At 38.2% G+C, this 57671-nt stretch carries 52 protein-coding genes and 1 other RNA gene (2 of these 53 running past the window's edge); 32 read left to right on the top strand and 21 right to left on the bottom strand.

The window, feature by feature from the left end; genetic code table 11:
* The 3 genes in view from AC1D0K_RS01700 to AC1D0K_RS01710 are tightly spaced (at most 55 nt apart) and all read left to right on the top strand, a layout consistent with a single transcriptional unit that may run on beyond the window.
* On the top strand, positions 1-309 hold the 3' portion of the coding sequence (locus tag AC1D0K_RS01700; protein WP_477391844.1) for a class I SAM-dependent methyltransferase. 294 nt of this gene lie to the left of the window's left edge; only the last 309 of its 603 coding nucleotides appear in the window; the start codon falls outside the window, past its left edge; the stop codon is at positions 307-309.
* Between the two features lie 55 nt (positions 310-364).
* Complete coding sequence (locus AC1D0K_RS01705; protein ID WP_477391845.1) at positions 365-1657, top strand: DUF2851 family protein; 1293 nt, start codon at positions 365-367, stop codon at positions 1655-1657.
* Between the two features lies 1 nt (position 1658).
* On the top strand, positions 1659-1880 hold the full coding sequence (locus AC1D0K_RS01710; RefSeq protein WP_295719044.1) for a PspC domain-containing protein: 222 nt from the start codon (positions 1659-1661) through the stop codon (positions 1878-1880).
* A 125-nt stretch (positions 1881-2005) separates the two neighbouring features.
* Here the strand turns inward: AC1D0K_RS01710 and AC1D0K_RS01715 are convergent, their stop codons facing one another.
* A complete protein-coding gene (locus tag AC1D0K_RS01715) occupies positions 2006-2386 on the bottom strand; it encodes a DUF1493 family protein (RefSeq protein WP_295719046.1) in 381 nt (126 codons plus the stop codon).
* A 169-nt stretch (positions 2387-2555) separates the two neighbouring features.
* Here AC1D0K_RS01715 and AC1D0K_RS01720 point away from each other — a divergent pair, with 169 nt between their 5' ends.
* Both AC1D0K_RS01720 and AC1D0K_RS01725 read left to right on the top strand, forming a co-directional pair.
* On the top strand, positions 2556-3245 hold the full coding sequence (locus tag AC1D0K_RS01720; RefSeq protein ID WP_295719048.1) for an HAD family hydrolase: 690 nt from the start codon (positions 2556-2558) through the stop codon (positions 3243-3245).
* Positions 3242-3868, top strand: a complete 627-nt coding sequence (locus tag AC1D0K_RS01725; RefSeq protein WP_295719050.1) for a chloramphenicol acetyltransferase — start codon at positions 3242-3244, stop codon at positions 3866-3868. Before AC1D0K_RS01720 ends, AC1D0K_RS01725 begins: the two co-directional genes overlap by 4 nt.
* Here AC1D0K_RS01725 and AC1D0K_RS01730 read toward each other — a convergent pair.
* Both AC1D0K_RS01730 and AC1D0K_RS01735 read right to left on the bottom strand, forming a co-directional pair.
* Positions 3865-4374 carry a GNAT family N-acetyltransferase gene (locus AC1D0K_RS01730; RefSeq protein WP_295719052.1) on the bottom strand — a complete coding sequence of 170 codons (510 nt, stop codon included), beginning with the start codon at positions 4372-4374 and terminating at the stop codon, positions 3865-3867. The genes AC1D0K_RS01725 and AC1D0K_RS01730 overlap by 4 nt on opposite strands.
* A gap of 67 nt (positions 4375-4441) precedes the next feature.
* The gene (locus tag AC1D0K_RS01735) at positions 4442-4777 is read right to left on the bottom strand and encodes a cupin domain-containing protein (RefSeq protein WP_295719054.1); all 336 of its coding nucleotides are present in this window, start codon (positions 4775-4777) and stop codon (positions 4442-4444) included.
* A 190-nt stretch (positions 4778-4967) separates the two neighbouring features.
* On the opposite strand from AC1D0K_RS01735, the gene AC1D0K_RS01740 reads away from it, so the two are divergent.
* On the top strand, positions 4968-5867 hold the full coding sequence (locus AC1D0K_RS01740) for a DnaJ C-terminal domain-containing protein (RefSeq protein WP_477391846.1): 900 nt from the start codon (positions 4968-4970) through the stop codon (positions 5865-5867).
* A gap of 7 nt (positions 5868-5874) precedes the next feature.
* Positions 5875-6168, top strand: a complete 294-nt coding sequence (locus tag AC1D0K_RS01745; protein ID WP_477391847.1) for a chaperone modulator CbpM — start codon at positions 5875-5877, stop codon at positions 6166-6168.
* Positions 6169-6171: 3 nt separating this feature from the next.
* Here AC1D0K_RS01745 and AC1D0K_RS01750 read toward each other — a convergent pair whose 3' ends face one another.
* The 3 genes from AC1D0K_RS01750 to AC1D0K_RS01760 form a co-directional block, all read right to left on the bottom strand.
* Positions 6172-7854 carry a MutS-related protein gene (locus AC1D0K_RS01750; RefSeq protein ID WP_477391848.1) on the bottom strand — a complete coding sequence of 561 codons (1683 nt, stop codon included), beginning with the start codon at positions 7852-7854 and terminating at the stop codon, positions 6172-6174.
* Positions 7855-7954: 100 nt separating this feature from the next.
* Positions 7955-10624, bottom strand: coding sequence for a PAS domain-containing protein (locus AC1D0K_RS01755; protein WP_477391849.1), 2670 nt, complete (start codon positions 10622-10624; stop codon positions 7955-7957).
* A gap of 184 nt (positions 10625-10808) precedes the next feature.
* On the bottom strand, positions 10809-11579 hold the full coding sequence (locus tag AC1D0K_RS01760) for an enoyl-CoA hydratase/isomerase family protein (protein WP_477391850.1): 771 nt from the start codon (positions 11577-11579) through the stop codon (positions 10809-10811).
* A 414-nt stretch (positions 11580-11993) separates the two neighbouring features.
* Here AC1D0K_RS01760 and AC1D0K_RS01765 point away from each other — a divergent pair, with 414 nt between their 5' ends.
* The 3 genes from AC1D0K_RS01765 to AC1D0K_RS01775 all read left to right on the top strand — a co-directional run bounded on the left by AC1D0K_RS01765 (position 11994) and on the right by AC1D0K_RS01775 (position 15965).
* Positions 11994-14990, top strand: coding sequence for a PAS domain S-box protein (locus AC1D0K_RS01765; RefSeq protein WP_477391851.1), 2997 nt, complete (start codon positions 11994-11996; stop codon positions 14988-14990).
* Positions 14991-15150: 160 nt separating this feature from the next.
* The gene (locus tag AC1D0K_RS01770) at positions 15151-15621 is read left to right on the top strand and encodes a ferritin-like domain-containing protein (protein ID WP_477391852.1); all 471 of its coding nucleotides are present in this window, start codon (positions 15151-15153) and stop codon (positions 15619-15621) included.
* A gap of 20 nt (positions 15622-15641) precedes the next feature.
* Positions 15642-15965, top strand: a complete 324-nt coding sequence (locus tag AC1D0K_RS01775; protein WP_477391853.1) for a hypothetical protein — start codon at positions 15642-15644, stop codon at positions 15963-15965.
* Here AC1D0K_RS01775 and AC1D0K_RS01780 read toward each other — a convergent pair.
* Positions 15962-16351 carry a hypothetical protein gene (locus AC1D0K_RS01780; protein ID WP_477391854.1) on the bottom strand — a complete coding sequence of 130 codons (390 nt, stop codon included), beginning with the start codon at positions 16349-16351 and terminating at the stop codon, positions 15962-15964. The genes AC1D0K_RS01775 and AC1D0K_RS01780 overlap by 4 nt on opposite strands.
* Before the next feature lie 186 nt (positions 16352-16537).
* On the opposite strand from AC1D0K_RS01780, the gene AC1D0K_RS01785 reads away from it, so the two are divergent.
* A complete protein-coding gene (locus tag AC1D0K_RS01785; protein WP_477391855.1) occupies positions 16538-18019 on the top strand; it encodes an ATP-binding protein in 1482 nt (493 codons plus the stop codon).
* Here AC1D0K_RS01785 and AC1D0K_RS01790 read toward each other — a convergent pair whose 3' ends face one another.
* From AC1D0K_RS01790 to AC1D0K_RS01810, 5 genes are all read right to left on the bottom strand, one after another.
* Positions 18020-18793, bottom strand: coding sequence for a DUF6438 domain-containing protein (locus AC1D0K_RS01790; protein ID WP_477391856.1), 774 nt, complete (start codon positions 18791-18793; stop codon positions 18020-18022).
* Between the two features lie 21 nt (positions 18794-18814).
* The gene (locus tag AC1D0K_RS01795) at positions 18815-19447 is read right to left on the bottom strand and encodes an HAD family hydrolase (protein ID WP_477391857.1); all 633 of its coding nucleotides are present in this window, start codon (positions 19445-19447) and stop codon (positions 18815-18817) included.
* A gap of 317 nt (positions 19448-19764) precedes the next feature.
* Positions 19765-20424, bottom strand: coding sequence for an MBL fold metallo-hydrolase (locus tag AC1D0K_RS01800; protein ID WP_477391858.1), 660 nt, complete (start codon positions 20422-20424; stop codon positions 19765-19767).
* Between the two features lie 117 nt (positions 20425-20541).
* Positions 20542-21885 (bottom strand): PhoH family protein, encoded by a 1344-nt coding sequence (locus AC1D0K_RS01805; protein ID WP_477441698.1) that lies wholly within the window; start codon positions 21883-21885, stop codon positions 20542-20544.
* A 947-nt stretch (positions 21886-22832) separates the two neighbouring features.
* Positions 22833-23273 (bottom strand): Hsp20/alpha crystallin family protein, encoded by a 441-nt coding sequence (locus AC1D0K_RS01810; RefSeq protein WP_477391860.1) that lies wholly within the window; start codon positions 23271-23273, stop codon positions 22833-22835.
* A gap of 133 nt (positions 23274-23406) precedes the next feature.
* Between AC1D0K_RS01810 and AC1D0K_RS01815 the strand changes: the two genes are divergently transcribed.
* Positions 23407-23853, top strand: a complete 447-nt coding sequence (locus AC1D0K_RS01815; RefSeq protein WP_477391861.1) for an acyl-CoA thioesterase — start codon at positions 23407-23409, stop codon at positions 23851-23853.
* A gap of 89 nt (positions 23854-23942) precedes the next feature.
* On the opposite strand, the gene AC1D0K_RS01820 is transcribed toward AC1D0K_RS01815, so the two are convergent.
* Positions 23943-25340: an FAD-binding oxidoreductase gene (locus tag AC1D0K_RS01820; RefSeq protein WP_477462982.1), complete on the bottom strand. Its 1398-nt coding sequence runs from the start codon at positions 25338-25340 to the stop codon at positions 23943-23945.
* A gap of 1 nt (position 25341) precedes the next feature.
* Complete coding sequence (folB, locus tag AC1D0K_RS01825) at positions 25342-25701, bottom strand: dihydroneopterin aldolase (protein ID WP_477391863.1); 360 nt, start codon at positions 25699-25701, stop codon at positions 25342-25344.
* 251 nt (positions 25702-25952) lie between these two features.
* Between folB and AC1D0K_RS01830 the strand changes: the two genes are divergently transcribed.
* The 3 genes from AC1D0K_RS01830 (at position 25953) to AC1D0K_RS01840 (ending at position 31514) form a co-directional block, all read left to right on the top strand.
* Positions 25953-27134: an acyl-CoA dehydrogenase family protein gene (locus AC1D0K_RS01830; RefSeq protein WP_477391870.1), complete on the top strand. Its 1182-nt coding sequence runs from the start codon at positions 25953-25955 to the stop codon at positions 27132-27134.
* Between the two features lie 440 nt (positions 27135-27574).
* Positions 27575-29353: an ATP-binding protein gene (locus tag AC1D0K_RS01835; RefSeq protein ID WP_477462983.1), complete on the top strand. Its 1779-nt coding sequence runs from the start codon at positions 27575-27577 to the stop codon at positions 29351-29353.
* Between the two features lie 193 nt (positions 29354-29546).
* The gene (locus AC1D0K_RS01840; RefSeq protein ID WP_477442699.1) at positions 29547-31514 is read left to right on the top strand and encodes an ATP-binding protein; all 1968 of its coding nucleotides are present in this window, start codon (positions 29547-29549) and stop codon (positions 31512-31514) included.
* On the opposite strand, the gene AC1D0K_RS01845 is transcribed toward AC1D0K_RS01840, so the two are convergent.
* Positions 31486-32889 carry a GH1 family beta-glucosidase gene (locus tag AC1D0K_RS01845; RefSeq protein ID WP_477391865.1) on the bottom strand — a complete coding sequence of 468 codons (1404 nt, stop codon included), beginning with the start codon at positions 32887-32889 and terminating at the stop codon, positions 31486-31488. The genes AC1D0K_RS01840 and AC1D0K_RS01845 overlap by 29 nt on opposite strands.
* A gap of 324 nt (positions 32890-33213) precedes the next feature.
* Here AC1D0K_RS01845 and AC1D0K_RS01850 point away from each other — a divergent pair, with 324 nt between their 5' ends.
* The 8 genes from AC1D0K_RS01850 to AC1D0K_RS01885 all read left to right on the top strand — a co-directional run bounded on the left by AC1D0K_RS01850 (position 33214) and on the right by AC1D0K_RS01885 (position 39781).
* Positions 33214-33681 carry a DinB family protein gene (locus tag AC1D0K_RS01850; protein WP_477391866.1) on the top strand — a complete coding sequence of 156 codons (468 nt, stop codon included), beginning with the start codon at positions 33214-33216 and terminating at the stop codon, positions 33679-33681.
* Positions 33682-33733: 52 nt separating this feature from the next.
* Entirely contained in the window at positions 33734-34141 is a 408-nt protein-coding gene (locus tag AC1D0K_RS01855; RefSeq protein ID WP_477391867.1) for a hypothetical protein, read from the top strand.
* Positions 34141-34785: an SCO family protein gene (locus AC1D0K_RS01860; protein ID WP_477391868.1), complete on the top strand. Its 645-nt coding sequence runs from the start codon at positions 34141-34143 to the stop codon at positions 34783-34785. Before AC1D0K_RS01855 ends, AC1D0K_RS01860 begins: the two co-directional genes overlap by 1 nt.
* Complete coding sequence (locus AC1D0K_RS01865) at positions 34782-35198, top strand: c-type cytochrome (protein WP_477391869.1); 417 nt, start codon at positions 34782-34784, stop codon at positions 35196-35198. The genes AC1D0K_RS01860 and AC1D0K_RS01865 overlap by 4 nt, the downstream gene beginning before the upstream one ends.
* 138 nt (positions 35199-35336) lie before the next feature.
* An RNA gene (rnpB, locus tag AC1D0K_RS01870) (RNase P RNA component class A) lies at positions 35337-35730 on the top strand.
* Between the two features lie 123 nt (positions 35731-35853).
* Complete coding sequence (locus tag AC1D0K_RS01875; protein WP_477442701.1) at positions 35854-37233, top strand: sigma-54-dependent transcriptional regulator; 1380 nt, start codon at positions 35854-35856, stop codon at positions 37231-37233.
* A 97-nt stretch (positions 37234-37330) separates the two neighbouring features.
* Positions 37331-37792: a lipocalin family protein gene (locus tag AC1D0K_RS01880; RefSeq protein WP_477399236.1), complete on the top strand. Its 462-nt coding sequence runs from the start codon at positions 37331-37333 to the stop codon at positions 37790-37792.
* Positions 37793-38116: 324 nt separating this feature from the next.
* Positions 38117-39781: a hypothetical protein gene (locus AC1D0K_RS01885; RefSeq protein WP_477399238.1), complete on the top strand. Its 1665-nt coding sequence runs from the start codon at positions 38117-38119 to the stop codon at positions 39779-39781.
* Positions 39782-39786: 5 nt separating this feature from the next.
* On the opposite strand, the gene AC1D0K_RS01890 is transcribed toward AC1D0K_RS01885, so the two are convergent.
* The gene (locus AC1D0K_RS01890) at positions 39787-40656 is read right to left on the bottom strand and encodes a fructosamine kinase family protein (RefSeq protein ID WP_477399240.1); all 870 of its coding nucleotides are present in this window, start codon (positions 40654-40656) and stop codon (positions 39787-39789) included.
* An 87-nt stretch (positions 40657-40743) separates the two neighbouring features.
* Here AC1D0K_RS01890 and lepA point away from each other — a divergent pair, with 87 nt between their 5' ends.
* The 4 genes from lepA to AC1D0K_RS01910 are packed head-to-tail and all read left to right on the top strand — an operon-like array spanning position 40744 to position 45340.
* Positions 40744-42531: a translation elongation factor 4 gene (lepA, locus tag AC1D0K_RS01895; protein ID WP_477399242.1), complete on the top strand. Its 1788-nt coding sequence runs from the start codon at positions 40744-40746 to the stop codon at positions 42529-42531.
* A 5-nt stretch (positions 42532-42536) separates the two neighbouring features.
* On the top strand, positions 42537-43895 hold the full coding sequence (locus tag AC1D0K_RS01900) for an AAA family ATPase (protein WP_477442705.1): 1359 nt from the start codon (positions 42537-42539) through the stop codon (positions 43893-43895).
* Between the two features lie 5 nt (positions 43896-43900).
* Positions 43901-44437: a hypothetical protein gene (locus tag AC1D0K_RS01905; protein ID WP_477442707.1), complete on the top strand. Its 537-nt coding sequence runs from the start codon at positions 43901-43903 to the stop codon at positions 44435-44437.
* 21 nt (positions 44438-44458) lie between these two features.
* A complete protein-coding gene (locus AC1D0K_RS01910) occupies positions 44459-45340 on the top strand; it encodes a bifunctional 5,10-methylenetetrahydrofolate dehydrogenase/5,10-methenyltetrahydrofolate cyclohydrolase (protein ID WP_477399436.1) in 882 nt (293 codons plus the stop codon).
* Positions 45341-45533: 193 nt separating this feature from the next.
* Here the strand turns inward: AC1D0K_RS01910 and AC1D0K_RS01915 are convergent, their stop codons facing one another.
* Positions 45534-45872 (bottom strand): Rieske (2Fe-2S) protein, encoded by a 339-nt coding sequence (locus tag AC1D0K_RS01915; RefSeq protein ID WP_477399438.1) that lies wholly within the window; start codon positions 45870-45872, stop codon positions 45534-45536.
* Between the two features lie 3 nt (positions 45873-45875).
* Complete coding sequence (locus tag AC1D0K_RS01920) at positions 45876-46640, bottom strand: hypothetical protein (protein ID WP_477442709.1); 765 nt, start codon at positions 46638-46640, stop codon at positions 45876-45878.
* Between the two features lie 201 nt (positions 46641-46841).
* Here AC1D0K_RS01920 and AC1D0K_RS01925 point away from each other — a divergent pair, with 201 nt between their 5' ends.
* From AC1D0K_RS01925 to AC1D0K_RS01935, 3 genes are all read left to right on the top strand, one after another.
* The gene (locus AC1D0K_RS01925; protein WP_477399442.1) at positions 46842-47465 is read left to right on the top strand and encodes a 7-carboxy-7-deazaguanine synthase QueE; all 624 of its coding nucleotides are present in this window, start codon (positions 46842-46844) and stop codon (positions 47463-47465) included.
* 41 nt (positions 47466-47506) lie between these two features.
* On the top strand, positions 47507-49408 hold the full coding sequence (locus AC1D0K_RS01930) for an OmpA family protein (RefSeq protein ID WP_477399445.1): 1902 nt from the start codon (positions 47507-47509) through the stop codon (positions 49406-49408).
* A 109-nt stretch (positions 49409-49517) separates the two neighbouring features.
* Positions 49518-50180, top strand: a complete 663-nt coding sequence (locus AC1D0K_RS01935; protein ID WP_477399447.1) for a carbohydrate-binding protein — start codon at positions 49518-49520, stop codon at positions 50178-50180.
* A gap of 105 nt (positions 50181-50285) precedes the next feature.
* On the opposite strand, the gene recQ is transcribed toward AC1D0K_RS01935, so the two are convergent.
* Positions 50286-52478, bottom strand: coding sequence for a DNA helicase RecQ (recQ, locus tag AC1D0K_RS01940; RefSeq protein WP_477439451.1), 2193 nt, complete (start codon positions 52476-52478; stop codon positions 50286-50288).
* 237 nt (positions 52479-52715) lie between these two features.
* Here recQ and AC1D0K_RS01945 point away from each other — a divergent pair, with 237 nt between their 5' ends.
* Positions 52716-53801 (top strand): mannose-1-phosphate guanylyltransferase, encoded by a 1086-nt coding sequence (locus AC1D0K_RS01945; protein WP_477398592.1) that lies wholly within the window; start codon positions 52716-52718, stop codon positions 53799-53801.
* Positions 53802-53867: 66 nt separating this feature from the next.
* Here AC1D0K_RS01945 and rlmB read toward each other — a convergent pair whose 3' ends face one another.
* Entirely contained in the window at positions 53868-54638 is a 771-nt protein-coding gene (gene rlmB / locus AC1D0K_RS01950) for a 23S rRNA (guanosine(2251)-2'-O)-methyltransferase RlmB (RefSeq protein WP_295713141.1), read from the bottom strand.
* 293 nt (positions 54639-54931) lie between these two features.
* Between rlmB and dnaB the strand changes: the two genes are divergently transcribed.
* Positions 54932-56497 (top strand): replicative DNA helicase, encoded by a 1566-nt coding sequence (dnaB, locus tag AC1D0K_RS01955; protein ID WP_477398595.1) that lies wholly within the window; start codon positions 54932-54934, stop codon positions 56495-56497.
* Between the two features lie 230 nt (positions 56498-56727).
* Here dnaB and chrA read toward each other — a convergent pair whose 3' ends face one another.
* Positions 56728-57671, bottom strand: partial view of a chromate efflux transporter gene (gene chrA, locus AC1D0K_RS01960; RefSeq protein ID WP_477398597.1) — the 3' portion only. It continues 256 nt past the right edge of the window; only the last 944 of its 1200 coding nucleotides appear in the window; the start codon falls outside the window, past its right edge; it ends in the stop codon at positions 56728-56730.

Below are 57671 nucleotides of genomic sequence, written 5' to 3' on the forward strand. Positions count from 1 at the left end.
CCCAATTGTTCCTTTATACAAGGTAATTTTATGAGCGACGAGATACCGGCGAGTGATTATGTAATTGCCAGCGGATCGCTTAATTATTTCAATAGTGACCCGGACTTTATTTATAAAGCAATTGCCAAATTATTAGCTCACAGCAAACTTGGTATGGGTTTCAACTTGTTGAGCAACATTATTCCTAACGGCCTTTTAGTTGCTTATGATCAGCAGAAAATACTGGCATTCTGTCAAACCATCAGCAGAAAGGCGCTGCTCATTAACGACTATAGCGAAGAAGATTTCACTATTTTTCTGTACCGCTAATCTTTCAGTTTAAAATTTCAAGTTAATCAGCAGTCACATTTACTATATTTAAAACATGCTTTTCACCGAAGACTTTTTGCATTACGTATGGAAATTCAGGCTTTTTGATCGTATTGATCTGCAAACTGAAGATGGTAAAACCCTTGAAATATTTTCGACAGGAGTACATAACACGGATGCAGGACCGGATTTTCATAATGCCCGTATCAAAATAGATGAAACCATCTGGGCAGGTAACATTGAAGTTCACCTTTCGGCTTCCGACTGGCAAAAACATGGGCATACTACTGATGACGCCTATAATAATGTAATTTTGCACGTGGTTTATAATGATGATTTGCCTTTGGTTTTGACAAACGGCCGCAAAGTACCAACCCTTCAGTTAAAAGACAGAATACCCGCGGAATTATATGGCCGTTATCACCAGATGGTTTTTGGGAACCAAACTATAATACCTTGTGAGGCCAGTATTGGCGCCATTGATCAACTCATCATGAATAACTGGTTAACGAGGGTGTTGGTTGAACGCCTTGAAAAGAAATCAACGGCTGTAATAACTGCCCTTTCCCTAAACCGTGGCGACTGGGAAGAAACGTTCTATCAGTTTTTGGCGGCAAACTTTGGCTTTAAAACTAATGCACTCCCCTTTGAACTGCTGGCTAAGTCTTTACCGCAGCTTACCCTTGGCAAGCACAAAAACAATCCGATGCAGGTAGAGGCGCTGATATTTGGGCAGGCGGGTTTTTTAGATGCTGAATTGAAAGATGATTATCCAAACAAATTGAAGAAGGAATATGATTTCCTGCGGAAGAAATACAGTTTAAAACCTGTGGAAAACCATTTATGGAAATTTATGCGGTTAAGGCCTCAAAACTTTCCTACCATTAGGTTGGCCCAATTTGCAGCGCTTATCGTGAATTCTGCTCATTTGTTCTCTAAAATATTGGAGATAAAAGATATCGATGCGCTCAGAAATCTTTTCGCTTCCATAAAAACAAATGAATATTGGGATGATCATTTTCGCTTTGATATACCGTCAAATTCAAAGTCCTCGCCAAAAATAATGGGAGCATCATCTGTAGATATATTGCTCATCAATACCCTGGCCCTATTCCTGTTTAGTTATGGTAAGCATCATCAACAACAGTACTATATAAGTCGCAGCCTTAAGCTTTTGGAAAATTTACCTGCCGAAAAGAACAATATTACCGCAGATTTTGTTAACTTAGGAGTGAAAATTACAAACGCGTTTGAATCGCAGGCACTGCTTGAACTAAAAAATAACTACTGTAATTATAAGAAATGCCTGCAGTGCGGCGTTGGTAATAAAATATTAAAGCTGACCTGATATGCTACAAAGAATACTTACTTTTTTTGAACGGTACTCCTTCGGTGTATGCACCTATCTCGGCGAAAGATTTAATGTTTCAATAGCTAAAATCCGTCTGTTTTTTATATACTCCTCATTTTTAGCCGTGGGTTTCCCGCTGATATTTTATTTCTTTGCCGGTATAGTACTGGATATTCGCAGATATGTAAAAAGAAATCATACAAGGGTTACAGATCTGTAGATGATTGGTCAACTAGTTCCTTAAGCCGATATTTTTACTTGTAATTTATTTCGTCTGAATCCGGATTAAACCGACTGAATGACTACTATGGTTTTGAATAAGTTGTATTGCAACTTCACTAACCTTTACACCAATATTCCTGTCATAACAGCATCCTGCAGGTTACGTACTTTAAACTTTGGTTTGTAGCAATAATGTGCAAGCTGTTTTACCCAGGTGTTGTGGTAGCCAAATAACATTTTTATCATTCTCACCCGGGTTGATCCCTTGGGATAGCCGTATTTATACCAGGTAAATTTAGATTGATCAATATTAAACTGGTCGGCAAAGTCTGCCAGGAAAAGATCTATCTCGATATCAAAAATATCCAGATCAAGATCAAGGCTGGTTTCGAGGCATAGGCTACCAGGATCCACACTTTGAATCTTATAGCGGCTGCAATAATCAACTATAAATTCTTTTAAAGGCGGCAATATCTCTTCCATTAATTGAATAGTTTTGATCATTTTGGTTATAGGACGTTGTTTTAAAAACAAAGGTTGCATCATGGAGACTACTTTTTTTTAAAAAGGTTACTTAAAAATAAATTTGGTTTATAAAATGTCGGAGATAAGCTTTTTGATAGATAATTAAAGGCGTATTGCTATTATTGCAGTACGTTTTTTTTTATTTATTATGAGATTAAAAGTTATTGCTTTTGATGCCGATGATACGCTGTGGGTGAATGAGCCATATTTTCAAAACACCGAAAAAAAGTTCTGCAGCTTACTTGAAGATTTTTTACCGGAACATAGTATATCAAGTGAGCTTTTTAAAGTCGAGATTGAGAACCTATCGCTTTATGGCTATGGCATAAAGGGGTATATTTTAAGCATGATTGAGGCTGCTCTCAACATATCCGAAAAGAAGATTAGTATTGAAATCATCGATATTATATTGGAATATGGTAAACAAATGCTTAACGAACCAATTGAGTTATTGGATGGTGTGGAAGAAGTACTATCAGCTTTAAAACCTCATTATCGGTTGGTGGTGGCTACTAAAGGCGATTTGCTTGACCAGGAACGTAAATTAAAAAAATCGGGGCTGGCACATTACTTTCACCATATCGAAATTATGAGTGATAAACAAGAGGATGATTATATCAAGCTAATTAAGCACCTTGATATTGATCCAAGCGAGTTTATGATGGTGGGCAATTCCCTGAAATCGGATGTGATGCCTGTGCTTAATATTGGCGGGAGTGCTATCCATGTTCCGTTCCATACCACCTGGGCACATGAACATGTTGAAACCATCCTCACACATGAAAAATTTAAACATGCCGATACGCTTAAAGATATATTGACATCGATACAGATATGAAGCAAAAGTTACACCTTGATACGTGGGTACGTAAGGAGCATTTTCATCTCTTTAAACAATTTGATGAGCCTTTTTACGGCGTTACAGTAAGAATTGATTGTACGAAAGCGTACCTTTTTGCGAAAGAAAAAGAAGCATCATTTTTTCTGTATACAATGCATAGGGCATTGGCCGCGGCAAATGCTCTTGAGCCGTTTAAATTAAGAATAGAAGATGACGAGGTTTATATTTATGATCAAATAGATGCCGGGTCAACCATCGGGCGCAGTAATGGTACTTTTGGATTTGGATATATTCCGTATGCTTCCCAATTTGACCAATTTATCATAACCGCGAATAAAGAAGTTGAAAGCGTTCAAAACTCAAATGATTTGATTCGATCCAAGGTCAATAACATTATTCGATTTTCATCACTGCCATGGATCGATTTTACCAGTATATCACATGCCAGTACTTTTGGTTCACAAAATAGCTGTCCAAGGATTTCTTTTGGGAAAATGACACAGCAGGATGGCAAAAGATCAATGCCGGTATCAATTCATGTTCACCATGCATTAATTGACGGCTTGCATGTTGGCCAGTATATTGACCTCTTTCAGGAATTGATGGACAGCGTTGTTTAAACCGATTTCTCCATCACTATAAGCTCAATCAACTCTTTAGGCGAACCGAACCGACCATGATCATGAAAAGGTTGGATTTCGCCGGTAAAAGCATAGCCCCTGCGTTGGTACCAACTGATGAGCTCTTTACGGGTTCGGATAACGGTCATACTAATAGTATGTAAACCCAATTGTTTTGCAATAACTTCTGCCTCCTCAATTAAAGCACGGCCTACTCCCCCGTTTTGTAAAGTTGGCGATACGCTAAACATGCCCAGGTACAACTTATCCCCTTTTACTTCAAGGTAAACAGATCCTATTATCTTGTCATCGTCATCAATATATTTTAACAGCGTAATGGCATCATTACTAAGGTACTCAACCAGCATCGGCTCATCTATTCTTATACCGTCTATCAGATCAGTTTCGGTTGTCCAGCCTTTTTTTGATTCCTCGCCACGGTAAGCGCTGTTAATTAAAACATTCAATTCGGGTACATCGGCAAGGGTAGCTTTAATTATCGGCATATTGTTTTGTTTTTGGGAGGGCAAAATTAATATTTAGCGGTATTAATTTTAACAAAAATGCCTTAAATTATAATAATTTATAATCTTCACGTGCCGGGCTAAATATATCTATTAGTTTGCAATCAGTAACCGCCGTGCCACCATGAACTATATTTGAGGGAATTGTGGCAAACATTCCAGAATCTAAAACCTGTGGAACGCCATCAACAGTAAGCTCAAATTTACCTTCAATAACAAAAGAATATTGTTCATGTATATGCTTATGCATTGGTAACGAAATCCCGGCTTTAACCTCGATGAAGTTGATTGTGTTCCCGCTCGTATGGATCAGTTTGGAGAAATAACCCGGAGCTATCTCTTTGGTTTCAATATCACTAAAATGGTGGAATATCTGGTTTTGCATGCGGTAAATTTACGGTACTATTTTAAATTCTGTGCTTTTCTTTCGCTGCTTTTAATAGTCCTCCTTAATTGAGTCTTCATTAAAGACTGATTCATTCAAAACTTTGATGATAGCTGCTAAATAATGCTTAATTTTCTGCTGATAAAAACTTAGCCTTAATTTTAAGGTTATAATTATACAATAGTTTACCATGGCTTTTATTGATTATTATAAAACATTAGGCATAGAAAAAACGGCTACGGAAAAAGAAATTAAAAATGCTTACCGTAAACAGGCCCGTAAATATCATCCGGATCTTAATCCCAATGATACCGAAGCAAATAAAAAATTTCAAGAGATTAATGAAGCCAACGAGGTATTAAGCGATTCTGAAAAACGTAAAAAGTACGATAAATATGGCGAAAACTGGCAGCATGGCGAAGCCTATGAACAGCAAACCAGGCAACAACAAAGCCGTCAACGTAATTCTGCCGACCCAGGAAGTTTTGAAGGCTTTGGCGGTGGTTACGGAGGTGGTGAAGATTTTTCCGATTTTTTTCAGTCGATGTTTGGAGGCGCTGGAGCTGGTGGCAGACGCACAGGGTACCGTGGACAGGACTTGAATGCTGAATTTCAGCTGAACCTGCAGGATACCTTACAAACCCATAAACAAACCTTAACAGTAAATGGCAAAAATATCCGTATAACAATACCGGCGGGTATCGAGAACGGGCAAACCATAAAGATATCAGGACATGGCGGCCCGGGGGTGAATGGCGGACCAGCCGGCGATCTATATATTAAATTCAATATTCCTGCTGATGCCCGATTTAAGCGCGATGGCGCCAATTTATATAATACCATAAAGCTTGATCTTTACACCGCCGTTTTAGGTGGCGAGATTATGGCCGAAACCCCAACGGGTAAAGTAAAAGTTAAAGTAAAGGCCGAAACACAAAACGGAACTAAAGTGAAACTTAAAGGCAAAGGGATGCCCATCTATAAAAAGGAAAATGAGTTTGGTGATCTGTACCTTACTTATGACATACAAATACCTACCAACCTTACTGATAAGCAAAAGCAACTGTTTGAAGAACTATCAAAATCCTGATCCACTTATGAAAACAGATAATTTAATAACCGCCAATGATTTTTGTATGTACCACAACGTTGAATATACATTTTTCAATTCGTTAGAACAGGCTGGATTGGTTGAGGTTACTGTGATTAACGAAACTACTTTTATACCGGAAACAGAACTGCGCAAGCTCGAAAAAATGATAAGCCTCCATAAGTTAGATATTAATGTGGCAGGCATTGAAGCAATAACACACTTGCTTAACCGCATAGAACAAATGCAGGAAAACATGCGTACGCTGCACAACAGGTTAAAAATGTACGAAGGCGAGTAAAGGCTATTCCATATATTTTAGCATCATGCGCTCACTTACTATATGGGCGTCTTCAATCACAGATTCGGGGTATCCCATGGAGGCTAATATAGCTATGCCATTTTTACTTTTTAACAAGCCTTCTTTCAATTTGTAATCAAAAACCAATGTTCGGCCTGATTTAGAGTCTTCAAATGAATAGATGGCGAAATCTTCATCCAAAAGTTCGGCGAGTTCAAGATCATGGGTTGATACAAATACGAAGTTATCATTGGCTGTAATGTATGATAATACGGATTTTGCAGCGGCAATACGCTCTATTGTATTTGTACCCCTAAATATTTCATCAATAATTACGAGGCTTTTGACGGCTTCTGCGCTGCCACTGTTATCAACAATATTTAATATTGCCGATGCCTGGGCCTGGAAAAAGCTTTGCTGCTCTTCTATACTATCGGTGATTTTGATACTGGTTTGTATCTTAAGAAAGGGGGCTTTATATGCCTTGGCGCAACTGGTGAATAAGGTTTGAGCCAACAATGTATTTATCGCAATAGATTTAATAAATGTTGTTTTGCCCGACATGTTTGAGCCCGTTATCAATGCTCCTTTATCGGCACGGGTGTTTAAAGAATTAGGTACACATTTCTCTACTAATGGATGGTAAAGATCTGTGATGTCCATTTTGGCGTCTTGATCTATAAACTCCGGTTTATTGTAAAAAAGCAAGCCTTCCCTTACCGATTGTATGGCTATCAGCATATCAATCTCGGCAACAAATGTATATACTTTCTCAATATCATCGCTGTATCTGCCAATGTGTTTTACAGAGTTGGTATATATGTATGGTTCAAGCAAAAACAATGTCTTAAACAGCTGGAAAACCGCATAACCCGGTGAAGCTGAATCGGCAACCAACATGCTTTCAAGGTTTACAAGGCTCAGGGAGCGCTTAAGCCCGGCAAGGTTTACAAGGCTTTTTTTTACTTCCTCAGTATCACCAGCTTTGGCATTTTTAACTAACCAAACAGCAACCTTGTGCATTATCAGTAATTGAGGCAATGAATCTGAATATGTCGCTGTTTTTCTTTTGCTTGCAAAATGGAAAATAATATTATACCCAAACAATACAGCTAAAACTATTAAACTTACCGGGTTAGGTATAATCAGTATCGAAATAATAGCCGTTAAAATTAAATAAGGTACCACCTTAATGTAAACATCCATCACAGGTGCAAATAATGGTACATGTGATTTTAAAAATAGGTTGGCAATCTGGTAAGCATTGGTATGATTAAGCCTGGAAAGTTCCAGCTCAATTAATTCGCGGTTGGGGTTATCAGCATTAAGTGTTTCTATCTTTTTATCCAGTAATAATAAATTACCGATTGTCGTTTCTGGAAAATGCAGTTTTTTGTAGAGATATTGTTTGCCTGGTTTTGAGTTAGTCCTGTCAATGTAATTAAAGATATTTTTAAGGTCGAGGTCATCAGATGTCACTGTCGACAACTTTCCGGCGCTATTGTCTGCATCAGCGTAAACCTTTATCAAATCAAAATTACGCCTTGCATTTAACGGTTTGGCCCACTTGTCTTTTATTTTTTCCAGGTTTGTTTCTTTAGCACGTAGCTTTCCAAAGTAAGATGCTATGTATGAGACTGTAAGCACAATGGTGAAAACTAACAGTGTAAATAAGAAATAATACATGATTAAAAGTATAAAAATAGTTTAAACCCGAGTAATACTAAAAGTTCAGCCTGCAATAAAGATGGGCTTTTTTATGTAAACCCATTGTTACTATCACAATTTAATTTTCATGGATGGCTGCATCATTTGCCATTTCAATTATTACGGTATCTAAACGATCAAGTTCAACAAATATATAATCCAGGGCCGCAGCATCAGCGGGGTCGTCTTTTAGCATTGCGGTAAGTGCCTTTAAATTTGCAACCGGGCTTCGCATAAAATGCGATTGTTTCCATGCCATATTTTTTATGCTGTTTACCTGGTTATGAATTTGTTCATAAGCAACCTTAAGATCATTTTCGGCATTCTTCCTTTCGGTGATATCATAAAGAGCCATCATCAGCCCCAGAATTTGATCATTGTTATCAATAATGGGAAACAAGCGTAAATAATACCAATATATTGATCCATCGGGTTGCAGATAATCAATTTCATGACTGTTCTCTTTTCCATTTAATACCCGCTTAGTGAGGCCAATGAATTGCTGGAAGCGTTTTATGGGGAAATAATCACCTACCTGATCTCCTTTTTGCAGGGTGTGGTTATATTGTTCTTTTACAAATTTTACCGCCATTTGGTTATAGGCCAGCACATTCAATTTTTTATCAAATAAAGCGTAAGCCGAATCGGTAGTATTTAAAATAGTTTGAAGGTTGGCCTCAGATTTTTGTAACAGCTCATCTGATTTTATCTTTTCTGTGATGTCATTAGCCAATGACAGGCATACCGGCATACCTTCAAAAACTATATCCTGCGTAATTATCTCTACAATAATTAGCGAACCATTTTTTTTCTGATGCTCACAAATTCCTTGTTCGCCCACTTTAACCGTATTTTTTCCATCGTCATTAATAACATTATTGCAATTCCCTTTTGGCCGCAGGTCTTTGGCGTTCAACTTTAAAAACTCTTCATTGGTATAACCGTAATGCCTTGAAGCAGCTTTATTTGCAGCTATAATAGATAGGTCATTTCCGGATATCATCCACATTGGCAGCGGGTTGCTATCAAATAGTAATTTGTATTTTTGTTCGGACTGGCGGAGTAATTCTTCTGCTTTTTTGCGTTCGGTGATATCAATCATTGATCCTATAATGGTGGGTTCACCATCAATATTAACGCGATTGCCATAAAACTCTACCCAATTCAAGGAACCATCTTTACATTCTCCTACCACTTCGTAATGCACACTATCAACCTCTCCATCCATACGTGCCCTGATATTCTCTAAAGTAGTGGCTTTAAAATCCTTACTGACTATAATATCCACTGATGCTGCATTCACCAGTTCCTCCTGGCTATATTTAAAAACATTGGCAAAGCGCGGATTTACATAGATAAATTTCCCTTTTTGGATAATGTAAACACCAACCATTGACTTCTCGGCAAGAGTTCTGAATTTTAACTCGGCATGCTTTAATTCGGTTTCCATCGCTTTGCGTGATGTAATATCTCTGGCAATAACCAGTATGCGATTTTCAGAAAACTTTTTCACGTTTACCTCCACATCAAACACGGTACCATCTTTCTTTATAAAACGGCGCTCTTTGATAGTTGCCGTTCCAAGGTCATCTAACCCTAAAACTATTGGATCATTTTTTAAATGTTCAGGTTCAATTACCTGGATTACTTTTAGTTGCAAAAGCTCCTGATGGGTATAGCCTGTCATTTTGCACATACTGGCATTTACCTCTGTAAAATTATTAGCGAGGTCAAGCACGTAAATAGCGTCCGATGCATGTTCAATAAGTGATCTGTATCTCCGTTCGCTTTCTCTTAGTTTTTCAACCATGCTCATTAATTCCGCGGAGCGCTCCTCTACCCTCTTTTCCAGTGAGTTATTAATGGATATAACCTCATTTTCGGCAATAAAACGTTTTTCGTCTACCCTGTTCAGCCACATTGCCGTAATTGCTACAAGAGCAAGGCAAATGATAAGCATAATAAGTGGAAGCATGTACATGCTTACTTCAAATGTTAACAGATGATTAAACTGTGTTTTAAACCTAAAAAAGCCCAAAACAATAAATATAAATTCAAGCGGTAAAAACAGCCTGCGCGCCATTTGATTACCTACTCTATCACCGGTAAATAAATTAGTAAAACCGTATTGCGGATATAAAAGAGAGGCCGCTAAAGAGATGCTAAAAAACAATAAAGCGGTATTTAGCGGCATTGAACTTACATAGCGAAAATCGTAAAACAATGAAAAGCCATATAAATACCCAATTATAGCGACCGTTGAAATTAATGTAACCGAATGAAGCATGTACTGGCCCACCGGCAGCAGTTTCTTATTTTTAGTACTAAGTAATAAAAATGCCGTGCCAAACAACAAGATGCAGACGGAGATGTTTATAGTAGTGTTACTGCTGTATGTATATGTTATGCCGGTTACCACATCGTCGGCTGTAATAAACAGCCCATCAAAAAATGTATGAAATTGCAACAGGTATTGTAATACCCCAAAAATACCTGATAAGGTGATAACTATAGATAAACCAACAAAAGCCGGCCTAAAGCTATTTTTTGAATGTGTTTGTGTTAAAAGTGTAGTGGCACTCATGAATACCAGGCAAAGCGCGGTATTAAATTTTATTACCACATATTGCGGTATCAACGTTTTAAGTCCGTCTATATTCAAAAACCATCCACAAATAACCAGTACAGCAGCTGAAATTGTGCATAGGCTAACAATGGTAACAAATTTGCTTTTTTGAGGATGATGCATCTAAAATAAATAATTCTTATCGGCTATACTTTTGCAAAATCGTTTTTGATATACAGAAATATGGTTTAGTGAAAATACCAGTTAAATAAAGTTATGACAAAAACACACTAAAATCTTTGTTTTTGGTATTTATGCAAATATTAAAAACAAATCTGTTCTGCTTTTGAATAATATCAGCGAACTTCTATTTTTTATTAAAAAAGTTTTGTAAAGCTTGCTGTGTAAACTCAGATAGTACCAACTCTCCGCTTATTGCCGCTCGTTTATTCAGTAAGTCATCCCAATTATGGGTGTCTTCCCAAAGTATTTGTTTTAGAGCGGTTAAGGCGGCAGGATTATATGAAGCCAGCTTTTTTGCCAGTTCATCAATCGATGCATCAAGGAGAGCTATATCTTCATAAATTTCATTATACAAACCATTATCTTTTGCCCATTGAGCAGTTTGAAAATCTGTAGCCCTTAAAGTAAGCTGTGAAAATGCCGGTAACCCTATTTTACGAATCACCGCAGGTGATATTACAAACGGACCAATACCAATTGCCAATTCACTTAATTTGATAGATGCAGACACGCTGGCAAGGCAATAATCAGCAGCGGCAGCCAAGCCTACCCCACCGCCAACGGCTTTACCCTGTACCCGAACTATAATTATCTTTGAAGATTTACGGCAAGCATTAATTATGTTGGCAAAACCCGAGAAGAATTGCGTGCCGGTATCCTTATCTTTTATTTGTAGCAGCTCATCAAAGCTGGCTCCTGCGCAAAAAGTACGGTCACCCTCACTTTTGATTACAATTACCTTAACCCCGGCATCATTAACGGCATAATTGATTTTGTCAACAAGTTCTTGCAATAAATTTGATGGAAGAGAATTTTGGGAAGGATGAAAAAAGCTAATGACAGCTACACCATCCTGGTTTAAGATGGTGACATTTCCGTTATCGTTGGGGGGCATAATTCATTATAAATTTATGTGAGGGCTGATGGTTTTAAAACAACACTTGCTCAATATCAGAAGTATTTAACTTAACTGCAATTTTCAATTGAAATAAATTGAAAAGAAGAAAAAAACAAAAAGCTTAAAACCATCTCAAAATAGAAACATTGGCTTGGCGTTGTTTACTTCTTTCTTATTTACTATGCTGTATTCATGGTTTCTGTATTAATGTAAGGCATAAAAATTAAGTATTTTACTGTATCTTTTTGTACAAAATTATTTTGCTTGAATTGCTGTTTTGTGATTTTATTACCCCACAGCCGATTTATATGTTTTAATTATTTACAGTTAATAACAAAAGTCCGTCATTGCTGTTCATTTACTTAAAATGATAAAAATTTAAGGCCTATATTTATAAACTATACCCGTTAAATGAGCAATGCTATTGAACATAATTTTGTGAATAACGAAAATATTTTTCGTACCCTAATTGAAGAATCACCAAGTCCTGTCGGTTTGTACGTGGGTGCCGATATGAAAATAAAAATAGCCAATAAAGCTATAATTAGTATCTACGGCAAAGGCGATGATGTTATTGATAAACTGTATTTTGAGTTGCTGCCCGAGCTAAAAACTCAAGTAATATTTGATATTCTTAATAATGTATATAAAACAGGCATAGCTTATGAAGCCAAAGAAGCGCGTGTTGACCTGGTTGTAAATGGGAAGCTTGAGATATTTTATTTCAATTTTGTATTTACACCCATAAAAAACGAGCAGGGACTTGTTTGGGGTGTATTAAATACTGCTGCCGATGTTACCGAACTGGTTCTGATGCGCCTAAAACTAAATGAAAGCGAAGAAAGAAAGCAGTTTACTTTAGAAGCTGCAGAAATTGGCACCTGGGATTTGTACCCTCCTCAGAAAATTGTAATCTGGGATGAGCGGTGTAAAGAACTATGCGGTTATTCAAGGGGCGATGAAATAACCTACAGTGGCATTTTTAAATATATTCACCCCGAAGATGAACAGCGTGTAAGGTCGGCGGTACAAAATACCTATAATCAACAATCCGGTGGCAATTATGATGTTACTTTCAGAACTATAGATGACAATGGAAACCTGAAATATTGGATTCGATGTAAAGGCAAGGCCTATTTTACCAGTGATAATGAATTATGGCGTTTTGCGGGCATTGTACAGGACGTTACACTCGAACAGAAAAACAGGCTGGAGCAGCAAAAATTGCTTTCGCTTATTGAAAATACTGCCGATGTGGTAGCCGTTGGTGGCATGGACGCTATGGTTAGCTATATCAACAAATCAGGATATGAGATGTTGGGAATTGAGACTGCAGCGGAAGCAACCAGGCCCGGCATAGATTATTTTTGGCCAAATGATTTTCAAATAGTAACTGATGAACTCATTCCTGCAGTGCAATCAAACAGCAACTGGAATGGCGAATTACGTTACCGTCATTTTAAAACAGGTGAACCTATTCCTGTTTATTTAAACTGCTTTCGTATTGATGACCCTGAAACGGGGCAATCTATCGGAATGGCTTCTGTAGCCCGTGATCTGAGGTCCGAAAAGGCGGCACATAATGAACAGTATAAACTTTTAACCCTAATTGATCATAGTTCAGATTTTGTGAGTTTATCAGATCTTGAGGGCAATGTAAGGTATGTAAATGCTGCCGGCCGGTCAATGCTGGGAATACAATCTCAGCAGGATCTGCAAAGACATAACAGTGAGTATGTAATACCTGCAGATATTGCCAAAATAGCTAATGAAGTTAATAAGGCGCTCATGAAAGATGGCAAATGGTCGGGCCAAATAAACTACCGCCATTTTGAAACCGGTGACGCAATACCTGTATACGGCACAACCATGTTGGTTTATGATTCAACAACCGGTAAACCGCAAGGCAGGGCGACCATAGCAAGAGATTTGCGCAGAGAGATAGCTGATAAAAAGGCGGTAACAGATAGTGAGTTTCTCTTGAAAAGTATCACTAATGCGTCTCCTGCCGCTTTGTGGATGTGTGATGAAAATGGGAACATCACTTATGTAAATAAAACCTGGATAGACTGGACAGGTAAGCCCTTTGAAGAACATTTAGGTGCTGGTTGGCTAAAAACAATTTTAGCGGAAGATAAGCTGCGCGCCGAAAAGAAGTTCATGGATGATATTGTATCGCGTAGTAACTATGAAGTTGATTTTAGGCTGATACGCAATGATGGTGAAATACGCTGGTGCATTGCCACCGGCAATCCACAGTTTAATGGAGACGGTAAATTTACGGGCTATATTGGTGCTTGTACCGATGTTACAGATAAAACCCTTGCAGATAAGCAACTGAATTTAACGAATGACGAACTTAATGACCAAATAAAGCAGTTTGAATTTGTTACTGACTTTATGCCCGTACAATTATGGACAGCCAGGGTTGATGGAGAGTTGGATTATGTAAATAAAAGAGCCGTCGAGTATTTCGCTTTACCTTCAGAGCAGATCATTGGGCCAGCCTGGTTAAAAATGGTACACCCAGACGATCAGGATGGATGTATTGAAGCATGGACAAACTCCTTACAAACCGCGAATATTTATCAATACGAGTTTAGGCTAAAAGATAAAAATGGTGTTTATAAGTGGCACCTTGCCCAGGCTCTGCCGTTTATCATAGATGGTAAGATTATTAAATGGTTTGGCACAAACACCGATATTGATGAGCAAAAACAACTACAGCGCCAAAAAGACGATTTTTTGGGTATTGCCAGCCATGAATTAAAAACACCAGTTACCAGTATAAAAGCCTATGCGCAGGTGTTAGGAGCTATGCTGAACAAAGAGGGTGAACATAAAAAAGCCGATATGGTACTAAGAATGGACGCCCAGGTAAATCGCCTTACAAATCTTATTGGTGATTTGCTTGATGTTACCAAGATAAACTCAGGAAAGCTACAGTTTAATAAGGTGTGGTTTGATTTTAATCAGGTAATAAAAGAAACACTTGACGATTTGCAACATACTACCAAAAAACATAAATTGATAGATGACTTTACCGAAACAGGTAAGATTTATTCTGATAAGGATCGTATAAGCCAGGTAATTACCAACCTTATCACCAACGCAATCAAGTATTCTCCGCATACGGATAAGATCATCATTAGTACTCAGTTAAAAAATAAGGAAGCGATAGTTTGTGTACAGGATTTTGGTATTGGTATACCTCAGGATAAAAAAGACAGGGTATTTGAACAGTTTTACCGGGTAAGTGGCGATAAGCAGCATACGTTCCCAGGGTTGGGCTTAGGATTGTATATATCGTCAGAGATAATTAAGCGTGAAGGTGGCAGAATGTGGGTAAATAGCGTTGAAGGAAAAGGATCCACGTTTTGCTTTGCTTTGCCTGTTGAAATTGCCTAAAGTTGAAAGGGATATGCTAAACACCTCCGGAGTCAGGAAAACATAAATCTGTTATCGTCATTTATATTTTTCGTATTTTGTTGTATACTCCTTTTTATAAAACTTCAAAACATTAACTTCCATTAAATGTTGTATTTGTGCAAACGCAATTCAATTAGTTATGGGAGTTTTACAGCATATTCAACATCAAATATCGGCACTTAATGATCTGATTAAAATAAATAACGACCGTATTGCCGGATATCAGAAGGCCCTGGAAAGTATCGACGAAACTGGGCTTGCCCTGCTTTTTAATGAATGCATTGATCAAAGCAAAAATTATGTTACCGAGTTAAAAGAATATATTCTTGTATTAGGTGGTAGTCCAACTGATGGAACATCCTTATCCGGCAAATTCTATCACACCTGGATAAATGTTAAAGCTGCTTTTATCAATAAAGATAAGCAGGGTATTTTAGCCGATTGTGAATATGGTGAAGATGTAATCATCAAAGCTTATCGTAAGGCACAGGATGATAAAGAATTGATATGGGAAGATGATAAGGTGGTAAATTTACTTGCATACCAATTGAATGGGTTTAAAACATCGCATGACGCTATTAAAAGTTTGAGGGATACAGTAACTGTATAAATTCAATTATCCGTAAACAAATGAACAGCTCCGATCAATCCTTTTTTGATGAGTACAAGCCCCTGCACGTTCCGCATGAATATGATGCCGGCGCAGGTGTTCAAAATAACGTTATATATGCTTTAGCCCAGTTAAAGGAGGCTACCGCAAATGAAGTTGCCATAAAACTAAGTGTACTGGAACCGGCAACACCTCCTTTTACCCATCAAAAAAATGCCGAAGATGTACTTAAATATCTTTTTAATAAGGGCCTGATAAAAGCCATTAATAAAGGTGGAGAACTGAGCTACAATCTCAGCAAAATAGAAACACCCAACTCTGGCAAGGCTGATAAACTTTATTAAGGTGTTACAGGATTTATTGGCTTTGCAGATATAATGCTATCTACAACAAATACACTTACCCCTCTCCATGGTAAAGTATGCAGATACTCTTTATAATGGAGTTCGAGATATGAACCGGCATTGCTGTTTAATTGCTGCGCAATTTTCTCATTGGTAACTGAAAACATAAATTCGTTTGATGCAATAGTTCCCTGTGTTTGTGTACGGATACCATTTTGTATTAACCGGCCTTCGTATGTTTTAAATAAATAGCCTTTTTTTACAAAATAATTCATGGTACCAGCCTTTGCCCCTTCACCAAAAACAAAATAAAAACGATAGTAAAAAAAGCCCGCTAATAATAGCAGTATAATTAATAGTAGAATAGTTTTAGTGCGGGTTTTCATGGATAATATTTTAATCATTTAAAGCTACTAAAACTTAGGATGAACCATATAATATAAATAAAAATAAAGGTTTATGTATATCATATATTATTCATTGTAGCAAACACAATTTATTATTACTAATAATTATAAATTGTGAGTTTAAATTCTAACTTTAACTCACAAATCCTAAAATCTGTCAAAAAAATGTCTGTTGATTCGCTGAATACCTTGCCTGATGAGATTTTCCAGATCATCTTTGAAAAGTCGCCGGGTTCTTTATTAGTTAAGGCAGATGCTCCGCACTTTACTATAATGGCAGCCAGCGACGCTTATCTTACCATAACCAATGCTACCCGGGAGTTAATTATAGGTAAAAGTTTTTTTCGGGTTTTCCCTGATGATGACAACGATCCAAAAGATGAAACCAGCGCCCGTAAAACATTTAATAAAGTACTGGAAACAGGCCAAAAAATAGATATCCCAACATACCGGTATGATACGAGAGATCCTGAAACCGGAAATTACAATATTAGGTACTGGTCATGTAGTAATGTGCCTTTTTTTTGTGGTGATGGTAAGGTTATGTATATTTTAAATACCATTGCCGATATCACCGGCGAGGTAAATGCAAAACAGGCTGCGCAGGAGAGCGAAAATCGCCTTCGGCTGGCTGCAGAAGCTACGGGTTTTGCAACCTTTGACTGGGATTTTAAAGATGAACAACGCGTATGCTCTCCCCAATTGGTGGAATTATTGGGCCACCCGCCCGAAACTTTATTATCGGCGCGGGAGGCATTTGAAACACAGGTACCGCCCGAAGATCAGCAAACTATTATGGATGCCATATACACATCCGCTAAAATAGGGAACTATGCCTATGAAATACGTGTAACCTGGCCAGATGGCAGCTCTCACTGGTTAAGTATCAAAGGTAAATTAGTAAGTGATGAACAGCAAAAGCCATTGCGTATGTTAGGGACTGTAATTGACATAAGCGAGAGCAAACGCGATGAAATTAGGAAGAATGATTTTATAGCGATGGCAAGTCACGAATTAAAAACGCCGCTAACCTCTATTAAAACATATATACAGATATTAATAAAAAAACTGGCGCCTGCTAACGATGTATTTGTAAACAACGCGCTGACCAAAGTAAACAATCAGGTTAATAAAATGACAGAATTGATTCACGGCTTTCTTGATCTGTCGAGGCTTGAATCTGGTAAACTACAACTCAACCTGGTAGTGTTTGACATGAATAAATTAATAGCCGACTGTATTACAGAATTGCTGCAATCAAACATTAACCATACGGTGATTTTTAATGGTACAGATGTATTAAATGTTAATGCCGATAGGGAAAAAACCAACCAGGTAATAAGTAACTTTTTAAGCAACGCGGTAAAATATTCTGCAAAGGGAAGCAAAATCACAATAGAGAGCCGTATTGCCAATGGCGATATTCAAGTTGCGATTACCGACGAAGGCGTTGGCATTAGGCATAAAGACCAAAAAAAAGTATTCCAACGTTTTTATAGGGTAGATAATGAAAAGATAAAGAACGTATCGGGATTTGGTATTGGACTTTATTTATCCAGTGAGATTGTTCAGTGCCATAACGGTAAAATATGGGTTGAAAGTACCGAGGGCTTAGGTTCAACATTTTATTTTAGCTTACCAGTGTGATTACTTTATGGGGGTTAGTTTAACCGTTTTATAAGATGATACCATAAACTGCACCAGGTCTATGACGTTTAAAGGTGGTTTATTTGTGGTAATACTCAGCTTTTTTTTGCTATTCTCAAACTCTATTTCGAAGTAATAATTAGGCGCATCAGTCACCTGTTCGGGCTGTTGCCAGTTATACATTTTTTTTAACTCACTATGCTTAAGCCAGTAATTTAAAGTATCAAGCTGAGCTGCAGATAATTTGCCTTCATACTCGCCTTTGTAAGGATCGGCATATTCCCCTCCCCTTAGTCGATAATCGCCATTTGCCCAAATTGAAATTTCCAGTTGCGGACAGTCGCCATGACAGGTAGATGATAAAAAGCGAATTTTTGAAAATTTGATTTCTTTATCATAGCTGTTTTTGAAATTGGTAAATTCATAGGTTAAATTACCTGCCAGTTTAGTGGCATTTGAATCTATAGGTTTTAAGTACAGCCTGCTTGTTGTGAGATTCCTGATCTGGAACTTGAAATCAGTTTTGTGCTTGACCTTAAAATTATCGGCGCTGGACGTATAAATATCCGACATGATAAGTGTATCCTTTACCACTGCATAATGTGATTTTTCTTTATCATCCCCAACAAAATTAAAATATACATGACCTTTAATAAAATAAAGATTTCCCAGATCCTTATTGATCCAACGGATCGAATCCAACTGTACCTTTTGAGCTTTTGCACTGCAAAACATCAACCCCAATAAAAATAAAGAAATACAGTATTTTATCATTTGTTTTAATTTTAGGCTATTTTACAAACCCATATAGTATGTTGTTAACGATTCAAAATCATCAAACTTATATTGATAATCCTCAGTTTTACCGAAACCATAGGTTACAAATATAAAAGGTATACCTGCCATGCTTGTCTGTTCAGCGTCACCTTGTGTATCGCCAATGTAAACCGGCTCTCCAAGTTGATGTTTATCAATCAATAAACGCATATTATAATGTTTTGGCATATTGTTTTCGCCATAGGCCATAAAATCTGTTATATCATCCCCAATACCTGCCCAATTAATAAACAACGGAATAATACCTACAGCACAGTTACTCAATATAAATAGTTTATACTTTGTTGATAGCTGCTTTATCCCCTCCGTAACACCACTGTACATATTGCCACCGCTTTTTGGTAAAATTTGGCGGCGGGTTTCATTTACATCAAGATAAATGTTGAATGCTCTATCATCATCAAAATCGGGCATTAAAATTTTGGTGAGTTTTTTACCCTCCATTCCCATCAATCCCATTAGGTCATCTCTATTGATAGTTCTTTTTATAGCGTGTTTTTCAAAGGTGAGGTTCCATGAATCAGTATAAGTATCAACGGCGTCCCAAAGGGTTCCGTCCATGTCGAAGATGAGGCTATCGGGTTTCTGCATAAAAGTATTTTGTCTTTTTTGTTAAAGATGTAAAATTAACCTAAGCTGCAAAACTAAGTTCATGTTTTCTTCATGATTAATTTTCACCTTAGCAGTGTGATAAGGTTAATGTGGGCCAGCTTAGCAGGAGGTTGGTTCCATAGAGGTCTCCGCCGTAAGAAGCGGGGACTTTTTTATTTCACGCCTATTGATCAGATTGCCGTGCGTTAATAATAATTGCCTGTATTGGCTTTCTCCCTCATAAAACTCACAACTTCATATAATCTTTAATTGGTACAATTATCAATAGCAATTTCTGACGGGATAAATTTTAACTATCAAATGGTTATATAATCTGCAACTTTATAGAGCTCATGAAATTTGATACCTTGTTTCTCAAAATGTTTTACGTAGGCCGCATAACGTTGTTTGATGAAAAACTCTTTAGCATAACCATCATGAACCGGTAATATTTGTTTGGGTTGAAGCTTATCCGCGAAACCCGAAATCCGTACCTCATTAGCGAATGGAGCCATAGTTACCATGAGTAGCAATTCAATATCCTTGTATTCTAATAATTTATCTTCCATTGAGTCTACCGGATGCATCACCTTATCGTTAATAATAAAGCCCGTCATTTGCGGCAGTGGGTTATCCATAATGAGTTCATGAGTAACCGGGAAGGCCTTCAATATAAAAGGGCCAAAGTTTGCTGTACCCTCTTCAAAAAGCGTATAAACAATACCAGCTTTATCAAGATCTTTACCTACATGGCTATTAGTGATGACTATGGCGCCACTTAATTCAAGAATGCTTTTTAAAATATCAATATCATAATGATCGGGATGAATATGGGTAATTACCACGGCCTTTACATCATTAAACATTTGAGGGATAACCAATCCTTCAAAAAAAGAAAATTTACCGGGATCAAACAATATTTTATAATCATCCAGTTCAAAAACAAGGCAGGAATGGAGGTATTTACTTATTTTCATGCGCGATTATTTATATGATTAGCCACATCTATTTAAAATACAATTAAAAGATTCGAAGGGTTTTTATTTCATAGAATTAAAAAATCCTGTAAATCATACAAAATATTTTAATCGTGTTTAAAGTAACTCCGTAGCCAAATTAGCCAACTCGCTTCGCTCCCCTTTTTGCAGGGTAATATGTGCATATAACGGATGGCCTTTTGCCTTATCTATTAAATAGGATAAGCCATTACTCTCTGCATCCAGGTATGGTGTATCAATCTGGTAAATATCGCCGGTAAACACAAATTTGCTATTTTCGCCGGCACGGGAAATGATGGTTTTTACTTCGTGCGGGGTGAGGTTTTGGGCTTCATCTACTATGAAGAATATTTTACTTAGGGTACGGCCACGGATAAAGGCCAAAGGTGCTATGGATATTTTATCGTTACTTACCAGTTCATCAATTTTTGCCTGCATTTTATCGTCATCAGCAAACTGATCTTTAATAAATTTAAGGTTATCCCATATTGGGGCCATGTACGGGTCAATCTTTGATTTGATATCGCCGGGTAAAAAGCCAATATCTTTATTGCTCAAAGGCACAATAGGGCGGGTAACAAATATTTGTCGGTAATACTTCCGTTGCTCCAGCGCACTGGCCAGGGCAAGTAAGGTTTTACCAGTGCCCGCATTGCCCTGTATGGTTACCAATTTAATATCGGGATGCAAAAGCGCATGAATAGCAAAAGCCTGCTCAATATTGCGCGGATTGATATTGAATACAGGCTGCTCTGTTATTTTTTCTAATTGTTGAGTTTGTGCATTATAAAAACCAGATACATCACCCTTTTTTCCTTTTAAAATATAAAAGTGATTATTGGTATAAGTTGGTATATCCAGGCTTTGGGCGGGCAGGTTTTCTTGTTTATTAAGCTGGTTAATCAGTTTTTCTGTTACCTTATCAATATCAGTTTTACCGGTATATAATTCTGCCAGGTTTTTGATCTTACCGGTTTCGTAATCTTCGGCGTGCAGGTTAAGGGCTTTGGCTTTAAGGCGAAGGCAGATATCTTTAGATACAAGTACTACCTTTTTATGAGGATACTCTTCCTGCAAACCTAAGGCAGCGTTTAAAATATGATGATCGGTTTTATCAGATCCAAAAACCTCCACTGCATCTGCAGCAACTGTTTTAATATCCATGGCCACTTTGAAACTACCCTTGCTTTTACCATTAAGCGGAATCCACTCATTCATCAGGTTGTTTTTTGACAAATCATCCATCAGGCGGATAAAGCTGCGTGCCTCAAAGTTACGGGTATCGTTACCGTTCTTTTTATTGTCAAGTTCTTCCAATACCTGGATAGGTATGGCTACATCATGCTCCTGAAAATTTTGAAAGGCATTATGATCGTAAAGGATCACTGAAGTATCTAAAACGAATATTTTCTTCTGGTTACGCTGGCCGTCCTTATTCATATCCTACTAAATTAGGTTTTTTAAGGTTTGTTCAAAATGAAAATACTATTATGAACAAAAAAACCTTATAAAAGCGAAAACGGGAGTCTCCTCTTGCGATTTGAGCTCCCGTTTCCAAACCACTGTTCCACCGTAGTTTCCCAGCAGTACCAAGTTTTGTGTATCATGATCGATAAGCTTTCATCGGTCGTTCTTGCGAACTGTTGATTGCTGCAATATCCCTGATTCTGTTTTGGGTCTCCGTGAAGCCCCGCATCGTTCTCAGTACCTCCTTTAATCGCAATCTTTTTTCAAATACTTTCGTATTTTTCTTTTTTTCATGTGACTCAGGGACTTCTTTTGATCTTTAGCGTTCCCGAAGGTCTACCCGATTCAATTTCTGTAATCCTGAAAGGTTATCAAAGTACGTCGTTCTTGATGATTACAATATAGGGACTAAATGGCATCTTTGTCAAGAAAAAAAATAATTTATTATTAACAAGTTATTAACATTTGGTAGTGAGTTTATAAACACGCATTAGTTATTGATTTACTGATAGTTAATTGTAAATTAATTGATAGAAAATCAATGTTATCAACATAAAAGTTATTAACAATATTACTTAAAATCCCTGTTATTGCAAATTCAAAAAATGCGTAAAATTCAAAAAATGTAATTTTTGTCAGTGAAATAGTCTTGATATTAATCAGAAAATATAACAGACCAAAGCAAGTAATTGTATTAAGCTATTTGGTTAGGGAGCAATTTACCTACTGCAACTTCACCCAAACATATCGCTGTGTGAGGTATCGCCCTCGTATTTCTTTTCTCCGTTTTTATAAATTACCAGGTGTAGTCGTTATCAGGTATAATAACTAATAAATGAGAGTTGAAGCCAAAAAAAAGACCGCCCCAAAATGGAACGGCCTTCAAACCAAACTAACTACTTTATGAAAACAGTCTTTAATTATTTTACAGCTATTTCTCTTGATTGAAATTTAGCTTCTTCTTTTTTAGCAATAGTTAATGTCAATATCCCATCAGAGTAATCAGCTTCAATTTTTGAATGATCGGCACTTTCTGGTAAAGTAAATGATCTGCTGAATGAGTTGTAGCTATATTCGCGTTTGCTGAATTTTTTACCTTCTTCAACGTTTTCGGTTTTCTTTTCAGATGAAACAGTTAATATGTTTTTATCCAAATTGATCTTGAAATCTTCTTTCTTTAAGCCAGGTACAGCTAATTCAACTTGAAATTCATTTTCGGTTTCTGCAATGTTTACCGCAGGAATACGAGCTACTAATTTGTCGCCAAGGAATGAGTCGTTCAAAATTGAATCGAATACATCATTAAAGAATGGACCTCTTGCGTTGTTTTTTAATCCGTTGTTAAATTTTACTAATGTCATTTTATATGTCTCCTAAGTTTTGTTTTTGTTAACTTCGTGAAGTATTAATCAACTGTTATACCAACAAGTAAAATCAATGAATTGCATGACTATTTGTCGCAATCAATGAATTTATACAGACAAATTGACATCAATGGCTGAAAAACTTAGCGACTACAAGTTCAAAACTGACATACCTATCCGCTTTTCGGATATAGATTCCCTGGGACACGTTAACAATGCGGTGTATTTAACTTACTTTGAAATTGCCCGTACCAATTATTGGAAAGATGCTATAGGCTGGGATTGGAACAATGCAGGGGTTATCATTGGCCGCTCAGAGATTAATTATCTTAAACAAATCACTGTTAAAGATAAGATTGCCTGCTACGTGCGCACCATTAGGATAGGTAACAGTAGTTTTGATGTAATGCATGTATTGGTAAGAATAACTCCGGAGGGCGAAGAAATTGTAACTACCGGCAAAACAGTTTGCATTAGCTATGATTACGCTGCCAATAAATCTGTATCAATTCCGCCTAATGAACGCAGGAGTATGATAGCCTATGATGAACCAAGATTGATATTGAATACTAATTAATTAGATATGCAGATTTCAAATGTGCAGATATGCGGATGAATTAACGCATGGCCAATCATCTGCACATCTAAACTCTACATATCCGCACATCAGAATATCTTTCCCGGATTCAAAATACCATTCGGATCAAACACTTGTTTAATTCCACGCCACAAAGCGAAATGAGTTTCTGAATATTTTATAGGCATAAAATCTTTTTGAACCAGGCCAATGCCATGTTCGCCGGAGAGGGTGCCGCCTAAACTTACAGTTAGTTCAAAGATCTCTTTTATGCCAAATTTAAGTTTGGTGTTCCAGTCTTCATCGCTCATATTGGCCTTAATGATGTTTACGTGAAGGTTGCCATCGCCTGCATGTCCATAACATACTGATTCAAAGCCATATTTGATGCCTGTTTCCTTTATTCCTTTTATCAATTGCGGTAACGCAGCACGCGGAACAACAGTATCTTCTTCCTTATAAACAGAGTTTGATTTTACAGATACGCCCATGGTTCGGCGCATACGCCATAATTCTTCCTTTTGTGCAGCTGAGTCGGCAAAGAGCACATCTTTACAATCATGAGCCTCTAAAACAGTGTTGATCTTTTCGCAATCGGCAAATATCACATCCTGGTTATTGCCATCTACTTCAATCAACAAAAAGGCCTGGATGCCATCCTGCAGATTAAAGGCAATATCATCATGCTCTTTAACCCACTCCACTCCTCTGCGCTCCATAAACTCAAGGGCCGATGGTGTAATACCCGCCCTGAAAATAGCTGATACAGCGGCGCAGGCGTCCTGGTTGGTAGCAAAAGAAGCCAGCATTAACGCATCAAGCGTGGGCAGCGGAATTAGCTTTACCACAATTTTGGTAATGATACCCAGTGTACCCTCCGAGCCTATAAACAATTGCGTAAGGTTATAACCCGATGCATATTTCAGGGTATTGGCTCCTGTCCAAATAATTTCGCCCGAAGGCAATACTACCTGTAGATTTAGTATATATTCACGTATAGTACCATACTTTACTACCCTGGGGCCGCCAGAGCCGTGTGATACATTCCCCCCGATAAAACAACTGCCTTTGCTGGCCGGATCCACAGGGTAAAGAAGCCCTTTTGCAGCAGCCTGGTTCATAAACTCTTCGGTAACAACGCCGGGTTCAACAGTGGCCTGCAGGTTTTGTTCATCAATTTCCAGTACTTTATTAAAGCGTTCCATGGCTATTAATAAACCACCTTTTACAGGCAAAGCCCCTCCACTTAAGCCAGTGCCCGCTCCACGCGGTGTAACAGGAATCAGGTTTTCGTTGCATAACTTCATTAATGCCGAAACCTGCTCCGGGGTTTGAGGTTTTGCAACAATTTCAGGATAATAAACAAGGTCCTCGGTTTCATCATGGCTGTATTTTTCCAGGTCGGCGCGCTGGTTTAAAACAGCATCATTGCCAACAATGGCTATTATACTCGCTAATATTGCTGCCGATACTTTATTATATTCCATATTACTGTTTGCCGTATCTTATAGTAACTGCAGAATGAGCTACTTTTCCCAATAATGGAGGGCTTAATTTCTTTATAGTTACACAGATAGTTTCTACATAAGGATACTTCTTTTGAATTTTTTCCATGATGGCCTGTCCTACTGTTTCAATTAGTTTACGAGGATGTTTCATTTCTTCGCAGGCTATATTATATACCTTTTCGTAATCAACAGTGTGCTTAAGTTCATCCGCTGCCGGATCTGTTTGGGGATTAAAACCTACTTCAATATCTACCAAAAACCGACATCCTAATTTTTGTTCTTCGGGATAAAACCCATGGTATGCAAAAAACTCTGCACCCTGTAAGGCAATAGTTATCATGTTTCAAAAGTAATGGTTTTGGTTGGTTTTTGATGACTTGCAAACGCTAAAATCGCCTTCCAAAGCGTGATGCTGCGGAGCTGTTTTTATCAAATAAAAACTTTTTTAAAAAATACAAAGGTCAAAAACTATGTTTAAACAATTTAAACGTAGTTTTTGGGATAATGTGCCTTCTGGTATCAAAAAACAACGATTTTGAGCTGGCTAAGTCCACTTTAAATGCTATATATTTGCTCACCAAGTATAAAGTTATGGCTAAAACAGATCTGTACGAATCTCCCGATTATTACCAGTTAGATGAATTGCTTACCGAAGAGCATAAGTTAATCCGCTCGTCTGTACGTGATTGGGTAAAAAAGGAATTAAGTCCAATAATTGAAGATTATGCCCAAAAGGCAGAGTTCCCAATGCAATTGGTAAAAGGCCTGGCCGAGATTGGTGCCTTCGGCCCTACTATCCCCGTGGAATATGGCGGCGCCGGCCTTGATTATATGGCTTATGGCATTATCATGCAGGAAATTGAACGCGGCGATTCTGGAATTCGTTCAGCGTCGTCAGTGCAAGGTTCGCTGGTGATGTATCCAATTTATGCTTACGGGTCGGAGGAACAACGTAAAAAGTATCTTCCAAAACTGGCATCGGGCGAGATGATGGGCTGCTTTGGCCTTACAGAGCCAGATCATGGCTCAAACCCCGGTGGCATGACCACCAATATTAAAGATGCCGGTGATCATTATATATTGAACGGCGCAAAAATGTGGATCTCTAACGCTCCATTTGCAGATATAGCTATTGTTTGGGCCAGGGACGAAGCAAAAAAAGTGCGGGGATTAATAGTAGAACGGGGAATGGAAGGCTTTACAACTCCAACAACCCATAATAAATGGTCATTAAGAGCATCGGCTACCGGCGAATTGGTTTTTGACAATGTTAAAGTTCCTAAAGAAAACCTGCTGCCAAACGTGGTTGGGCTAAAAGGCCCTTTAGGTTGCCTTAATCAGGCCCGCTATGGTATTGCCTGGGGAGCACTTGGCGCAGCCATGGATTGCTATGATACGGCCCTTCGCTATGCTAAAGAGCGTGTGCAATTTGGCAAACCTATAGCAGCTTTTCAGCTACAGCAAAAAAAACTGGCCGAAATGATTACCGAGATCACCAAAGCCCAGTTACTGGTTTGGCGATTGGGCATACTTAAAAATGAAAACAGGGCAACCGCAGCGCAAATATCAATGGCCAAACGAAATAGTGTTGAAACCGCTATTAATATAGCTCGCGAGGCCAGGCAAATACTGGGCGGTATGGGTATTACCGGTGAATACCCCATTATGAGGCACATGATGAATTTAGAATCGGTAATTACTTATGAGGGTACACATGATATTCATTTACTAATTACAGGGATGGATATTACAGGCGAAGATGCCTTTAAATAAATTAAGCACAACAATCAGGCAGCAGTTACGTAAAAATAAAGGTGGTATATTAGGTAATATTATCATAGTTTTAAACTTTATATAGTATCGTATACTGGTTAATGTTTTTGCGCCATTTTATTTCTAATTTTATTAAGTGTGATTTCAACAAGCATGTTTTATGGTTGGTGCTTTTCATTTCATTAATTTTACATTCCTGTGCAAATAACACTGATGATACAGGGAACTACTCACCAAAATTTAAGAAGATAATTGATACGATAGATAATTATTATACTTATAAAAAGAAACCCTACTTAAGTACCCAATATCTCGATTCTTCTTTTAGGGATCTTAACCATCCTTTAACAAATGATAGGTTTCGTTTTTTTAGTTACCATTATGTTTACGAGAGAAAATTAGCGCATGACCCCAAAAAAGCATTGCTGTATGCAGATAGCATGCTAATAATAGCAAAGCAAAGTGTAACCAAACAGCAATACCTGGTTAACTATGCCGAAGCTAATTTTGCCAGTGGTGATGCTTACTTTGATCTTTCTCAGTTTAGCAATGCGTATAAATGTTATTATGAGGGATATCTTATTGGTAAAAACCTTTTAAATAACCAGATATTGGCCGAGTACACTTACCGCATGGGTATGGTATTGTTTAAGCAGGCCAATTATGTTGAAGCGGCAAACTACTTCAAGATAAGCTATAAACAAAGTTGGGCTTATGACAATAATTTTAAAGCTTTTTACCAGCGTCAGGAGTTACTTGCCAATGTTGGTGAAAGCTATAAAAATGCGAATATGGTAGATAGTGCTACCTTATATTTCGCTAAAGCACTTAACTATATAAATACCAACAATAAAAAGTTCAGCAATGTGGCGCCAATGCTTGAAATAGCTCGTGGAGTAGTTTATGGCAATATGGGCGATATTGGGTTACTTACTCATAATTATCCTGTAGCTGAACAAATGCTTAAAAAAAGCATTGCCATTAACTTAAAGAAAGGTTATGATTACAAAGATGCACAGATAACTGAGATAAAGCTTTCGCGTTTATACCTTGATCAGAACAGGCAGGCTGATCTTTTCATGCTGTTAAAAAACTTACGTGTTCAATTGGATAGTATTAAAAACAGTGAAGCCGAAACCAACTGGAATTATTTAATGAGTAAATATTATGATCATAACAAAGATTATACACATGCGCTCCCCTATTTAAAAACCTATTCTTCGCTAAAGGATTCTGTATTAAAGCTGGCAAATTCATTAAGGCGGACTGATGTTGCTACCCAGCAAGCTAACTATGATAAACAAAACGAGATAGACAATTTAAAGGATTATAACAAACGACAGTTGATATTTATTTATGTTGCCGTGTTGTTATCAATTATGGCTGTAATTATCGTATTCCTGGTTTTTCGAAATTTAAAACGTTCCAGGCGTGACGTAATAGCGATAAAATTATTGAATGATAAGATTAATCATCAAAAAGAGCATTTGGTGCTTACTCTTGATGAGCTTAACCGGGGCAGCCAGGAAAAAGACCGAATATTAAGGGCCGTGGCACATGATCTCAGGAACCCGCTTGGTGGTATCGCCTCTCTTTCAAATGTAATGGCCGATGATGATTACACCGCTGAGCAGCTGGAAATGATTAATCTAATCAAAGATACTGCTTACAATTCGCTGGAGCTCATTAACGAGATATTAGAAGCAGCCAACACTGCTATTACCCAATTTAATAAGGAATGGGTTGATATTAATGTATTGGTAAGTAACAGTGTTGAGTTGCTGAGATTTAAAGCAGCTGATAAAAAACAAACGATAAAACTTAATTTACCTTTCACTTCTGTACAGTTATTTATAAACCGCGAGAAAATATGGAGGGTTATGAGCAATCTTATCAGCAATGCTATAAAATTCAGCCACCAGGATAGTGAAATAAATGTAAGTGTAAAAAACCACGAAAACGGCATTGAGATTACCGTTCAGGATACTGGTATAGGTATACCGGATAAATTAAAGCAACAGGTGTTCAATATGTTTACCGATGCCAAACGTGTAGGCACCGCCGGCGAAAAATCGTTTGGATTAGGGTTATCCATTTGTAAACAAATAATTGATAAGCACGATGGCAGAATATGGTTCCTGAGTGAGCATGAAGTTGGTACAACTTTTCATGTATCCCTCCCCCTTGAATCCCCTGTTTTTAGTCTGCCAACTTTATAAACTCTGTTTTTTGTGATTTTTGTTATAAGTTTATGAAAATTTTTAAACCTAATTAAACCTCTGTCAATCTATTTAAATGTTGGTGAACAAAAGCATATTCTACAATGCGGTATATAGCAGCACGCCGGTAAAATTGTTGCTGTTTTGTTTGCTAATTACTTTTTTTTCCTGCAATAAAAAAACCGAAAGCTTTTTGTCACAATCAAGCTATGACAAAGCGCATGATAGGGCTATTTTGATGTATGATAACAATAAACAGGATGCGGCAGTAAAATATCTCGATTCGGTTTATCTTATCTCTAAAAAGCTGGATCTGAAACGCACGTACGGTTACTATTGGCTTAATTATAATTATTATTACCACTATAAAAATCAACCAAAACCGGCAATGCTTTATGCCGATAGTATGCTTAATCTTTTTGATACCCCCGATAAGAAACTTAAATACAGCAGCGAATACGGTCAGGCTCATTTTTACAAAGGCGATATTTTGTTTGACGAAAATGATTACAATGAAGCTTACCAATACTTTTATAGTGGAAAAGTAATTGGTAGCAATAGCCTTGATGGTTGCATATTGAGCGATTATAGTTATCGAATGGCTATGATCATGTATAAACAGGAAAATTTCAGGATTGCGGCGGCTAATTTTAAAAACAGTTCAAACGAAGCAAATGGGTGTGCTTTAAACTTTGTTTCGTTTTATCGCCGGCAGGAATTATTGAATAATACCGGTTTAAGTTACAGTAAGGTAAACATGACCGATAGCGCTCTTTATTTTTTTGATAAAACGTTGAAATATATCGACAAATTTCAAAGTCAATTTAAAAATAGGCCACAATTATTGGATGCCGCCCGTGGTGTGGTTTATGGCAACCAGGCAAATGAGTATATAAGCCTTAAAAACTACGATCTGGCCAAGGTGCTGCTTAAAAAGAGTATTAATATAAATTTGCGAAAAGGCAATGATAATCAGGATGCTCAATTTGCCGAATTGAAGCTCGCTCATTTATATGAGGAGCAAAATCAAAATGATTCACTAATAAATATTTTAAACGTGATTAACCGGCAGTTTGGTGTATTGCATTTAAACGATGACTGGGCCAAAGCTGAATGGAGTTATCTTATATCGGGGGTTTATGAAAAGAAAAAGATGCACGATACGGCTATGAAATACTTTATTCAGTATGATGCCTTAAAAGATTCCATTAACCAAAAAAACAAATTACTTAAGGAAGCCGATATAGCTGAACAGATTAAGCGTCTTGAAAAAGATAATGAGTTTGACAGACTTAAAAAAAATAACCAACAGCAAAATATATATCTTAATGTGACAGTAGTTTTTGCGGTGATGTTGTTGATGATCATCTCGCTGGTATTCTTAAACTGGCAAAAATCTAAAAAGAACATTGAAACATTAGGAGGATTGAACTATCAGATAAACGACCAAAACTATCATCTGGAAAATGCCCTTGATGAACTTAAACAAAACAGCCAGGAAAAAGACAGGATATTACGCACAGTAGCGCATGATTTGCGTAACCCCATTGGTGGTATAGCATCTTTAACTACAGTAATGATTGAGGATAACTATAACACAGAGCAAAAGGAAATGCTTAACCTCATCAAAGAAACATCCTTTAACTCGCTGGAACTGATCAATGAAATATTAGAGGCAACAAACACCTCCTCGGCCCGGTTGGTTAAGGAACAAGTAGAAATAAATGGACTACTTAGTAACAGTGTGGAATTACTACGCTTTAAAGCCGCCGAAAAAAATCAGGAAATAAAACTGGAGTTGCTCGATTTACCACTCGAACTGATGATAAACAGGGAAAAAATATGGAGGGTGGTAAGTAACCTTATAAGTAATGCTATAAAATTTAGTCAGGCCGGTGCAACAATTATAGTCAAGGCCAAAGAATTTAAGAAAGAAGTTCGGATTGAAGTTAAAGACCAGGGAATAGGCATCCCCGATAAATTAAAAGCCCAGGTTTTCAATATGTTTACTGATGCCAAACGCCCGGGAACCGAGGGTGAAAAATCATTTGGGTTGGGTTTATCAATTTGTCAGCAGATAGTTGAGAAACACAATGGCCATATCTGGTTTGAGAGCGATATCGAAAATGGCACTACATTTTACTTTTCGCTTCCAAAGTAAGTTCTTTTTGTTTCCCTGTTTTTTTTAAAAAATCAGCAAACCACTTTCCAGATGACTTTATAGTACGTTTTTGAGTTGTATGGTCAACATGAATTAAACCAAAACGCGGGTGGTACCCTTCGGCCCATTCAAAGTTATCGGTCAATGTCCAAACAAAGTAGCCATTAACATTACTACCCTCGTTCTTAGCCTTTAATACCTGGCCCAGGTAATCCTTTAAATATTGCACCCGTTTAGGATCATGCACTTCGTCATCAGTTACCTCATCAGGAAAAGCAGAACCATTTTCTGTAATAATGATATTTTTCACCTTGGGATAGGCATCAAACTTCTTTATCATATGGTAAATTGACGGCGGATGCACTTCCCAGCGCATGGCAGTTAATTCCACCTTACGATTTTCGGCCTTAACTATGCGGGCACTTATATATGGGGTGAAAAATGAATACTTAACTATTTCACGCGTATAATTCTGAACACCAATGAAATCAAAATCAAATTGCATGTTGTCTTCATCACCGGGCAAGATATACTTTTGCAGGTTTTTTAATATAGGCAGATCTCTAACCGGGTAACCCATGCCTAAAAGCGGTTCTATAAACAAGCGGTTTATTAAAGCATCAGTCCTTACAGCGGCCGCAATATCCCTTGGTTTATCAGTTAATGGTTCTATTAATGAACACGAGAAAGTATTACCAATTTGAGCATCTGGTAACAACCTGCGTAAAATTTTTCCACCTGCTGCAATGCTCAAAACTACGTGATGTATAGCTGGCAAAAAATTCTTCATTCCGGTGCGTCCCGGCGCATGTATACCAAAAAAATAGCCAGCACCTGTAAAAACCATCGGTTCGTTCATTACCATCCAGTTTTTCACCCGGTCGCCAAAGCTATTTGCACAAAGGGCCACAAACTCGCTAAACCAATTAACAACTTCACGGTTTGTCCATCCACCTTTTTGCTCAAGCGCATGTGGAATATCCCAATGATAAATGGTAAGCCAGGGCTCTACTCCCTTTTCAAGGCAATAATCTATAACCCGATTGTAATAATCAATACCAGCTTGATTTATTTGCCCGGTACCATCAGGTAGCAAACGGGCCCAGGATATCGAAAAACGAAAATTTGGAATATGAAGTTGCTGGATAAGGTCAATATCTTCTTCATACCGGTTATAAAAATCGCATGAAGTTTGAGCATGATCGGCATTTAAAATCTTACCTCTTTTTGTAGTAAAATTATCCCACACAGATTCACCCTTACCGTCTGTATCATGGGCACCCTCTATCTGAAAGGCAGCAGTTGACACCCCCCAAGCGAAATCGGGGCCAAAAAATTCTCTGTTAAGAGATATGTGCTGATGAGTGGATTTCATTAAATGGACAACAAGGGTCCAAAATTGCGATAATATTTACGAATACAGGATATAAAATGTAATATTAATGTATAAAAGATGATTTTACACTCCTTAACATCATCCATTCGCGTAAACCGCCAATTAGGTTTGAAAAAATGCTGAAGATTTTCATATTGCTGTTTTTTATTTAATTAAAGATATAATGATGATATGATTTAATTGTAAAAGCTATATTATCAAATCATTAAGTGAAATAAATTTTGAAAGGGTGACTGATTTTTACAAATCTGGATTATCAAATAATTGGTAGAATTCGTTTTAATTCATGAAATTAGTGTCTTCATGAAAAATCACTATATCAAAATGTTCAATTATGATCAGTTTGCTAATAAAGCGCTGCTGAAAGCAATAATTGACACACACGCGGCGCATCGGCCCCTGCAGCTGATGGCCCATCTGTTGTCTGCCCAACGCATCTGGATAGACAGGATTAATAATATCGAACCCTACCCGGTTAAATTATGGCCTATCGATTTTACAACGACGCATTGTGCACGGCTAATTAATGAATACCATGAAGAATGGATGGCGTTTTTAAACCAAATTAAGGAGCCTGATTTTGATAAATTAATTAGTTATCAGAACTCTTTGGGTGATAGTTACCAAACCTCCATTGGTGATATTTTAACACACGTAGTAAACCATGGTACCCATACAAGAGCACAGGCCGGGCAGCAACTAAAACTCGCGGGTGTTGAAACTTTACCTATTACTGATTATAGTTATTACTTAAGGCAATTAAATAATTAGCATTAACGTGTTTATTTGCAATATTTGCCTTTGTATTAAACAAGCTTAAAATATGAAAAAATATATTGGTGCTATTTTAACTGCTACAATTCTATTTGGTTGCGCCGATACCCACAAGCAGGAAAAATCGCTTTTGGATAGCGTTATTGCGGTGCATGATAAAGTGATGGCCAACGATGAACACCTAATGAAAAATAAAATGTTGCTTGATTCGTTGCTTAAGCATGAGGCGGTTGCTAATGTTAAATGGCCGGGTTCCGATTTATTGGCGTCCATTAATAATGCTGATAGCGCCATGAGCGATTGGATGCATAAGTTTGATGTTGAAAACAAGGGAAAATCGCACCAGGAAATAATTGATTACCTGGGTAACCAAAAAAAGAAGATCATAGCGATAGATTCTCAAATAAACATTGCGATAAGCGAATCCGATAAATACCTCAGTCAACATAAAAAATAATGTATAAAATGCTATTTGGCGTTATAATGATAGCGCTTTTGAATGCTTGCGGATCAAAACAAACTAAGTTACCTATTTTAGGTAATCGTGAAGCGGTTACAAAAACGGTAAATGGTAAAACGGTTACTGACACTGCATATGCAACCATACCCGATTTTAAGTTTGTTAACCAATATGCGGATACCATAACGGCTAAAAATCTTGATGGTAAAATATATGTCGCCGACTTTTTCTTTACCACCTGCCCATCTATTTGCCCGGTAATGCACCGCAATATGCTTAACGTATATAAGGAGTTTAAGGATGACGAAAACTTTAGGATTATATCACACACCATCGATCCTAAATATGATACCATACCGGTATTAAAACGTTATGCCGACAAAATGGGCATAACCGGAAATAGCTGGTGGTTGTTACATGGCAATAAAGGTGACACTTATAATATTGCCAAAAGCTACCTGCAATCTGTACAGGAAAAAAATCCCGCAGGCCAATTTATCCATGACGGTTTTTTTATACTGATAGATAAACAAAAACGGATCCGTGGTACTTATGAAGGTACCGACCCCAAAGAAGTAGATAAATTAATTGCTGATATTAAAATTCTAAAGGCCGAGCCTGATCAGGTTGTTACAAAATGAAATCAAAGCTGATAATAGGTATACTTTTTATTTTAACCGTTTTGATTGCCTCCTGTCAGACTGATGAACAGGTGGAATTTTATCGATATTACTCTGGCGGGAGCGCCATTTATCAAACTCATTGCCAAAACTGCCACGGTAAAAATGGCGAAGGCCTTCAGGCACTTATTCCGCCACTTAATGATTCTTCTTATCTTAAGAATAATAAAACATTGTTGGCCTGTTTTATTAAAAATGGCCTTAAAGGTAAAATCACCATAAACGGCCGCGAGTTTGAGGGTGAGATGCCTGTTGATAACATCAGCCCGATTGAAATTGCAAAAGTGCTTACTTATGTTACCAACTCGTTTGGTAATAAAATGGCAACCATTGACTTGCAAACAGTCCAGAACGATTTGGAAAAATGCCCTTGATCTGGATCGGGGTTCAGGTTGCCGGTTGCGGGAGAGAATAGTTAACCTAATAGCCCGATCTTTTCAGAACATACAAGCTCCCGCTTCGCACATTAAGACCCAAACAAAACAATAACAAAGAAAATACCTACCTTTACGTCTGCAAAACGTTCTATCGCTGCTAACTTGTTTAGCGGAGGAAAGTCCGGGCAACATAGAGCATCCTGCTTCCTAACGGGAAGGCGCCGGCAGCCGGCGACAGCAAAGTGCCACAGAAATAATACCGCCCCGATCTTGATTGGGGTAAGGGTGAAAACGTGAGGTAAGAGCTCACGGCATAACCGGGCGACCGGAGATGACGGTAAACCTCAGGAGTTGAAAAACCAAATAGGTCCTGAAAGCGGAGTTGCTCGCTCCCGTGTTCTCTGCCTACGGCGGAGGAACGTTAGGATGGGTAGGTTGTTTAAACCTGTCAGCAATGGCAGGGCCAGATTAATGATAGAAGTTGCCTTTCGGGGCAATACAGAACCCGGCTTACAGATTTGCTGCTGATTAATATAACCCTTTCCTGAAAACAGGAAGGGGTTATTTTTGTTAGTAGCAAAAGTGTTTATTTTTCTATACAAATCTTATATATTAGCACTAAGAACTTTACTACCTATTACATACATAAAACATGGCAAAAATTTTAATTATAGATGATGAACGGGCAATTCGCAGCACATTGCGCGAGATCCTGGAATATGAGGATTACGAAGTTGAAGACGTTGATAACGGTGTTGATGGTTTACAACTAATTGAAAAAAAGGATTTTGACCTTGTACTTTGCGATATCAAAATGAATCGCATGGATGGTATGGAGGTTTTAACAGAAGGTTTGGCAATCAAGCCCGATCTGCCTTTCATTATGATAAGCGGCCACGGCACTGTCGAAACAGCCGTTGAAGCCAGCAAAAAGGGAGCGTTTGATTTTATATCTAAACCACCAGATCTTAATCGCCTGCTGATCACTGTTCGCAACGCGCTTGACAGGGGAAGCCTGGTTGTTGAAGCCAAAGTATTAAAACGTAAAGTATCTAAGGTTCGCCCCATATTAGGTAACTCACAAGCTATCCTCAAAATAAAAGAAACAATTGATCGTGTGGCTCCTACTGATGCCCGCGTGCTTGTTACCGGTGCAAACGGGAGCGGTAAAGAACTGGTAGCACGTTGGTTGCATGAAAAATCAAATCGCTCAAATGCTCCTATAATAGAAGTTAACTGCGCGGCTATCCCGTCGGAGTTGATTGAAAGCGAGTTGTTTGGACATGAGAAAGGTTCATTTACTTCGGCAATAAAACAACGCATCGGTAAGTTCGAATCCGCAAACGGTGGCACCCTCTTCCTGGATGAAATTGGTGATATGAGCCAATCAGCGCAAGCCAAAGTATTACGTGCTTTACAGGAGAGCAAAATTACCCGCGTAGGTGGCGAAAAAGAGATTGATGTAGATGTACGCGTAGTAGCTGCAACAAATAAAGATCTCCTTAAAGAAATAGAAGCCGGTAATTTCCGTATGGACCTTTACCATCGGTTAAGTGTTATATTGATCCACGTACCGCCATTGGCTGATCGTAAGGATGATATAAGTTTGCTTACCCAAAGCTTTTTAGATGAGATTTGCAATGAATATGGCATGCCTGTTAAAAAGATCTCTGACGCCGCGCTGGAAGCCCTTAAAGCTTTACCATGGACAGGTAACATCCGCGAGTTAAGAAATATGGTTGAGCGTTTAATTATTTTGAGCGATAAAACCATAACTGATAATGATGTGCGGGCATTTGCAAACCCATCTTCACCAGCCACAGCCGTAGCAGCCGGCGCTCAGGCTCCACAAACAGATTTCGATCAGTTTAATAATTTTCAGGAGTACAAGGATTTTGCTGAACGGGAGTACATCAAATTCAAGTTGGAAAAAAACAACTGGAATGTTTCAAAAACCGCTGATGATATTGACATTCAACGTAGTCACCTTTATAGTAAAATAGAAAAGTTCGGTTTAAAAAGAGGAGAATAAATATTAGACAAATTCTTTTACGGGCGATCTGCAGCAATGCAGATCGCTTTTTTTGTTACAACAAAATGGTTAATATTGTGCAAACCATATCATAATTATGAAAATCATTTATTTAGTGTTAATCTGTGCATTTATCATATCATCATGCACCTCAAATGATACCAAACAAATTTTAAATGTCGATCAGCCACTGATTGGTACCTGGCACTTAGTATCAAGTAAAAGCATTACTAAAGGAGATACACTTGTAACTACCCCATCTAAAGAAGAGGAAATGGTAAAAATATTTAATGGTACCAATTTCGCGTTCTTCACTCATGATCTGCTGCATGGTAAAACCGCTAAACCAGTTTTCAGTTCAGGTAGTGGCACATATACCTTGTCTGGAAATAATTATCAGGAACATTTAGCCTATTGTGATGCCCGCGAATGGGAAAACAGGGATTTTAAGTTTACTGTACAATTTAAAAATGACACGTTGATACAACGCGGCATTGAAAAAATTGACAGCCTGAAAATTGACCACGAAATTATTGAGACCTACGTGAAAGTGAAATAATACATTATTTGTTGTTAATCATTTAACTAAAGCTGTAGGTTTGCTTTCGGCTTTAGTTTTACCGTGTATTGTCATTTACAAAATACGTCAATTGTACAATCGGCTTTGAATTTTGAAAGTATTCTCTCAATAAATACCTGTGAAACTTAACAAAGCTTGCCAACGTAAAACAACGCAACCCCATTAAGCCTGCTCTTCAACTAATGTCAGTTCAGGATCAATTCATCGTCCAATGATAATCATAGGTTTTTATAAGTCGTATATAACACCCAGTCTGATTTTAATTGACTCCCTGCTAAAATTGTTTATAATATCGTAAAGCTTATGAGCTTAAAATCAACCAAGAAGATGAATATGCTTTATCATTTTAAATTCCTTACCGCTGTAGTAATTACCGGTATGTTTTTTAATAACTGCCGGCCAGATAAAGTAAAATCCAATACAACCGGTAGTAATGATACTACAACGGTTAGTCATGCCGCGCTTGATAGTGCTGCGCTTGCCAATCCTACTCCTTTGAAAAATATGTTTGGCGTAAATGCCTATGAATGGAATTTTCTTCAAAACCCGGCAAGCCCAAACCTCAATAGTACTATTTACGAAGCCAACATGTCTGTAATTAAGTCATTTGGTGCGGTAAGGCATTATATGAACTGGAATAAACTGGAGAACACCAAAGGCGATTATACCTATAACCCTACCAACAATGGCAGTTGGGATTATGATCTTATTTACACCCGATGCAAACAAGAAGGCATTATGGTTTTGGCCGACATGAAAAACTGCCCCACGTGGCTTGTAAACACCTACCCAACAAATATGCAGGATAACGAAAATGTGCCTATCCCTTATGGGCGGGACAAAAGCGATCCTGTCTCTTATATTGATCAGGGGCGGACAGCTTTCCAGTTTGCCGCAAGGTATGGTTATAATGCAGCAGTTACTCCTCAATTGGTTAAGGTTAACGCTGTCCCCAGGTGGACTAATGACCCTCCAAATGTTGTGAAGATCGGTTTGGGTTTGATAAAATATATTGAATGTGGCAATGAGTGGGATAAATGGTGGAAAGGCCCGGCAACTCAGCAAACTCCTGAAGAATATGCGGCCAATCTTTCTGCTTTTTACGATGGCGATAAAGGCAGGCTGGGCAATAACGTAGGCGTAAAAACAGCCGACCCAGGCATGCAGGTTGTAATAGGTGGTCTGGCTACCTGTAGTGTTGATTTTGTAAAAAGGATTATAGAATGGTGTAAAACAAACCGAGGATATAATACAGGTGGGAGTATTAATTTATGCTTTGATGTAATCAACTATCACTTTTATAATAATGATGGTAATATTTTAACTCATACAAGTGCTAAAACAGGCATAGCTCCAGAGCTTTCAATGGCTGGTTCCATTGCCGGTTCTTTTGTTAAACTTGCTTATTCATTAAAAAGACCCCTTGAAGTTTGGGTAACCGAATCTGGTTACGACATTAACCAGGGTAGTTACCAAAAAGCCATAGCAATTGGCAATAAATCAGTTTTAGAAACGCAGGCCGACTGGATATTAAGATCCTCATTACTATACATCAGGCTTGGAATTAAAAGAGTATTTTACTATCAGCTATTTGATGATACCCCAAATGCAAATGCGCAATATGCTACTTCTGGCCTTGCAGAAGATGGAAAACGCAGGCCAGCTGCTGATTATATACTACAAGCCAATAAATTGATGGGCACGTATACCTACCGGTCGACCATTAACGCCGATCCGCTGGTGGATAAATATATTTCGGGCTCTAAACAAATGTACATATTAACCGTACCCGACCAAAAACAACGAACCGCAACCTATATACTTGATCTGGGTACACCCAAAGCTAATATCTACACATTAAAAGCAGGATCAAATGAAGCTGTACTAAGTACCGTTAATACAGTTGCGGGTAAGATAACTATTAAAGCAACCGAAACCCCTGTTTTTGTGGAAGGTGTAACACCGTAGAGGCATTAAACAAACATCGATAAGTTATAACGTACCTGGGTAATATAACTACCGCCAAAGAGGTTAATGTGTAGCAATAAGGGATACAGGTTCCAGAGATTGAGCCTTTGCTTCCACCCTGCCTGTAATTGAAAATTACTATGATATGCCTCATAAAAAGACGAATCAAAACCGCCGAACAGTGTAGTCATTGCGATATCAAACTCCCGGTTACTGTAGCTAACCGCCGGATCAATGAGGTAAGGAACCTCATTTGTATCAATTAAATAATTGCCACTCCAAAGATCGCCATGAACTAAAGCCGGCTGTTCCTCGGCAAAAAGGTCAGGAAGTTTTTGAAATAATTTTTCAAACATGAGGATATCATTACTGCTTAATGCGTGTTTTTCAAGAGCAATTTTTATCATGGGTTTAAGTCGCTCCTCAATAAAAAAACTATTCCAGGTAGAATGTAACTTATTGCTTTGAACTATCGATCCCATATAATTATCGACAGTAAAACCAAAAGACGCCGATGTGTGCTGATGCATTTGAGCCAGCTGTTCGCCCAATTTTTGTGATGCTTTACGTGTGCATTGGCCTGGTTCTATCCACTGCATCACTAAATAACTCTCATCTTCCGTTTCACCATGAAGTAATACATTAGGCACAGCAATGGTTTGGGTTGACTGAATGATGGCTAAACCTTCCTGCTCAAATTTAAACATGCCCGGATATTCACATAAACTGTTAACTTTTAAAAGAAAACTATTCGTTGATGATGTTTGCAGGCGATAAACTTTGTTGATATTTCCGCCGCTAACCGGTATAACTTTTGAGATAATAACATCAAGTTTAACTTCAATATCATGGATTATTTTTTTAGCGACAGACATTATATTTAAACGATTAATTTATAAACCCTATAGTTAATTTATTAGCGTTATACAATTATCGGTTTAAAAAGTTATTTTTGCGGTTCAATGGAGCATATTCGTAATTTTTGTATCATAGCACATATCGACCACGGCAAGAGTACACTTGCCGATAGGTTATTAGAATACACTAACACTATAACCCAACGCGAATCGCAGGCGCAATTGCTTGACGATATGGATCTGGAACGTGAGCGTGGTATCACCATAAAAAGTCATGCCATACAAATGGATTATGAACTTGACGGACAGAAATATATCCTCAACCTGATAGATACACCAGGACACGTAGATTTTTCTTACGAAGTTTCGCGCTCAATAGCAGCTTGTGAAGGCGCGTTGCTTATTGTTGATGCCGCACAAGGTATTCAGGCGCAAACTATATCCAACCTATACCTGGCATTGGAAAACGACCTGGAGATTATTCCTGTGTTAAACAAGATGGATTTGCCCGGCGCAATGCCCGAAGAAGTTAAAGACCAGATTGTTGAATTGATAGGTTGCAAACGCGAAGACATTCTGGCTGCATCCGGGAAAACCGGTATGGGCGTACATGAAATTCTGCGAGCCATTGTTGAACGGGTACCCGCCCCTGTTGGCGATCCCGAAGCTCCTTTACAGGCCCTTATCTTTGATTCGGTTTATAACTCGTTCCGTGGTATTGTTGCCTACTTTAAAGTGGTTAACGGCGAGATTCGTAAGAATGATAAGGTGAAATTCTTTGCTACCGAAAAGCAATATATTGCTGATGAGGTAGGTACATTAAAGTTAAAACAATCACCCCGCGATGTAATTAAAACGGGCGACGTAGGTTATATAATATCTGGTATTAAAGAAGCCAGAGAGGTTAAAGTAGGTGATACAATTACCCGCGTTGATCGCCCGTGCGAAAGCGGAATACAAGGTTTTGAAGAGGTAAAACCAATGGTATTTGCCGGTATTTACCCGGTTGACACTGATGAGTATGAAGAACTGCGCGAATCAATGGCCAAATTGCAACTCAATGATGCTTCGCTGGTTTTTGAACCCGAGTCATCAGCGGCATTAGGTTTTGGTTTCCGTTGCGGATTTTTGGGCATGCTTCATATGGAGATTATCCAGGAACGTCTTGAACGTGAGTTTAACATGACGGTTATTACTACCGTTCCCAACGTATCATACGTTGCCCATACTACAAAGGGCGAACCTATAATTGTAAACAACCCGTCGGATTTACCAGATCCAAGTAAAATTGATTTTGTTGAGGAGCCATATATTAAAGCAACCATCATTACCAAATCTGACTATGTTGGGCCAGTAATGTCACTTTGTATCCAAAAACGCGGTTCCATCATTAACCAGTCGTACCTGACCTCTGATCGTGTGGAACTGGTATTTGAATTGCCTATGGGCGAGATCGTATTTGATTTTTATGATAAGCTCAAAACCATTTCAAAAGGATACGCCTCATTTGATTATCACCAGATAGGTTATCGCCAATCAGATCTGGTACGCTTAGATATTCGTTTAAATGCCGAACCAGTTGATGCTTTATCATCATTGATATTTAGGGGAAATTCTTATGATTTTGGTAAAAAGATCTGTGAAAAACTGAAGGAGCTTATACCCCGCCAGCAATTTGAGATTATTATACAAGCTTCAATAGGCGCTAAAATTATCGCCCGCGAAACGGTGAAAGCTTTGCGTAAAGATGTTACCGCCAAATGTTATGGTGGTGATATTTCACGTAAGCGTAAACTATTGGAAAAACAGAAAAAAGGTAAAAAACGCATGCGCCAGGTTGGTAACGTAGAGATACCACAATCGGCATTCATGGCGGTTTTGAAATTAGATTAAAGATCATGAAAATCAAATTACGAAATATAGGAACGATCGAAAAAGCTGAAATCGATTTGGATAAAGACCTAATTGTTTTTTGTGGGCCTAATAATACAGGTAAGACCTATGTTGCATACACCCTTTATGGTCTATACAAATATAGTTTTGGTGCATTTGAAAGAGATGAAATTATTTACAATTCAATTAAATCAAGTGCCAATATAGACGAAATTAAATTTGAACTTGACTTAGAACTAGTAAAACGTCTTTTAAAAGAAAAATCAATACAAATTACTAACAACCTTCCCAATATTTTTGCTTCAGAGAAGAGCTTTTTTAACACATCTAAGATTTCTATAGTTATAAGCGATAAAGAAATTTTAAATTATATTAATGACCTCGTTATCGACTATAAATACCGTATCGGCAATAATTATTATAGTTTAAAAAAGGAAAAGAGTAGCAGTGTAATTAGTTTGTTAAATACAAAAGAACTGGTAAATGAAAATTTAAAAGAAAGTCCCGATGATTTTGTATTTGATATTATTAGTCGTGTAATAACTTTCTATATATTTTCTTCGATTTTCGACAAACCATATATTACTCCAACCGAAAGAACTGCAATAAATATTTTCAGCAAAGAGTTATCCGCTAATAGGAATGAAATAGTTGATAAACTTTTAGACTTTAAAGGCAAAAATCTAAAAGACAGTCCATTGAAAGATGCTCAACGTTATTCAATGCCGATTAGAGATAGCCTAGAAATAGCAGAAGATTTATCTAATAAACAAAAAAATGTCAGTGAATTTGCATTTTTGGCAGAATACATCGAAAATGAAATTCTTAAAGGCAAAATCAATATTTCTTCTTCGGGGGAACTTCAATATAATTTTGACAATCAGGAAACATCTAGTTTAAATATTAACTTATCAAGTTCCATTGTAAAGTCATTATCTAATTTAGTATTTTATTTTAGGCATATAGCTGAGCGAGGAAATTTTATAATTATCGATGAGCCGGAATTGAATTTACACCCGGATAATCAAGTTATTATGGCGAGACTGATTGCGAGAATTGTTAATAATGGATTTAAAGTCTTGATTAGTACTCATAGCGACTATATAATAAAAGAATTAAACAATTTAATCAGATTACATTCCGCAGGCGATAGAGCATCTTCGTTATTAAAAGAATATTCTTATGAACAAGGAGATCTTTTAGATAAAAATAAAGTTGAAGTTTATTTATTTAAAGATAAAAAAGCAGTCAACTTGGATGTCGATGAATTTGGTTTTGAAGTTTCCACTATTCAAAAATCTAATAGTAGCTTGGCTGAAATTTCAGAAAATATATACTTTGAACTATTTGACAAACAGGGTTAATGGGTATGTTAGATAAAATTAAAGGTATACTTTATAATGGATACTTTATAAATGAAACAGCTAGCATTTTTATACTAAAAGAAACCGGTAAGGAGGCCTCGTGTAAAGAGGCTCATGTGGTTGCTAAAAATAAATATTTAGTATACAAATTCGATCAACTCATAGTCCGAGAAGATATTTCGATAAAGCTATTATTTCCATTTTTTAACATAGGTAATTCGCAGGCGATGTGTGATTATGTTTTATTCTATGAAAATTCAGCCGGAGATATTTTTGCGGTAATTTGTAATATGAAATCGAAAAATATTGGAAATAATCTGGATCAGATAAATGCTGGAATAAACTTTAGTCAGTTTATTTTTGAAACCGCAAAAAGGTTATATCCAAATATCTTTGCAGGCGTAAAATTAAACTTCGTTAAAATTTTATTTTCAGCAAGGGAGTTATATTCCAAATCCAACGGGAATAACGTAATAAATTTGATTTCTAATGATCAAATTACTGAACGACTTATTTTGGAAAATAAGTGTAGAGTAAAATAAATCTTATAACTCAAAAGACATATGCAGCTTTTAGACGGAAAATACGTATCAGAAAAACTTAAGGTTGAAATAGCTGAAGCCGCAGCTAAAATATTGGAAGAAACCGGCAGGCAGCCTCATTTGGTGGCGGTTTTGGTTGGTCATGATGGCGGTAGTGAAACGTATGTGGCCAGCAAGATCAAAAATTGCGAAAAAGTGGGTTTTAAATCAACCCTTGTACGCTTTGAGAATACGGTTACCGAAGAGGAGCTGCTTAAAAAAGTAGAAGAATTGAATGCAGATGCCGACATAGACGGTATTATTGTACAACTGCCCTTGCCTAAACATATCGATCCGGAGAAAGTAACTGAGCGTATTGACCATCGTAAAGATGTGGATGGTTTTCACCCCGTAAATTTGGGGCGTATGCAACGCAATCTTCCATCATTTATCCCCGCTACTCCTTATGGAATTACGCTGATGTTGAAAGAATACGGCATTGATACCGTTGGTAAGCATTGCGTGGTAGTTGGCCGTAGTAATATTGTTGGCTCACCTATGAGCATCTTAATGGCCCGTAATACTACCCCTGGCAACTGTACGGTTACCATTTGCCACAGCCGTACACCTGATATTAAAAAATTCACACTTGATGCTGATATCCTGATCGTTGCTATCGGTAAAAAGAATTTTATTACTGCGGATATGGTAAAAGATGGTGTAGTGGTAATTGATGTAGGGATGAACCGCGAAACATCAACCCTAACAAAATCAGGTTTTAAGCTTTACGGCGATGTCGACTTTGAAAATGTAGCCCCAAAAGCTTCATGGATAACCCCTGTACCGGGTGGCGTTGGCTTAATGACCATTATTGGGTTGTTAAAGAATACTTTGGCTTCGGCAAATAAAGAGGTATATAGTTAATAAATAGTCCTTACGAGCAGTAAAATGCTGGAGATAATGAACGGGAAATGATCTTTTAAAAGATTTGTCATCCTGAACGCAGTGAAGGATCTATCCGCAGACTTTACAGGGCTAAGAAATCCTTCACTGCGTTCCAGGATGACAGATTTTTATGCAAAACGGTCATGAGTAGGTGCGGAACAGCCCACTCATCTTATTTAAATGCTTGCTTTATCTTATTCCAAACCGAGCTTACACCCACATAAATATCATCATCCCTGATATCAACCTCATAAGTCTCTACAAAATCATTTTGCCCTTCCCCTCCCTTACCGGTAGCCAGATTATAGGTATAACGATGATAAGGACAAACAATTTTCCCTTTAACACATAACCCTTCGCTCAGATCAAAGCCAGCATGCGGACAAGTAGCCGCTATTGCATATATTTCACCCTCAAAACCAACAAGGCAAATGCTTTTTCTGCCGGCCTTTACTTTTTTTATAAATGGTTTGTCTGTATTTTTTATGTTGGGGATTTTATGCCAATTCATTTATTAAAAATCAATCTTCAAATTCATAACCGATGGGTTTTTAATTACCTCATCCATATTTGTAACCAGTGTGACGCTTCGCCTATCGGCGGAGAGTACTGCTTTGGAGTTATTAAGCTTTTTTATCGGCTTCGCAAATTTGAGTATTACTTTATAGGGCATATCTATGAGCATAGCTTTGGCCATCATAAAGGTTGATTGCGTCTTCTTTAAAAAGGCGTTGAATTTGGCTTTATCAACTATGCGGTAAAATTTATGCGGGGTGATATCGTACGAGTAATAATCCTGGCCAGCTACCATTTGCTTGGCATCAAGTGCTTTATTTGTTTTAGGATTGTTTGAAAAAGCACTTATCTGGCTATTAAGCGCAATCTTCGATACATTTTGGAGATAATATTTAAGGTCGGCAGCGTTTTTAGCGGTATGATTAATTGCCACTTTCATGATGCTCTTTTTCAGGTTCATATTCACCGTCAGATCGCTGCTTTTGGCAAGTTCTATCTCTGCGACGCTCATTCTTTGTTGCGTGCTATCGGGCATAGCACTGTAAAAATTTAGCGTTGTATCCTTAACCAAACTAAACTGAGGCGTTTCCCTTACCGAATCGGACACAAGATTTACTAATACCGAAACGGCTTTGCTCATATCAAACCCGTACGCCACAACACAACTGCCATCGCTTTTAAAGTTATAATGCTCCTCAATATCAACACAGGAGCTTAAACATAACATAGCCAAAAAAATAATAGGGAAGTAAAGTTTTTTCATGGCGCTAAAGGTTTTTTAATTAGTTAAGGTTTCATCAGGCTAATTTACAATTCAAAAGCTATTATTCGCACACTTACAAGTACTTAAAATAAATTATTACCAAAAAGGATATAAAAAACAACAATGTGTTTAAACGTTTTACGTTGTGTTTACCATTCAGCTTCATGCTTTCGGCTTATTTAGGTACTTTTGCAAAATATTATGGCACACCAAATTCCAGACGATGGCACTTTACTTCCTTTAATGGAAGAATTTTACACTATACAGGGCGAAGGGTATAACACGGGTAAAGCTGCATATTTCATACGCCTTGGCGGATGTGATGTGGGTTGCCACTGGTGCGATGTAAAAGAAAGCTGGGATGCTGAACTGCATCCACTTACAGCGTCAGATCTGATAGTGGCCAACGCCGCTAAACATCCTTCAAAAGCGGTTGTAGTTACCGGTGGCGAACCGCTGATATATAATCTTGACTATTTAACCAGTCGTTTGCATGATCATGGTATAAAAACATTTATTGAAACCTCTGGTGCCTATCCCCTATCTGGTGATTGGGATTGGATCTGTCTCTCTCCAAAAAAATTCAAGGCTCCGGTGCCTCACGTTGCCGAAAATGCCCACGAATTAAAGGTAATCGTATTCAATAAATCAGATTTTGAATGGGCAGAATACCATGCCAAAATGGTTTCACCTGATTGTAAGTTGTATCTGCAACCCGAATGGTCAAAGTCGAAAGAGATGATCCCATTGATAGTTGATTATGTAATGAACAATCCGCAATGGGAAATATCGCTGCAAACGCATAAGTATTTGAATATACCGTAATATTTGTAACTTCCCGTTATAAAACTACCGTATCAAAACTGATGAGAATTATAATCGTCTCTGTCCTGTTATTTTTCCTCTCTGTTACTGTTTGGTCTCAGCAGCGCCAGTACTCTACTAAAAACAGTGATGCTATAAAGTATTTTGCGGTAGCCAATCAAAATCTGGATGATCACTCCTACGATGAAGCGATTGAAAATCTAAAAAAAGCTATTGGGGAAGATTCCAGGTTCATTGAAGCTCATGCTCAATTAGGGGATGTTCTGCGCATGAGGCACTTGTATAAACAAGCTATAGAACGGTATCTTAAGGTTATAGAGCTAAACCCTGATTTTAACAGGTCTGTTTACCTCAAAATAGGTGAAACAGAAATTTACGAAGCTAAATATCCCCAGGCGCAGCAGCACATTGAAAAATATCTTACCTATCCAGATCTTACGCCACAAAATATCGTATTCGCACAAAAATTATTAGCGGATGCAAAGTTCAGCATACAAGCCATACAACACCCTGTTCCTTTTAAACCAGTTAATATGGGGCCTAATATTAACACTGCCAATGATGAATATTTACCGGTTGCTACAGCCGATGAAAGCATGCTGATATTTACCCGCAAGATTAACAACAACGAAGATTTTTATAAAAGCTTAAAAGTTAATAGCAAGTGGGATACCGCTACTTACCTTAGCGATCAAATTAACACGCCACAATACAACGAGGGAGCACAATCCATATCGCAGGATGGCAAATTTTTATTCTTCACTGGCTGTAACCGCCCAGATGGTCGTGGTCGCTGTGATATTTATATCGCTCAAAAAAAAGGTGACGACTGGGGCAAACCTTTCGATTTAAGTGCTCCGATAAATACTTCGGGATGGGAATCACAACCATCAATAAGTGCCGATGGGCGTACACTTTATTTTGTGAGTAATAAAAAAGGAGGATATGGAGGTTATGATATTTGGAAATCAAACCTTACCGACAAAGGTTGGGGCGAACCCGAAAATTTGGGGCCAAATATAAACACAGCTTATAATGAGCAATCGCCATTTATTCATCCGGATGATAGTACACTCTATTTTGGCTCAAATGGCTGGCCCGGATTAGGCAATAAGGATCTTTTTGTGAGTCGTTTGGGTAAAGATGGCAAATGGCAAAAGCCAGAAAACCTGGGCTATCCCATTAACACCAATGGAGATGAGAATGGGCTTACCCTTACAGCCTACGGTAATTACGCCTTTTTTGCATCAGACAACCTGAATGGCTATGGTGGGTATGACATTTACACGTTTGAGTTGCCGGCAAACTTAAGGCCACATATTGTGACCTATGTAAAAGGAAATGTATATGATGCCAAAACCAAAGAACCGCTGGAGGCAGCTGTTGAAATTATTGATTTGCAAAGTAACCTTCCTGTTTACCAGGACTACAGCAATAAAGATGAAGGTGATTTCCTGGCAACCATCACTTCGGGCAAAAATTATGGCTTAAATATATCTAAGAGCGGCTACCTGTTTTACTCCGAAAACTTTTCGCTTATAGGATATAAAGAGCAAAAACCTTTTCATATCAAGGCTTTATTATCGCCAATTGAGGTTGGAAACAAAGTAATACTAAAGAACATCTTTTTTGACACCAATAAATTCGACATCAGAGACGAATCAAAAGCCGAATTATCTAAATTGATTGAGTTCTTAAATGTAAATCCAACCGTTCACATCGAAATATCGGGCCATACAGACAATGCAGGTGCCGATCAGTTTAATCAAACCTTGTCAGAGAACAGAGCCCGGTCGGTATATGAATACCTGGTAACTAACGGTATTGCCGCTGCCAGGTTGGTTTATAAAGGCTATGGCAAAACGCAACCTATAGCTCCAAATACTACCGACGAAGAAAAAGCGAAAAACAGGCGAACTGAGTTTATGATAATTGTGAAATAGAAAACTTTATTCTATAACAACATACTTTGTGATGTGACTTTTTTTGCATTTCGATATCATACTGACTGATTAAGTGTTTACCTTAGTTATACCAATTATAACCCTAAACATGAAAATCATTTTATTATCTCTTACGTGCATTGCCTTGTTTTGCTGCGCCTTTATATTCAAAACTACCAACACCGGCAAACCATGGCAAAACAAAATGCAGGAATTACCCGGAAGATTGGAGTGCGAATTTTATAATACCGGTGGCGAGGGTATTGCATATCATGATACCGATAGTACCAACAATGGTAGCGGCAAACTCAATCCGGCAAACGGAGCATTTTTAAACGAGTTCAGGATGAAGGAAGGGGTTGATATTTCATATACTAAAGCCCATGACCATATTGATGACAATCCATACAATAAAGTGAGTCGCGACATGAATAAATTTTATGTTGGATGGACGCAACCCGGTGAATGGATAAATTATACAGTTAAAGTAAATAAATCAGGAACTTACCCTATTGGTGTTTTATATACTGCTAACGGTGATGGTGCTATATCTGTTGATGTAGATGGTAAAGACGCCACAGGGCCAATGAAAATCACATCAACTCACAATGACCAGGATACCATTGCCTGGCGCCAGTGGCACCATTGGAACGCTTCTGAATCAATTGGCACTATAAACCTTAAAAAAGGCACACACCTATTAACACTGCATATAGTTTCAAACGGTAATATGAACCTGGATTACCTGGATTTTGGAAAAGTTGTAAAGTAGGATCTTGATCAGAAAGGCCGGATAAAACAATACCCAACTTACTTTTCTGTAAGCTGGGTATTGTTTGGTATTTCGTAATGAAGAGATGAATGAGAATTATTGAATTTAATTTCCCATTTCTGATAGGAATTTAATCCTCATCAATTGTACTTCTTCACGTGTATAGTCGTCGTTTCCTAATTCGGCAAGTGCATCGTCAATAGAATCAGCTTCAGCGGTGCGGAAATAATCAAATACTTCTTCCTGTTTATCCTCATCCATTACCTCATCAATATAATAATTGAGGTTAAGCTTGGTTCCGGAGTTAACAATAGTTTCTACTTCCTTAAGGATTTCCTCATAGGTAAGTCCTTTTGAGGCAGCTATATCATCAAGGTTTAAATGACGGTCAATATTCTGGATAATGAAAACCTTAAGTGCCGATTTATTAGCGGCGCTCTTGATCACCATATCAACCGGACGGTCGATATCATTATCTTCAACATATTTCTGAATCAGATCTGTAAATGGTTTACCAAACTTAAGCGCTTTACCCGCACCCACGCCAGAGATTTGTTTCAGTTCCTCGGTATTGATGGGATAATGCGTACACATTTCTTCTAAGGATGGATCCTGAAAGATTACGAACGGCGGTAAGCCTTTTTGTTTTGCCAGCTTTTTACGTAAATCTTTTAGCATTTGCAGCAACTGGGTATCTAATGCGCCACCCCCCTGTTTAGGCCCGTCAGCGTCATCATCGTCATCAGTGCCTTCTATGATGTGGTTCATCACAAAGCGAATGCTGTGCGGGTTCTCAATAAAGGAATTACCCAACTTGGTTAATCTAAGCAAACCATATTGGTCAATATCTTTTGAAAGATAATTGTTCAATAACGCTTGCCTTAATAGGGAATTCCAGAGATTTTTCCCCTGCTCTTTTCCAGAACCATAATAATCAAGCAGGTCGTGCTCATAGTTCTTTATTTGCGCGTTCTCCTCAGCCATTAATATACTAATGATGTAGGTGTCGTCAAATTTCTCTCCTATATGCTTTATAAGGCTAAGTGCCTTATGCAAATGCTCTTCTCCGTCAAAATGCTCTTTGTGGCCAGAGCAGTTGTCGCACATATTATTACAGCCTGCCTCATTAAAATTCTCGCCAAAATAATGCAGCAATTGTTTACGGCGACACACCGAGGATTCACAATAGTCAATTACTTCTTTTAAAATCTGTGTACCAATCTCACGTTCGGCAACAGGCTTATCCTTCATAAATTTTTGAAGTTTGTCAATATCTTTTTCAGAATAAAAAGCCACACAAACACCTTCGCCCCCGTCACGACCGGCCCTCCCAGTTTCCTGGTAATAACCTTCCATGCTCTTAGGCACATCATGGTGAATTACATAACGTACATCTGGTTTATCAATACCCATTCCAAAGGCAATGGTTGCTACTATAACGTCAACATCCTCCATCAGGAATTTGTCCTGAGTATCGGCACGTACTTTCGGGTCTAAACCTGCATGATATGGCAAGGCTTTTACTCCGTTAAGGCTAAGCGCCTCGGCCACTTCCTCTACCTTCTTACGGCTCAGGCAATAAATAATTCCCGATTTACCTTGATTTTGTTTTACAAACTTTACGATCTCTTTGATTACATTACGCTTGGCACGTACTTCGTAAAATAGGTTTGAGCGGTTAAATGAAGATTTGTAGATAGTCGCGTTGTTCATTTGCAGGTTTTTCTGAATATCCTGCTGAACCTTTGGCGTCGCCGTCGCCGTTAATGCTATGATTGGTATATTATCGCCAATATTGCTGATCACCTGGCGAATTTTGCGGTATTCCGGTCTGAAATCGTGTCCCCATTCAGAGATACAATGTGCTTCATCCACCGCTACAAATGATACCTGGTTAAGGCGTAAAAAATCGATATTTTCCTGCTTGGTTAATGACTCAGGGGCTACGTATAATAGTTTGGTTTTTCCGGCCAAAACGTCTTCCTTAACCCGTCCTATGTCTGCCTTGGTAAGTGATGAATTTAAAAAATGAGCTATACTATCTGAACCACCAAAGGCTCTTAACTGATCTACTTGATTTTTCATCAGCGCGATCAGTGGTGAAATTACTATCGCGGTGCCGTCGCTCATTAAAGCCGGCAATTGGTAACACATGGATTTACCACCACCTGTAGGCATAATCACGAAGGTATCATTGCCTGCCAGAATGTTAGTTATGATCGCTTCCTGCTCCCCTTTAAAGTTGTCAAATCCGAAAAAATTCTGGAGGTTATCAAATAGCGACTTCTTAGTTTCTATCATTATCTTAAATAATCTTAAAGTCCAATTTAAAAGTTTAAAGTAACAAATTTTTCTCAATAAACGATTGATTTACTTTTAAATTTTATACTAATATGATTATTAAATGAAAAACAATTTGTTTACTTCACGTATTTAAATTGTTATATAATTATTTAGTTTCAATTAATATATAATTATCAGATTATTGTACATTTTTGCGGTGGCTAAACCAAATAATAATTCTTAAAATTACACATGAACAAAAACTACTATGCCATCATTATGGCAGGCGGAATAGGCAGCCGTTTTTGGCCGATAAGTCGTACTTCACACCCCAAACAGTTTATAGATATCCTGGGAACCGGTAAAACTTTAATACAAAACACCTACGAACGCTTCCTGAAAGTGTGCCCCCAAGAAAATATTTACATTGTAACCAATGAAAACTATACCAAACTGGTAAAAGCCCAGCTTCCGGATATCGAAGACCAGCAGATCCTCACCGAGCCGGTAATGCGTAACACAGCTCCCTGTGTAGCGTATGGCTGTTTCAAGATAGAAAGCATGAATCCTGACGCGGCTATCGTGGTGGCCCCCTCAGATCAGCAGATCCTGGATGAGGATGCCTTTGTAAGCGCCATTGAAAAATCACTGCAAACAGCAACCGAACATAATTGCCTGGTGACCCTGGGCATCAAGCCCACCAGGCCGGATACCGGTTATGGATATATCCAGTATACCGAAAATACCATCAGCGAAGATTTTCATAAGGTTAAAACCTTTACCGAGAAACCTACGCTGGAGATAGCCAAAACCTTTATCCAAAGCGGCGACTTTTTGTGGAACGCGGGCATCTTTGTATGGTCGGCAAAAGCAATTGTAAAAGCATTTGATACGCATTTACCCGAGATGCATGAGATATTTACCGATGCCAAGCCTTACTATAATACCGATAAAGAAAAAGCCTATATCCATAAAGCTTACCAGCATTGTATCAATATCTCGATAGATTACGGGGTGATGGAGAAAGCCGGCAACGTATACGTACTGCCATCGGAGTTTGGCTGGAGCGATCTGGGCACCTGGGCATCTATTTATGACCTGGCCGAAAAAGATTATGTAGGTAATGCCGTTATCCCTTCAGATAAGGTGATCATGTATGATTCATCCAACTGCATGGTCAATGTTCCCGGCGAAAAATTGGTGATCCTTCGGGGCCTGCATGACTTTATCGTGGTGGAATCAAACAACACCCTGCTTATTTGCCCAAGGGATCAGGAGCAAAGCGTTAAACAGGTTGTAGCCGATGTGAAGAGTAAGTTTGGAGCAAAGTACATCTAATTGGTGAGTGGTTGATTAGGTGAGTAGTTATTTTCGGAAAGAAACTGCTCACCTAATCAAACCCAATTAACCATTCACCGCATTGCGTTGTCTTATCGCCTCATACAAAATCACACCTGTTGATACAGATACGTTAAGTGATTCAATCTCGCCAAACATGGGGATTTTAGCAAGGTGATCTGAAATTCGGATAATCTCGTTACGGATTCCATCCTCTTCAGAGCCCATAATGATAGCTGTGGGAGCGGTATAGTCCGGTACATAAATATCGTCCTTTGTTTTTTCGGTACAGCAAACCAGCTGCAACCCCGATTCCTGTAGAAATTTAACAGTTTGCATGAAATTATCATGGCGGCAAACGGGTATCTTATACAATGCACCTGCTGATGTCTTTATGGCGTCTGGATTTATTTGTGCAGATCCTTTTGCCGGTATCACAATAGCGTGTACACCGGCACATTCCGCTGTACGGGCTATGGCTCCCATATTACGCACATCGGTTATAGAATCCAAAACTAATATCAATGGTACCTCACCCTTTTCAAATACCTCAGGGATAATATTCTCTATCTTTTGATAAATAATAGGCGAAATAAAAGCAACTGCGCCCTGGTGATTTTTAGCGGTTAAGCGATTAAGTTTTTCAACGGGTACTTGTTGGGCAGTTATATTATATTCGGTTAACAAAGCCTTTAGTTCAAACGATAAACCACCTGCCACACCACGTTGTATATATAAAGCCTCAATTTCTTTTCCGGAAGTAATGGCTTCCATAATGGCCCTGATACCAAAAACCATCTGGTTACTCTCTCTTTGAGGTCTTGAATTAAATGTCATTTTTACTGTTGAATTATTTTGCAAAAGTAGCTATATTAATTGATTTTGCCGTTATTGAACTCAATTCCCATTTTGGTTCAATTGTAATAGTTAACAAATTGAAACGTTATCAACATGGCTTTAACGCATTGATAACCAAATGATGTTAGTTCTTATCAACACTTTACTAACAATTCGGTGTCAATTTCCAGCCTTAAATTATCAAGCTGAGAATGATTGATTTAAAACTTCGATACACTATGTTAGTTGAATAGTTTCCGGTCTGAATTTTTTTTGTATATTTTTGTTGCCTTATGAGTTTTGAGAACGAGAATCAGTATAGCAAGCCTAATACAAACGAACGACGTAGCCGGATAACTAACCCAACTCCATATAGTGGAATGGGTAAACTTCCACCGCAGGCAACGGATCTTGAGGAGGCAGTATTAGGGGCATTGATGCTGGAAAAAGATGCCCTTTCATCAGTGATTGACGTTTTAAAGCCCGAAGTTTTTTACCGCGACAACCATCAAAAAATATTTACGGCCATAAAAGTACTTTTTGAAAAGTCTCAACCGGTCGATATCCTTACCGTAACCGCAGAGTTACGTAAACTTGGCGAACTGGAGATGATTGGCGGGGCTTATTATATAACAGAGCTTACCAGCCGCGTTGCATCGGCAGCCAATATTGAGTTTCACTCCCGTATCATCATACAAAAATATATTCAGCGCGAACTGATCAGGATCTCGACCGAAACAATCAATAGCGCTTATGAAGATACCAGCGATGTACTGGACCTGTTAGACAAAGCAGAAAAAAACCTTTTTGAAATAGCTCAAAGCAACTTACGCCGTGACGCCCGCAAAATGGACGACCTGGTACAGGAAGCGTTGAAAGATATTGAATCTTTAAAAGATAAAAAAGACGGATTAACAGGTGTGCCATCAGGTTTTACCGGTTTAGATCGTATGACCTCGGGCTGGCAAAAATCCGATTTGGTGATTATAGCTGCCCGTCCCGCGATGGGTAAAACGGCCTTCGTATTAAGTTGTGCACGTAACGCCGCGGTTGATTTTGATAAGCCTACCGTAGTATTTTCGCTGGAGATGTCGTCGGTACAGTTGGTGAATCGTCTGATAGCCGGCGAGGCCGAAATTGAGCAGGAAAAGATCCGTAAGGGAACGCTGGAGGAATGGGAATGGCAACAGATCCACTCCAAAATTGGCCGGCTTGAAAAATCTGTCTTCATTATTGACGATACTCCGGCCCTTAACATATTTGAATTTAGGGCTAAATGCCGCCGTTTAAAAGCACAACACGATATACAGCTAATCATCATCGATTACTTGCAGTTGATGCATGGTAAGGCTGCAGATGGTAAAGGCGGCGGTAACCGTGAACAGGAAATTGGTAGTATTTCACGTGCCTTAAAATCTGTTGCAAAAGAATTGAATGTGCCGGTGATTGCGCTGTCGCAGTTAAGTCGTGCGGTGGAGCAAAGGCCGGGTAACTCCAAAAGGCCGATGCTGTCGGATTTGCGTGAATCTGGATCGATCGAGCAGGATGCGGATATGGTATTATTCCTTTACCGCCCTGAGTATTACGGTTTAACTGAAGATGAAGATGGCAACCCTACACAAGGCGTTGGTGAGGTGATTATAGCCAAGCACCGTAACGGTGAAACTGGTACGGTCAGGCTTAAATTCGTTGGTAAATATGTGAAGTTCGCCAACCTTGAAGAAGGAATGGATGGCTTCCCTCCTGCTGCCGGAAGTGCTTTCGCCGGCCTGGCGCCGTCACAGGATTTTGAAAAACAAAGCAACTTCATTATCCGTCCTTCAAGAATGGACGATATTGATGACGAGCCGCCATTTTAATGTGCAAATTATAGATTTCAGATGTGCCGATGTTGGCAAATCATTGCGATATAACAACAAGCCCCGGTTTCTTTTCGAAATCGGGGCTTGTTGTTATATATAGTTCTTGTAGCTCTGGATTCGGGCTAATAGATCGGCGTAACACATCTACTGCTACCCTCTTAACATTATGCTTCTCTGTACGTACATCGTACCTAACTCCCCGGAAGGTATTTATAAGTTGAAATAAATCAAATAATAAATCCCAACACTACGCCAATTAAGATTATCAGCGGTGTTTTTATCCTGGTAAAATGGAGTAGCAAAAACGTAGCAAGCATCAAGACATAGGCCAGCCAGTTACCGCCAAACGGGCGTACTAATAATATTAACGCTGTAGCCATAAAACCTACTGCAACAGCATTGATACCATTTAAAGAGTTTTTGATACGGGTTATCTTCTTTAAGTCTTCCCAAAATGGCACAATAAACAAAATAAGGATCAAGCCTGGAGTATTAACACCTATAACGGCTACAATACTACCAATGATCTGACCACCAATACCGTAGCCTTTGTTACCTAAAGTGATACCACCCAAAAAGGAAGTGAATGAAAACGTTGGGCCGGGTAAAGCCTGCTGCAAAGCATACCCAGAAAGAAACTCCGAACTGCTCAGGTAATGCTTCACCTCCACAAATTCAGTATACATCAGTGGCACCATTACCTGCCCGCCACCAAATATTAATATCCCGTTACGGTAAAAATTCTCAAACAAACGAATAGGCAAACTGAAAGGAGATGTTTGATTAATTATGGCGCCCAAAGCAGCAAAAAAAAGTAGGATCCCTATAAAGTATGCCACTTTGTTTGGGTTTACATTTGAATATAACTTTACCCTTAGTTCATTTTCCTGTGGCTGGGTTTCCATAGCCGATGATATAATTCCTCCCAGTAAAATCAATAAAGGGAATGCATATGCGTTTTGCAAAATAAGTGTCGCAATGAGTGACCCTATAGCCAACATCATGCTTACCCTTGTTTTTAAAAACTTGTGAGCAAAACTATAAGTAGCGTAAGCAACAATACCCACAGCCATTGGTTGTACAAAGCTTATCACATGATTGAATTTACCCTGGTTGGCAAACATTTTATAACTTATGGCTGCCATTGCCATAATAGCGGCCGACGGCAAAA

This window comes from Mucilaginibacter sp. P1_A3 (assembly GCF_056406855.1).

Coding starts and splice junctions, on each gene's coding strand:
- AC1D0K_RS01815 (WP_477391861.1), top strand. CDS start 23,407: ATGGCTGAAAAACTTAGCGACTACAAGTTCAAAACTGACATACCTATC.
- AC1D0K_RS01880 (WP_477399236.1), top strand. CDS start 37,331: ATGAAAATCATTTATTTAGTGTTAATCTGTGCATTTATCATATCATCA.
- AC1D0K_RS01935 (WP_477399447.1), top strand. CDS start 49,518: ATGAAAATCATTTTATTATCTCTTACGTGCATTGCCTTGTTTTGCTGC.
- AC1D0K_RS01920 (WP_477442709.1), bottom strand. CDS start 46,640: ATGAAAAAACTTTACTTCCCTATTATTTTTTTGGCTATGTTATGTTTA.
- AC1D0K_RS01925 (WP_477399442.1), top strand. CDS start 46,842: ATGGCACACCAAATTCCAGACGATGGCACTTTACTTCCTTTAATGGAA.
- AC1D0K_RS01775 (WP_477391853.1), top strand. CDS start 15,642: ATGAACAGCTCCGATCAATCCTTTTTTGATGAGTACAAGCCCCTGCAC.
- AC1D0K_RS01765 (WP_477391851.1), top strand. CDS start 11,994: ATGAGCAATGCTATTGAACATAATTTTGTGAATAACGAAAATATTTTT.
- AC1D0K_RS01730 (WP_295719052.1), bottom strand. CDS start 4,374: ATGCCGATAATTAAAGCTACCCTTGCCGATGTACCCGAATTGAATGTT.
- AC1D0K_RS01780 (WP_477391854.1), bottom strand. CDS start 16,351: ATGAAAACCCGCACTAAAACTATTCTACTATTAATTATACTGCTATTA.
- lepA (WP_477399242.1), top strand. CDS start 40,744: ATGGAGCATATTCGTAATTTTTGTATCATAGCACATATCGACCACGGC.
- AC1D0K_RS01720 (WP_295719048.1), top strand. CDS start 2,556: ATGAGATTAAAAGTTATTGCTTTTGATGCCGATGATACGCTGTGGGTG.
- AC1D0K_RS01900 (WP_477442705.1), top strand. CDS start 42,537: ATGAAAATCAAATTACGAAATATAGGAACGATCGAAAAAGCTGAAATC.
- AC1D0K_RS01910 (WP_477399436.1), top strand. CDS start 44,459: ATGCAGCTTTTAGACGGAAAATACGTATCAGAAAAACTTAAGGTTGAA.
- AC1D0K_RS01735 (WP_295719054.1), bottom strand. CDS start 4,777: ATGCAAAACCAGATATTCCACCATTTTAGTGATATTGAAACCAAAGAG.
- AC1D0K_RS01770 (WP_477391852.1), top strand. CDS start 15,151: ATGGGAGTTTTACAGCATATTCAACATCAAATATCGGCACTTAATGAT.
- AC1D0K_RS01890 (WP_477399240.1), bottom strand. CDS start 40,656: ATGTCTGTCGCTAAAAAAATAATCCATGATATTGAAGTTAAACTTGAT.
- AC1D0K_RS01945 (WP_477398592.1), top strand. CDS start 52,716: ATGAACAAAAACTACTATGCCATCATTATGGCAGGCGGAATAGGCAGC.
- AC1D0K_RS01785 (WP_477391855.1), top strand. CDS start 16,538: ATGTCTGTTGATTCGCTGAATACCTTGCCTGATGAGATTTTCCAGATC.
- AC1D0K_RS01915 (WP_477399438.1), bottom strand. CDS start 45,872: ATGAATTGGCATAAAATCCCCAACATAAAAAATACAGACAAACCATTT.
- AC1D0K_RS01760 (WP_477391850.1), bottom strand. CDS start 11,579: ATGCCCCCCAACGATAACGGAAATGTCACCATCTTAAACCAGGATGGT.
- AC1D0K_RS01860 (WP_477391868.1), top strand. CDS start 34,141: ATGTATAAAATGCTATTTGGCGTTATAATGATAGCGCTTTTGAATGCT.
- dnaB (WP_477398595.1), top strand. CDS start 54,932: ATGAGTTTTGAGAACGAGAATCAGTATAGCAAGCCTAATACAAACGAA.
- AC1D0K_RS01835 (WP_477462983.1), top strand. CDS start 27,575: ATGCTAATAATAGCAAAGCAAAGTGTAACCAAACAGCAATACCTGGTT.
- AC1D0K_RS01745 (WP_477391847.1), top strand. CDS start 5,875: ATGAAAACAGATAATTTAATAACCGCCAATGATTTTTGTATGTACCAC.
- AC1D0K_RS01795 (WP_477391857.1), bottom strand. CDS start 19,447: ATGCAGAAACCCGATAGCCTCATCTTCGACATGGACGGAACCCTTTGG.
- AC1D0K_RS01885 (WP_477399238.1), top strand. CDS start 38,117: ATGAGCTTAAAATCAACCAAGAAGATGAATATGCTTTATCATTTTAAA.
- rlmB (WP_295713141.1), bottom strand. CDS start 54,638: ATGACATTTAATTCAAGACCTCAAAGAGAGAGTAACCAGATGGTTTTT.
- AC1D0K_RS01755 (WP_477391849.1), bottom strand. CDS start 10,624: ATGCATCATCCTCAAAAAAGCAAATTTGTTACCATTGTTAGCCTATGC.
- AC1D0K_RS01715 (WP_295719046.1), bottom strand. CDS start 2,386: ATGATCAAAACTATTCAATTAATGGAAGAGATATTGCCGCCTTTAAAA.
- AC1D0K_RS01790 (WP_477391856.1), bottom strand. CDS start 18,793: ATGATAAAATACTGTATTTCTTTATTTTTATTGGGGTTGATGTTTTGC.
- AC1D0K_RS01820 (WP_477462982.1), bottom strand. CDS start 25,340: ATGGAATATAATAAAGTATCGGCAGCAATATTAGCGAGTATAATAGCC.
- AC1D0K_RS01740 (WP_477391846.1), top strand. CDS start 4,968: ATGGCTTTTATTGATTATTATAAAACATTAGGCATAGAAAAAACGGCT.
- AC1D0K_RS01875 (WP_477442701.1), top strand. CDS start 35,854: ATGGCAAAAATTTTAATTATAGATGATGAACGGGCAATTCGCAGCACA.
- AC1D0K_RS01710 (WP_295719044.1), top strand. CDS start 1,659: ATGCTACAAAGAATACTTACTTTTTTTGAACGGTACTCCTTCGGTGTA.
- AC1D0K_RS01810 (WP_477391860.1), bottom strand. CDS start 23,273: ATGACATTAGTAAAATTTAACAACGGATTAAAAAACAACGCAAGAGGT.
- AC1D0K_RS01850 (WP_477391866.1), top strand. CDS start 33,214: ATGAAAAATCACTATATCAAAATGTTCAATTATGATCAGTTTGCTAAT.
- AC1D0K_RS01930 (WP_477399445.1), top strand. CDS start 47,507: ATGAGAATTATAATCGTCTCTGTCCTGTTATTTTTCCTCTCTGTTACT.
- AC1D0K_RS01805 (WP_477441698.1), bottom strand. CDS start 21,885: ATGAATAAGGACGGCCAGCGTAACCAGAAGAAAATATTCGTTTTAGAT.
- AC1D0K_RS01855 (WP_477391867.1), top strand. CDS start 33,734: ATGAAAAAATATATTGGTGCTATTTTAACTGCTACAATTCTATTTGGT.
- AC1D0K_RS01725 (WP_295719050.1), top strand. CDS start 3,242: ATGAAGCAAAAGTTACACCTTGATACGTGGGTACGTAAGGAGCATTTT.
- AC1D0K_RS01905 (WP_477442707.1), top strand. CDS start 43,901: ATGTTAGATAAAATTAAAGGTATACTTTATAATGGATACTTTATAAAT.
- AC1D0K_RS01750 (WP_477391848.1), bottom strand. CDS start 7,854: ATGTATTATTTCTTATTTACACTGTTAGTTTTCACCATTGTGCTTACA.
- folB (WP_477391863.1), bottom strand. CDS start 25,701: ATGATAACTATTGCCTTACAGGGTGCAGAGTTTTTTGCATACCATGGG.
- AC1D0K_RS01830 (WP_477391870.1), top strand. CDS start 25,953: ATGGCTAAAACAGATCTGTACGAATCTCCCGATTATTACCAGTTAGAT.
- AC1D0K_RS01705 (WP_477391845.1), top strand. CDS start 365: ATGCTTTTCACCGAAGACTTTTTGCATTACGTATGGAAATTCAGGCTT.
- AC1D0K_RS01845 (WP_477391865.1), bottom strand. CDS start 32,889: ATGAAATCCACTCATCAGCACATATCTCTTAACAGAGAATTTTTTGGC.
- AC1D0K_RS01865 (WP_477391869.1), top strand. CDS start 34,782: ATGAAATCAAAGCTGATAATAGGTATACTTTTTATTTTAACCGTTTTG.
- AC1D0K_RS01800 (WP_477391858.1), bottom strand. CDS start 20,424: ATGAAAATAAGTAAATACCTCCATTCCTGCCTTGTTTTTGAACTGGAT.